The sequence below is a fragment of the Streptomyces sp. NPDC049887 genome (assembly GCF_040656535.1).
Taxonomy (GTDB): Bacteria; Actinomycetota; Actinomycetes; order Streptomycetales; family Streptomycetaceae; genus Streptomyces.
The window spans coordinates 1-57547 of sequence record NZ_JBFAMM010000021.1 but is presented as its reverse complement, the minus strand read 5'-3'; the positions used below and the strand labels follow the sequence as shown (position 1 = coordinate 57547).

The window sequence follows — 57547 nt, the reverse complement described above, 5'->3', positions numbered from 1 at the left end:
TCCGCTCACGAGCAGAGCGAGGAACATCTTCACCGACCTCCTCGCTTCGTCCCGTAGCGGAATACGACCTGCACCTGCATCTGCACCTGCATCGCCTCAGCCGCGACCTGGTCTGGAGAAGTCCAGTCCGGGCCGCGGCTGAGAGTGGTTCATCGGCGGGGTGCGCTCAACGCACCGCCACCGCGCGCAGCCGAACCTCGGCGCGCCGCTCGGCGGCGGCGTCGTCGTCGGCCTTGGCGCGCTCCAGCGCACGCTCGGCGCGCTGGGCGTCGATCTCGTCCGCCAGCTCGGCGATCTCCGCCAGCAGCGACAGCTTGTTGTCGGCGAACGACATGAAACCGCCGTGCACCGCGGCGACGACCGTTCCCTCGTTCGTACGGATGGTCACCGGGCCCGACTCCAGCACACCGAGCAGCGGCTGGTGACCGGGCATGACGCCGATGTCGCCGGACGTGGTGCGCGCGACGACCAGGTTGGCCTCGCCGGACCAGACCTGGCGGTCGGCGGCGACCAGCTCGACGTGCAGCTCAGCAGCCAAGGGTGGCTCCTCGGGTCACCACCCGGCGGTCATGCCGGGTGTTGGGTCATAAGTCTAATGGGGGCCCGGGCGCCGAAACGCCCGGGGCCGTCCGGGGCCCGCCGCGCGGGCGGCTGATTCAGTACCCCGGAAGGGCGTGAGAAGGGGGGCGGGACGGACCCCGCCCCCCGTCATGAGTCACGGGACTCAGGAGACGCCGAGCTCCTTGGCGTTCTTCTTGAGGTCCTCGAGACCACCGCACATGAAGAAGGCCTGCTCCGGGAAGTGGTCGAAGTCGCCGTCGCAGATCGCGTTGAACGCGGCGATCGACTCGTCCAGCGGAACGTCCGAACCGTCCACACCGGTGAACTGCTTCGCCGCGTGGGTGTTCTGGGACAGGAACCGCTCGACACGACGGGCACGGTGGACGACCAGCTTGTCCTCCTCGCCCAGCTCGTCGATGCCGAGGATCGCGATGATGTCCTGGAGGTCCTTGTACTTCTGCAGGATCCCCTTGACGCGCATGGCGGTCGTGTAGTGGTCCTGCGAGATGTAGCGCGGGTCCAGGATGCGGGACGTGGAGTCCAGCGGGTCCACCGCGGGGTAGATGCCCTTCTCGGAGATCGGACGGGAGAGAACCGTCGTCGCGTCGAGGTGGGCGAAGGTGGTCGCCGGCGCCGGGTCGGTCAGGTCGTCCGCGGGGACGTAGATCGCCTGCATCGAGGTGATCGAGTGACCGCGGGTCGAGGTGATGCGCTCCTGGAGGAGGCCCATCTCGTCCGCCAGGTTCGGCTGGTAACCCACCGCGGACGGCATACGGCCGAGCAGGGTGGACACCTCGGAACCCGCCTGGGTGAAGCGGAAGATGTTGTCGATGAAGAACAGCACGTCCTGCTTCTGCACATCGCGGAAGTACTCCGCCATGGTCAGACCGGCCAGGGCGACGCGCAGACGGGTGCCCGGGGGCTCGTCCATCTGGCCGAAGACCAGGGCGGTCTTGTCCAGAACACCGGACTCTTCCATCTCGGCGATGAGGTCGTTGCCCTCACGGGTGCGCTCACCGACGCCGGCGAACACGGAAACACCCTCGTGCAGCTTCGCCACACGCATGATCATTTCCTGGATGAGGACGGTCTTGCCGACACCGGCACCACCGAACAGACCGATCTTTCCACCCTTGACGTACGGGGTGAGAAGGTCGACGACCTTCAGGCCGGTCTCGAACATCTCGGTCTTCGACTCGAGGTCCTCGAACTTCGGGGCCTTGCGGTGGATCTCCCAGCGCTCGGACTCCTGGCCGTTCGCCTCCGGCTCGTTCAGCACCTCACCGAGGGTGTTGAACACCTTGCCCTTGGTGAAGTCACCGACCGGGACGGTGATGCCCTTGCCCGTGTCGGTCACCGCGGCCTGGCGGACCAGACCGTCGGTGGGCTGCATCGAGATGGTGCGGACGACGCCCTCGCCGAGGTGCTGCGCGACCTCGAGCGTGAGGGTCTTGGTGGTGCCCGGGTTCGCCGGGTCCGGCACCTCGACGTTCAGCGCGTTGTAGATCTCCGGCATCGCGTCGACGGGGAACTCCACGTCGACGACCGGGCCGATGACCCGCGCGACGCGGCCAGTGGCCACGCCAGCAGGAGCGGTCGGCTCAACAGTGGTGGTCATTAGTAGTCACTCCCCGCGGTCGCGTCGGCCAGGGCGCTCGCGCCACCGACGATCTCGCTGATTTCCTGGGTGATGTCGGCCTGGCGGGCCGCGTTGGCAAGTCGGGTGTACGTGTTGATCAGATCACCCGCGTTGTCGGTCGCCGACTTCATCGCCTTGCGGCGGGACGCGTGCTCGGAAGCCGCGGCCTGCAGCAGTGCGTTGTAGATCCGGCTCTCGACGTACCGCGGAAGCAGTGCGTCGAGGACGTCCTCCGCCGACGGCTCGAAGTCGAACAGCGGAAGCAGTTCGTCCTTCCCGCCGCCCCCGGTCTCCGCCTTCGCCTCGTCGAGGCTGAGCGGCAGCAGCCGGCCGTCGATCGGCGTCTGCGTCAGCATCGAGACGAACTCGGTGAAGACGATGTGGAGCTCGTCCACGCCGCCCTCGGCCGTCTCCTTCTCGATCGCCTCGATCAGCGGTGCCGCGATCTCCTTGGCGTTGGCGTACGACGGGTTGTCGGTGAAGCCCGTCCACGAGTCCGCGATCTTCAGTTCACGGAAGCCGTAGTAGGCCACGCCCTTGCGGCCGACGACATAGGTGTCGACCTCCTTGCCCTCGCCGCGGAGCCGCTCGGTCAGCCGGGCGGCCGTCTTGATGGCGTTCGAGGAGTAGCCGCCGGCCAGCCCGCGGTCGCTCGTGAGGAGCAGGACCGCGGCACGGGCCGGGGACTCCGCCTCCGTGGTCAGCGGGTGCTTCGTGTTCGAACCGGTGGCCACCGCCGTGACCGCGCGGGTCAGCTCGGTCGCGTACGGCGTTGAGGCCGCCACCTTGCGCTGCGCCTTGACGATGCGCGAGGCGGAGATCATCTCCATCGCCTTGGTGATCTTCTTCGTCGCGGTGACCGACTTGATACGACGCTTGTAGACCCGGAGCTGGGCTCCCATGAGTCAGGTCCCTTCCGTCGTCACTTCGAGACGTTGACGGTCGCCGGAGCGTCCTCGCCGAGCAGCCTGCCGTCGGAGGTCTCGAACTGCTTCTTGAAGTCGGCGATCGCCTCGGCCAGCTTCTCGAGCAGGTCGTCGGACATCTTGCCGCCCTCGCGGATGGAGGTCATCAGCGTCTTGTGCTCGCGGTGCAGGAACTCGAGCAGCTCGGACTCGAAGCGGCGGATGTCCTCGACCGGGACGTCGTCCATCTTGCCGGTGGTGCCGGCCCAGATGGAGACGACCTGGTTCTCCGTCGGGTACGGGGCGTACTGCGGCTGCTTCAGCAGCTCGACCATGCGCTTGCCGCGCTCCAGGGCGGACTTGGAAGCGGCGTCCAGGTCGGAACCGAAGGCGGCGAACGCCTCCAGCTCGCGGTACTGGGCCAGGTCCACACGGAGTCGGCCGGAGACCTGCTTCATGGCCTTGTGCTGGGCGGAGCCACCGACGCGGGAGACCGAGATACCGACGTTCAGGGCCGGGCGCTGACCGGCGTTGAACAGGTCGGACTCCAGGAAGCACTGGCCATCGGTGATGGAGATGACGTTGGTCGGGATGAACGCCGAGACGTCGTTGGCCTTGGTCTCGACGATCGGCAGACCGGTCATCGAACCGGCGCCCATGTCGTCGGACAGCTTGGCGCAGCGCTCCAGAAGACGGGAGTGCAGGTAGAAGACGTCACCCGGGTAGGCCTCACGGCCCGGCGGGCGGCGCAGCAGCAGCGACACGGCGCGGTAGGCGTCGGCCTGCTTCGACAGGTCGTCGAAGACGATGAGGACGTGCTTGCCCTCGTACATCCAGTGCTGGCCGATGGCCGAGCCGGTGTACGGCGCCAGGTACTTGAAGCCGGCCGGGTCGGACGCCGGGGCGGCGACGATCGTCGTGTACTCGAGTGCACCGGCCTCCTCCAGCGCGCCACGCACGGACGCGATGGTGGAGCCCTTCTGGCCGACGGCGACGTAGATGCAGCGGACCTGCTTCTTCGGGTCGCCCGAGCGCCAGTTGTCGCGCTGGTTGATGATCGTGTCGACGGCCAGGGCGGTCTTGCCGGTCTGGCGGTCGCCAATGATCAGCTGACGCTGGCCGCGGCCGACCGGGGTCATCGCGTCGACGGCCTTGTAGCCCGTCTCCATGGGCTCGTGGACCGACTTGCGCTGCATGACCGTGGGGGCCTGCAGCTCGAGGGCGCGGCGGCCCGAGGTCTCGATCTCGCCGAGGCCGTCGATCGGGTTGCCGAGCGGGTCGACAACGCGGCCGAGGTAGCCCTCGCCGACGGCGACGGACAGGACCTCGCCGGTGCGCTGGACCGGCTGGCCCTCCTCGATGCCGCTGAACTCACCGAGGACGATGGCACCGATCTCGCGGTCCTCGAGGTTGAGGGCGAGGCCGAGGGTGCCGTCCTCGAACTTCAGCAGTTCGTTGGCCATCGTCGAGGGAAGACCCTCGACCTTCGCGATGCCGTCGCCGGCAAGGCTGACCGTACCGACCTCCTCGCGCGAGGCCGCGTCCGGCTTGTACGACTGGACAAAGTTCTCCAGCGCGTCCCGGATCTCCTCCGGCCGGATCGTGAGCTCCGCCATCTGGGTTCCCTGCTCTCCTTGTTGGGCCCGAAGTTTCTTTGGGGGTCTGGGGCTGTGTCCATGACGGCTCGCGCCGCGGGACCCCCAGGAATCCTCTGCGGCCCAACCGGGCCGCTCTAGCAATTCTTGTTTGACTTGGTGGCCGGTCAGCCCGCGAGACGGCGCTGCGCCTCGGCGATGCGGTCCAGGACCGTACCGTCGATCAGCTCGTCGCCGACCCGCACCGAGATCCCGCCGAGGACCTCGGGGTCCACGTCCAGGTTCAGGTGCATCTCGCGGCCGTACACGTTCGCCAGTACGGCTCCGAGGCGCTGCTTCTGCCGGTCGGACAGCGGTACCGCGGAGGTGACCACGGCGACCGTCCGGTTCCGGCGCTCGGCGGCGAGCTTGGAGAGGGACTCGAGTCCCGCTTCCAGGCTACGTCCACGCGGGGCCGTGACGAGACGGGCCACTAGCCGCTCGGTGCCGGCGTTGGCCTTGCCCCCGAGGAGGCTGCGGACCAGCTGGGACTTGGCGGCCACCGTGGCGGTCCGGTCGGTCAGCGCGGCGCGCAGCTCCGGGTTGGAGGAGACGATCCGGCCGAACCGGAACAGCTCGTCCTCCACGTCGTCCAGGGCGCCGGCCTTCTGCGCGGCCGTGAGCTCGGCGGTGGTCGCCAGCTCCTCGAGCGCGTCCACCAGGTCGCGGGACTGCGACCAGCGGGAACGGACCATGCCGGAGACCAGGTCGACGGCCTCGCCGCCCACCTGACCGCTCAGCAGTCGCGCGGCCAGCTCGACCTTGCCCTCACCGGGCTGCGCCGGGTCGGTCAGGACCCGACGCAGCGACACCTCGCGGTCGAGCAGCGCGGTAACGGCGACCAGCTCCTCGGCGAGCTTCGCCGCGTCGACCGACGTGCTGTCGGTCAGCGCGTCGAGACGCTCGCGTGCGGCGGCCAGTGCCTCGCGGCTCGCTCCGTTCATCGGGCAGCCTCGGCCTTCTCCTCGAGCTCGTCGAGGAAGCGGTCGATGACGCGGCTCTGGCGGGCGTGGTCCTCGAGGGACTCACCGACCAGCTTGCCGGCCAGGTCGGTGGCGAGCTTGCCCACGTCCTGGCGCAGCGCGGACGCCGCTGCCTTGCGGTCGGCCTCGATCTGGGCGTGACCGGCGGCGACGATCTCCTCGCGCTGCCGCTGGCCTTCCGCGCGCATCTCGGCGATGATCGCGGCGCCCTGCTCCGTGGCCTCCTGGCGCAGACGCGCGGCCTCGTGACGGGCCTCGGCGAGCTGAGCGCGGTACTGCTCGAGCACGCTCTGGGCCTCGACCTGGGCCGCCTCGGCCTTCTCCATGCCGCCTTCGATGGCCTCGCGGCGCTCTTCCAGAACCTTGTTGATGTTCGGGAGGAGCTTCTTGGCGAGGAAGAAGAAGACGATGGCGAAGGCGATCGTGCCGACGAGCAGCTCGGGACCCGGGGGAAGGAGCGGGTTCTGCGCTCCCTCCGCCGCCAGCTGAAGGTTGGCGATCACATCAGTGCCTTTCGTCGATAAATGGTCGGTGAGGGCCTAGATCACGGACCGTAAACGAACGGCATGACGATGCCGATGAGGGCGAGCGCCTCACAGAAGGCGAAGCCGAGGATCTGGTTGGCACGGATCAGGCCGGCAGCCTCGGGCTGACGGGCCAGAGCCTGGGTGCCGTTACCGAAGACGATGCCGACGCCGATGCCGGGGCCGATGGCGGCGAGGCCGTAACCGATGGAGCCGAGCGAACCGGTGACAGCGGCGAGGGTCTCAGTGGCAGCCATGCTGATTCTTCCTTTTCATTCACGGACCGGTGGGGGTTGGCCACCGGACGTTCGGGGGGTGGTGCGGGCGAGGTGCGACTCAGTGGTGCTCGGCGAGAGCGCCCTGAATGTAGGAGCAGGCCAGCAGGACGAAGACGTACGCCTGGACGGCCTGGACGAAGAGCTCGAAGCCGATCATGCCCATCGTCATCACGAAGGAGACGCCGGCGGCCGGGATCAGCCAGCTGTTCAGCAGGTACCAGGAGGCGACGGTGAACATCACCAGCATCAGGTGACCGGCGAACATGTTGGCGAAGAGCCGGACCGCGTGGGTGAACGGGCGGACGAGCAGGTTCGAGAAGAACTCGATGAACGACACGAGCCACTTGATCGGGCCGAGCGAGGGGTCGTAACCGGTGATGTTCTTCCAGCCGCCGACGAAGCCGTGGCGCTTGAAGGTCAGGGACACCCAGAGCACGTAGACGATGAGCGCCAGGACCATCGGGTACGCGATGATCGACGCCACCGGGAACTGCGCCAGCGGGATCACGGACCAGATGTTCATGATCCATACGAAGAAGAAGATCGAGACCATCAGCGGGACGTACTTCTCGCCCTCGCGCTTTCCGATGGTCTCGTAGACGATCCCGCGGCGCACGAAGTCGTAGCCGGCCTCGCCGATCATCTGCAGCTTGCCCGGGACGACCTTCGCCTTGCCGAACGCCGCATAGAAGAAGCCGACGACGACGAGCGTGGTGATCAGCGCGAGCAGCATCACCTTGTTGAAGCCGTAGCCGCCGACGGTGAAGATCGGCTGGAAGAGGAAGGAGTGCAGGCCCGGTGCCGGAAAGCCACAGCCGTTGTCGGCCATGATGCGGCAGCTCCAGTCAAAGGCGAGCGTGGTCTGTTCAGCACTCACCGCGGGCTCCTTCGGCGTGACGCATGGGTTCGGCAACCTCGTTGTGTCGGCGCGGCGCGCAGCCGCGAGTCGGCACCGGACTGGTGTTTCGGATGTGGGGGCGGCGGTCAGGCATCGAGGCCTCGCGTTCGAGCAGGCGTCAGCTCAGATGCCCGCGCCCGCAGTGCCGCAGTTGGCACCGGACGATAGCAGTTTCTCGAACGCGCACTTATCCCGGCCCTACCCGTCACGTCGACGGCCCCGTCTTCTCGCCCTTGCGGGGATCCGACGGCTCCGGTTCGACGTAGAGGATCTTGGCCTTCATGTGGGCACGGGCCTGCGCGGCCACCCAGACGAGCGTCGACGCGACGATGGAGGCCGCGAACGTCCTGGGGTTGAACAGCGTGGTGTCCTTGAAGGCGGCGACGAAGATGAACAACACGAGCAACTGGGTCGTGTAGAGCATCAGGCCCATCGCCTGGAACAACTGCGGGAGGTGCTTCGCCGTCCTCTGCAGGACCACGATCCCGATCCCCATGAAGACGATGACCACCAGGGTGCCGACGATCGCGCCGAGGGCTCCCTTGCCGCCGGCGAGCACACCGCTGACGACCGCGGCGATCACGCCGACGGCAGCGGTGGGCACGACGGTCTGAAGGAGAGTCCGGACGTCGTTGGACGGCATGGCGGCGGCTCCGCGGGGTGGTGGGGGCACTGGTGTCGTCAAGGACGAGCGTAGATCCGGTCCGAGGTGGGTCTCGGGCACCGAGGACACCGTCGCACTGCGGTCTCCCGGCTCTGTCTCCGGCTCTCGTGAACCGTATCACAAACTATTTGAATAGGTCTTTACCCGCTGGTGTGCCAACTCTCACACATGAGAGTGAGGCCGCGCGTGTGTGCATGACGGTAGACCACTTTGTCTGGTAATGGCCTTGAATGAGCCTGGCGTCGGCATCCCGCGACGCACGGAGCGCAGGAACCCTGGTCCCTGCGACCACGGAGAAGACGCGCCCCGGTCCCGCGGCCGACCCACTCCGTTCGTCACATTGTGCGACCGATCGCACCATGCGTCTGTTGACGCTACTTCCTCGCCGCCGTGAACCGCGAGCGCGCGCCGATCGCCGTCGCCCCGTTGATGCCGGCAGGCACCGGGATGCGCCCCTCGTCGGGGCTGACCGCGGCAGCGTCGGCGGGATCGGTGGGATCCGGTGCCGTGGCGGCCGGGACGCCCGGTACCGCCGTGGGCGGCGCCGGCACCACGGGGCGCGGACGGCGGCGGTAGCGCGGCGGGACGAAGGACTCCGCCCAGCGCGGCGCCCGCGGGGTGAAGCGCGGCAGCAGCAGGAGCACCAGGCCCACGAAGCTGAGCACCACGATCGCGAAGACGATCCACATCGAGGCGCTGTGCACCGAGTACAGGACCACGCCGAACGCGATCAGGGCCGACCAGAAGTACATGATCAGCACCGCACGGCTGTGCGAGTGCCCGATCTCCAGCAGTCGGTGGTGGAGATGGCCGCGGTCGGCGGCGAAGGGCGACTTGCCCTTCCAGGTCCGGCGGACGATCGCCAGCAGCAGATCCGCCACGGGGATCGCGATGATCGTCAGCGGCAGCAGCAGCGGGATGAAGACCGGCAGTGCCGCGTGGGTGGCCTGCCGGGTGCTTCCCTCGAACAGCTTCAGCGCGTCCGGGTCCACCTGGCCGGTGACCGAGATCGCGGACGCGGCCAGCACCAGGCCGATCAGCATCGACCCCGAGTCGCCCATGAAGATCCGCGCCGGATGCATGTTGTGCGGCAGGAAGCCCAGGCACATGCCCATAAGGACGGAGGCGAACAGCGTCGCCGGGGCCGCGGCCTCGATCCCGTAGCCGAACCAGATCCGGTACGCGTACAGGAAGAACGCCGCGGACGCGATGCACACCATGCCCGCGGCCAGACCGTCCAGGCCGTCCACGAAGTTCACCGCGTTGATCGTGATGACGACCAGCGCGACCGTCAGCAGCGTGCCCTGCCACTGGGTCAGGGAGACCGTGCCGACGCCCGGGATCGGCAGCCACAGGATCGTCAGACCCTGCATCACCATCACGCCCGCGGCGATCATCTGGCCGCCGAGCTTGATCAGGGCGTCGATCTCGAACTTGTCGTCCAGCACACCGATCAGCCAGATCAGCGCGGCGCCGGAGAGCAGGGCGCGGGGTTCGTTGGACAGTTCGAACACGCTGTTGAGATTGCTCAGGTGGTCGGCGACGAGAAGGCCGGCGCAGAGGCCGAAGAACATGGCGATGCCGCCGAGCCGCGGCGTCGGTTCGCGGTGGACGTCGCGGGCCCGGATCTCCGGCATCGCTCCGGTCGCGATGGCGAACTTCCGCACCGGTCCGGTCAGAAGGTAGGTCACCGCAGCCGTGACACAGAGCGTCAGCAGGTAATCACGCACGGGCTGCCCCAGAGGAATCGCTGGCCATCTCAGCCCCACACACTAGCTTTGTTGGCCACATGCTTGAGGACATACGAGCGGCCCGGACGGTTGCAGGGCCTTCGCGTCTGCCCTCAATACGGCGGAAACCTCCCCACCAGTTCCCGCACCTCTTCGCGAACGCGGTGGATCTCCTCGCCCTCCGCACGCAGCGCCGTGGTGAAGAGCACGGCGATCCTCGCCATCTCGGCCTCACCCATGCCCTGGGTGGTGACGGCCGCGGTGCCGAGGCGGATGCCACGGCCGTCGCCGTACGGCAGCGCACAGGTGTCGAGCACCATCCCGGCGGCGGCGAGCCGACCGCGCGCCGTGCGGCCGTCCACGCCCAGCGGCGCCGGGTCCGCGGTGATCAGATGGGTGTCCGTGCCGCCGGTGGTGACCGCGAAGCCCTCCGCCTCCAGCCCTTCCGCCAGGACCCTGGCGTTGGCGACGACGTGGTGGGCGTAGCCGGCGAACCCCGGGGTCGCCGCCTCGCCGAAGGCCACGGCCTTTGCGGCGATCGTGTGCATCTGGGCACCACCCTGGGTGAAGGGGAACACCGCCCGATCGATCCGCTCCGCCAGATGGCTGCCGCAGAGGAGCATCCCTCCGCGCGGACCGCGCAGCACCTTGTGCGTCGTGGCGCACACGACGTCCGCGTACGGGACCGGACTGGGGGCCGCTCCCCCGGCGATCAGGCCCATCGGATGCGCGGCGTCGGCGATGAGGTACGCACCCACCTCGTCGGCGATCTCCCGGAACGCGGCGTAGTCGAGGTGCCGGGGGTAGGAGATCGAGCCGCAGACGATCGCCTTGGGGCGGTGCTCGCGGGCGAGCCTGAGGATGTGCTCGTGGTCGAGCAGCCCCGACTCGGCGTCGACGCCGTACGGCACGAACGTGAACCAGCGGCCGGAGAAGTTGGCCGGTGAGCCGTGTGTGAGGTGCCCGCCGAAGGCCAGGCCCATCGCGAGGACGGTGTCGCCCGGCCGCAGCAGCGCCGCGTACGCGGCGAGGACGGCCGAGGAGCCGGAGTGGGGCTGCACGTTGGCGTGGTCGGCGCCGAAGAGGGCGGTGGCGCGGTCGACGGCGATCCGTTCGGCGGCGTCGACGAGTTCGCAGCCGCCGTGGTGACGCGCACCGGGATAGCCCTCGGCGTACTTGTTGGCGAGCGGGGAGCCCAGCGCCGCGAGGACCGCCGGCGAGGTGAAGTTCTCCGCGGCGATCAGCTGGAGGCTGTCGGCCTGCCTGGTCGTCTCGGCGAGCACGACCTCGGCGATCTCGGGGTCCTGGCGGCGCAGAACGTCGAGGCCGGCGGGCGCGGCAGGGGTGCGGGCGGGTGCGGGGGTACTGACCGGCATCGTGGTCTCCCGGCCTCACGTGGGGGGGTGTACGGCCCCTCCAATGTAGGCCCGGGCGGGCATGGCCGCCCGGTGTCCGGCGGCCCGGATTCGGCCGTCCGGCCCTCGCCCCCGATCACCGGCCCGGGACCGCTCTTCCGGTGCTCGTCACCCGGGGCGGGGACGTGCGGCGTTCCGGGCCGCCACGCACGCCGACCGGGGCGACCGCGGCGGGTACGTCGTGGGGTCCGGCGTCCCGGACCGGGTGAGCGCGAGGACGAGGTGCGGGGACGACGGGCCGGAAGCGTGAGCGGCGGCCGTCGTCCGGAACGCCCCGGCCAGGGCCCGGGCGGGCCGGCCCCTGAGACGGTGCGGAGACCACGGGGAGTGCGAGGAGCACATGGCAGCGGCCCGCCCCGCCGTGGTCCTCAGCGGCGGGCCGGTACGCCCGTGAGCGCAGTCAGCACGGGGTCGAGCGCCTGGTGGATCTCGTCGCCGATGGAGCGGAAGAAGGTGATGGGCCCCCCGTACGGGTCGTGGACCTCGTCCGCCTCCGCGCTCGGCGCCAGCAGCCAGCCGCGCAGTGCCGCGGCCGCCCGGACCAGGGCCCGGGCCCGCTCGACGACACCGTCGTGGTCGGGGTCCGGCAGGGTCGCCGGGTCTATCGCCCGGACGAGCCGGGTGAACTCCTTCAGCGTGAATGTGCGCAGACCCGCGGAGTGGCCCATGGAGATGACCTGCGCGCGGTGGTCGCGGGTGGCGGTGAGCACCAGGTCCGCCCGGATGACGTGCTCGTCGAGCAGCTCGCGCCCCGTGAAGCCGCTGGGGTCCGCGCCGAAGTCGGTGAGGACCGTCGCGGCGTTGGCCTCCATGGGCGCCCCCTCGTGGCCCCAGGTGCCCGCGCTCTCCACGAGCAGCCCCCCGGTGAGGGGGTCGCCCAGCCGGTGGCTCAGGGCATGCCGCGTCAGCCGCTCGGTGATCGGCGAGCGGCAGACGTTGCCGGTGCTGACGTGGAGGATCCGGAATGTGCCGCCGACGGCGGCCGTACCTTCTATGCCACGCCCCTCAGGGACGGTCACTGCGCCGGCCCCCGGCTGTTCGCTCCGGTCACGGCGCCACCTCGAGGTCGGGTACGACCTTGCGGAGTTCGTCCGCCTCCAGGGCGCCCGCGCGCAGCAGGACCGGCACCTTGCCGGTGACGTCGACGATCGAGGACGGCACGTTGCCGGGCGTCGCGCCGCCGTCGAGGTAGACGGAGACCGAGTCGCCCAGCATGTCCTGCGCGGCGTCGCAGTCCTCGGGTGCCGGGTGTCCCGTCAGATTGGCGGAGGACACGGCCATGGGGCCGACCTCGGTGAGCAGTTCGATGGCGACCGGGTGCAGCGGCATGCGGATGGCGACGGTGCCGCGGGTGTCCCCGAGATCCCACTGGAGCGAGGGCTGGTGCCGGGCGACGAGCGTCAGCGCACCGGGCCAGAAGGCGTCGACGAGCTCCCACGCCTGCTCGGAGAAGTCGGTGACCAGGCCGTGGAGCGTGTTCGGGGAGCCGATGAGGACCGGGGTGGGCATGTTGCGGCCACGGCCCTTGGCCGCCAGCAGGTCGGCGACGGCCTCGGAGCTGAAGGCGTCCGCGCCGATGCCGTAGACGGTGTCGGTGGGCAGCACGACGAGCTCGCCGCGCCGGACGGCCGAGGCGGCTTCGCGCAGGCCGGTGGTGCGGTCCGTCGCGTCGTTGCAGTCGTATCGCCGAGCCATCAGCGGGCCTCCTCGTTTTCGGTCACACGGTTGTTCCCCCGGCAGCCGGCCGGGAGGACCCCCACCGAGTCGCTCGGGCGGGCGTCGACGGCCGGTCGTGCGCGGTCCCGGGCCGACCGGGACCCTCGCGCGGTCTTCCTCATGGCAGGGCCTTGCGGGCCGTCGCGAAGCGCGGTCGATTGTTCAGGTCGGGGTGGTCGGCCGCGTCCGCCCAGCCCGCCTCCTCGTTGAAGATCCAGGGCACCTGGCCGCCCTGGGTGTCGGCGTGCTCGACGACGACGAGACCGCCCGGGCGCAGCAGCCGGTGCGCGGTGCGCTCGATGCCGCGGATGGTGTCGAGACCGTCCTCACCGGAGAAGAGGGCCATCTGTGGATCGTGGTCACGTGCCTCGGGCGCCACGTACTCCCACTCGGTGAGCGGGATGTACGGCGGGTTGGAGATGACGAGGTCGACCTGGCCGTCGAGCTCGGGCAGGGCGGCGAGGGCGTCACCGTGGTGGACGCTGACCCTGGACCCCTCGGCGTTCTTCCGGGTCCAGCCGATCGCGTCGTCGGACAGCTCCACGGCGTGCACGCGCGATCGCGGGACCTCCTGGGCGACGGCCAGGGCGATGGCGCCCGAGCCGGAGCACAGGTCGACGACGAGCGGCTCCACGACGTCCATGGCGCGCACCGCGTCTATGGCCCAGCCGACGACCGACTCGGTCTCCGGCCGCGGCACGAAGACGCCCGGGCCGACCTGGAGCTCCAGATAGCGGAAGAAGGCGCGCCCGGTGATGTGCTGCAGCGGCTCGCGGGCCTCGCGGCGGGCGACGGCCTCCCAGTAGCGGGCGTCGAAGTCCGCGTCCTTGACCAGGTGCAGTTCGCCGCGCTTGACGCCGTGGACGAACGCGGCGAGTTCCTCCGCGTCGAAGCGCGGTGAGGGCACGCCGGCGTCGGCCAGCCGCTGGGTGGCCTGGGCCACCTCGGCAAGCAGCAAGGAGCGGGGGTACCGGGGTCGTCCCCCGGGGAGCGACTGCACGCTGGTCCTCCGGGCTGGGCGGGGCTGTCGGGGTTTCGCGGCTTACGCCGCGGCGAGCTTCGCGGCGGAGTCGGCGTCGACGCAGGCCTGGATCACGGCGTCCAGTTCCCCGTCGAGCACCTGGTCCAAGTTGTACGCCTTGAAGCCGACGCGGTGGTCCGAGATGCGGTTTTCCGGGAAGTTGTACGTACGGATCTTCTCGGAGCGGTCGACCGTGCGGACCTGGCTGCGGCGGGCGTCCGCCGCCTCCTGCTCCGCCGCCTCCTGGGCCGCCGCGAGAAGCCTGGAGCGCAGGATACGCATCGCCTGCTCCTTGTTCTGGAGCTGGCTCTTCTCGTTCTGGCAGGAGGCGACGACTCCGGTCGGGATGTGCGTGATGCGCACGGCGGAGTCCGTGGTGTTGACGGACTGGCCGCCGGGTCCGGAGGAGCGGTAGACGTCGATGCGCAGATCGTTGGGGTTGATCTCCACGTCGATCTCCTCGGCCTCGGGGGTCACCAGGACACCGGCGGCGGAGGTGTGGATCCGTCCCTGGGACTCGGTCGCGGGGACCCGCTGCACCCGGTGCACCCCGCCCTCGTACTTCAGACGCGCCCAGACGCCCTGGCCGGGCTCCGGCGTCGCGTTGCCCTTGAGCTTCACGGCGACCTGGACGTCCTTGTAGCCGCCGAGCTCGGACTCGGTGGCGTCGATGATCTCGGTCTTCCAGCCGACGCGCTCGGCGTAGCGGAGGTACATCCGCAGCAGGTCGCCGGCGAACAGCGCGGACTCGTCGCCGCCCGCGCCCGCCTTGATCTCCAGGATGACGTCCTTGTCGTCGCTGGGGTCGCGGGGCACCAGCAGCAGCCGCAGCTTCTCGGTGAGCTCCTCGCGCTGCTTCTCCAGCTCCTTCACCTCGGCGGCGAAGTCCGGGTCGTCCGCGGCGAGTTCACGGGCCGTCTCGATGTCGTCCCCGGTCTGCTTCCAGGAGCGGTAGGCGCCGACGATCGGGGTCAGTTCGGCGTACCGCTTGTTGAGCTTGCGCGCGTGTCCCTGGTCGGCGTGGACCGAAGGGTCGGCGAGCTGCTTCTCGAGGCCGGCGTGCTCGCCGACCAGTTCCTCGACCGCTTCGAACATCGAAGGCTCCTGGTTCTCGTACGGCTGGGTGGCTGCGGGAGAGACGGCAAAGCGCCGGTCCCGGCCGCCCGCGCAGGGGCAGCCGAAGACCGGCGCAGTGGCTCGCTACTTCTTGGCGGAGCCGGCAGCCTTGCCGAAGCGGGCCTCGAAGCGGGCCACACGGCCACCGGTGTCGAGGATCTTCTGCTTGCCCGTGTAGAACGGGTGGCACTCGGAGCAGACCTCGGCGCGGATGTTGCCGCCCTGGATCGTGCTACGGGTCGTGAACGACGCGCCACAGGTGCAGCTCACCTGGGTCTCGACGTACTCGGGGTGGATGTCGCGCTTCAAGGTGTCTCCTAGATTCGGGAGGGCGCCGGGTCGCACGCGCGGGATGCGCGGACGTGAACCGGGGCCGACGTACCAGTCTGCCAGGACCGGCCGCATCTCCCAAAACCGGGGGTCGCCGCCGATTGTTCCCGTCCGCCCCTCCCCGCCCTGGGAGGACTCGGCCGTGCTCCCGGCCCGCTGCGGGCCCCGGTCGCGGACGGCCGGGCCGGACGGGGCTCGGACGGCCGGGCCGGACGGGGCTCACGCACCGGTCCGGCTACTTCACGACGCCCTTGGCCTGCCCGTCCGCGGTGCCCTCGGTGGCGGAGGCGGGGATCGGCAGATCGTTGCGCAGCGCAGCCCAGACCTGCGCGCCCTGTTTCTCCAGGGGCACGACTCGGTTCGGGTCCCGCTTGTCGTAGTCCACCGGCATGGTGATCATCTGGATGTCCCCGGGGCCGAGGCCCTTGAGGCCGTTGGCGAGGCCGATGAGCTCCTGGACGGAGTCGAGCTCGGAGTCGGGAGTGATCGCCTTGGTGGCGGTGTCGGCGAGGTCGTACAGCTTCTTCGGGTTGCTGAACACGCCGACGTCCTTGACCTGCTGGATCAGCGCCTTGATGAAGGCCTGCTGCAGCTGGATCCGGCCGAGGTCGCTGCCGTTGCCGACGGACTTGCGGGTGCGCACCAGCCCGAGGGCCTGGTCCCCGCTGAGCGTGTGCGTGCCGGGTTCGAGGTCGAGGTGGCTCTTGGAGTCCCTGATCGCCTCGGTGGTGGTGACGTCCACCCCGCCGAGTTCGTCCACGAGCTTCTTGAAGCCGGTGAAGTCGACCTCCACGTAGTGGTCCATCCGGATGCCGGAGATCTTCTCGACGGTCTTCACCGCACAGGCCGGGCCGCCGACCTCGTACGCCGTGTTGAACATGGCGCGGCGCTCGCCGGGAACGTCGTCGCCCCGGCTGTCGGTGCAGCCGGGCCGGTCGATCAGGGTGTCGCGGGGCACGGACACGACGGCGGCCTTCCTGCGGCCCTCGTATATGTGCACGATCATCGCCGTGTCGGAGCGGGCGCCGCCCTCGTCCCTGCCGTACTCGCCGTTCGCGCCGGCGCGGGAGTCGGACCCGAGGACGAGGATGTCCATGGAGCCGTTGTCGACGTCGTCCGGACGGTCGGTGCCGAGCCGGCCGCTGATGTCCACGCCCTGGATGTTGCCGTCGAGCTTGAGGTAGACCCAGCCGAGCCCCGACCCCCCGACCAGCACGAGCCCGGCCACGGACCACGCGGCGAGGGTCGCGGCCCGGCGCCGCGCGGTGGGCGGCTTGCGGCGACTTCCCGTACCGCCTATTCGGCCCTTGCTCTGGTCCGCCATGGCTCCCCAAGTCCTCGAAGGTCCCATTACCCCCGGCCACGGTCTTCAGGCACGGTTTCGTCCACCCTGTCAAGCTTTGTTGCTCCACCTGTGAGACCTGCGAGGGGCGAGAAGGGTTGCACGGGCAGCTGAGAGGTCCATGAGAAACGCATGACGAAGGGCCTGTGCGCATCGAATGGAACCGAGGCGCACAGGCCCTTGGTGACCTGCGTCGACGCTCCGGCGGGCGGCGGGGGCCGAGGGCTCGTCCGCCGCGGACCGCCGCCGGGGCGTGTGGTGGACGCCCCACCACGCCCGGCGGCTTCCGCCGGATCCGTCCAGGTCTGCGACCCTTGCGGGATCAGCCGAACAGGTTGTATGCCTGCCAGCCGCTGCCCATCGCTACGCGGGCGTTGAAGCCGCCGTTGCCCTTGCCCGGGTAGAGCCAGAGCTTGCCCGCGGTGTCGCGGGTCAGCACGTCCGCGTGACCGTCGCTGTTGACGTCGCCGGTGGTGACGATGGCGTTCATGGCGCCGAAGGCGCCGACCAGGACGGGGGCCGCCCAGGGCTTGGTGGCGACACCGGTGCCCTTGTAGAGGTAGGTCTTGCCGTCGCTCTTCCGGGCGAAGATGTCGGCCTTGCCGTCGGCGGTGAAGTCGCCGTGACCGCGGACCATCGTGAACGTGCCCCAGCCCGAGCCGACGGCGATCGGCGCGGCGAATCCGCCGTTGCCCCTGCCGGGGTAGACGCGCATGGTGCCGGTGGAGTCGATCGCCAGCATGTCGGGCAGCTCGTCGCCGGTGACGTCGCCGGGGGCGACGATCTGCTTGTGCTTGCTCCAGCCCTTGGCCACGAGCTTGAACGCCCAGTCGCCCTCGGTGCCGCCGGGGCCGGGCACGTAGTGGTCCCAGTAGACGTCGCCGTTGGCGACGCGGTACAGCAGGTCCTCGTTGTCGTCCCGGTCCAGGTCGGTCTGCACCAGCAGGTTGACGCCCTTGAAGCTGCCCAGGTTGTGGGTGCGGGTGAGACTCGTCACCTTGGAGTGCCAGCTGAACAGGGAGTTGTCCGAGGCACGGCGGGCCATCAGGTCCGCGGTGTGGTCAGCGCTCCAGTTGGCGTCGTCGACACGTGACTGGATCGGCGCGGAGTACGTGGTCGCCTTGGCGTACACGCCGTACTTGCCGGCGGCCGAACAGTTCTCGTCGCCCCAGGAGACGATGCCGGCGAGCTTGCCGCCGACGACCAGCGGGCCGCCGGAGTCACCGTTGCAGGTGGTCTCGCTGGTGGCGTCCGAGCCGGTGGGCGCGGCGCCGGCGCAGACCATGTGGCCCTTGATGAAGCCGTCGGGGTAGGCGGCGGCGCACGAGGTGTCGGAGACGATGTCGGCGTCGGCGACCTTCAGCGTCTGCGAGGAGCTGTTGGGGTTGGTGGAGCTGGTGCGGCCCCATCCGTACACCTTGCCGTCGCGACCGGCCTGGTACAGCGCGGAGTCGGTCGGCTGCGCGAGCGGCAGCGTCTTGACCGTGGACGGCACCGAGGATGTCAGCGTCAGCACGGCCACGTCGTTGTCGATCGTGTACGGGCTGTACTGCGGGTGGTTCCACTGGCGGTAGGCGCCGAGCACGGTGCCGCCGTGGAAGTCCCAGGAGCCGTCGGTGTTCTGGGTCGGCATCCGGTCGGTACCGACGACGACCGCGCCGTCCTGGTACCACTTGATGCCCTTGACGCAGTGCGCGGCGGTGGCGACCTTGGTCGGGGCGATCACGACGCCGCCGCAGAAGTAGCTGCCCTCGGCGTCGGAGAAGTGGAGCTGTGCCATCCAGGGCGCGGTGGAGATGGTGGTCGTGGAACCACCGATGATGCGAGCGCTCGGCGCGCTGCGGGTCTCCTCGGCGGCGGCTGCGGAGTCGGGCTGCTCGATGAGGGACCGCTCGTTCTTCGCATCGGCCTTCATGGCCGCGACCACGCGTCCCCGCAGCTCGCCCTGCGACGGCTGGGCGGGCTTCTGCGACTCGGCGGTGATCTGCGGTGTCTCACCGGCCTCGGCCGACCCGGAGCCGGTGATCGCTATGCCGGCGCCGGTCAGCGCGACGATGGCGGCGACAGCAGGTACCGCGAGTCTCATGCGGCGCTTGTGCCGGCCACCGCGGGTGCGTATCTGCACTCGGTAACCCCTTGGGTAGACCCGGCAGAGCGCGACCGCCCCACCGGAGAAATCTCTGGTGTCGGTGGGGCACAACTGGTCTTGTGGGCAGCACGCCTCAAGAGGCCCCCCGGCCTCGACTGGTGCCGCGCAGTGGATTCCCCCCCACCCGGAATCGCCGATGATACGCGTGTCAACTGACGGTTGACCAGTGGACGGTGGGGCTCCGGCGAAACGAGACCGCCCCGTCACCTGCGGGTGACGGGGCGGTCCGGTTGCCGATCAGGCGACGTCAGTCGCCGTTCGGCGCCGGCGTCGTCTTCTGGATCTGCAGCAGGAACTCGGCGTTCGACTTCGTCTGCTTCATCTTGTCGAGCAGCAGCTCGATCGCCTGCTGCTGGTCGAGTGCGTGCAGCACCCGGCGCAGCTTCCAGACGATGGCGAGCTCCTCGCCGCTGAGCAGGATCTCCTCCTTGCGGGTGCCGGACGCGTCGACGTCCACCGCGGGGAAGATGCGCTTGTCGGCGAGCTTCCGGTCGAGCTTGAGCTCCATGTTGCCGGTGCCCTTGAACTCCTCGAAGATCACCTCGTCCATGCGCGAGCCGGTGTCGACCAGCGCGGTGGCCAGGATGGTCAGCGAGCCGCCGTCCTCGATGTTGCGCGCGGCGCCGAAGAAGCGCTTCGGCGGGTAGAGCGCGGTCGAGTCGACACCACCGGACAGGATGCGGCCGGAGGCCGGGGCCGCCAGGTTGTACGCACGGCCCAGTCGGGTGATGGAGTCCAGCAGGACGACCACGTCGTGGCCCAGCTCGACGAGACGCTTGGCGCGCTCGATGGCCAGTTCGGCGACCGTGGTGTGGTCCTCCGCCGGGCGGTCGAAGGTCGAGGAGATGACCTCGCCCTTGACCGACCGCTGCATGTCGGTGACCTCCTCCGGACGCTCGTCGACGAGGACGACCATCAGGTGGCACTCGGGGTTGTTGTGGGTGATCGCGTTGGCGATCGCCTGCATGATCATGGTCTTGCCGGTCTTCGGCGGGGCCACGATCAGTCCGCGCTGGCCCTTGCCGATCGGCGACACGAGGTCGATGATCCGCGTGGTCAGCACGCCCGGGTCCGTCTCCAGACGGAGTCGGTCCTGCGGGTAGAGCGGGGTCAGCTTGTTGAACTCCGGGCGGCCGCGGCCGGATTCGGGCGCCATGCCGTTGACGGAGTCCAGACGGACCAGCGCGTTGAACTTCTCGCGGCGCTCGCCCTCCTTGGGCTGCCGGACCGCGCCGGTGACGTGGTCACCCTTGCGCAGACCGTTCTTGCGGACCTGGGCGAGGGACACGTACACGTCGTTCGGGCCGGGCAGGTAGCCGGAGGTCCGGATGAACGCGTAGTTGTCCAGGATGTCGAGGATGCCCGCGACGGGGATCAGCACGTCGTCCTCGGCGAGCTGCGGCTCGCCGCCGAACTCCTCGCGGCCGCGGCGGCCACGGCGGTCGCGGTACCGGCCACGGCGCCCGCGCCGGCCGCCCTGCTCGTCGTCGAAGTCGTCCTGCGGGCCGCCGCCCTGCCGCTGCTGCTGGCCGCCCTGCTGCTGGCGCTGGCCGCCGCCCTGCTGGTCGTCGCCCTTGCCGCCGCGGCGGTCGCGCTGACGGTCACGGCGGTCGCCGCGCTCACCGCGGTCGCGCCGTCCGTCGCCGCGGCGCCCCTCGGCGGTCTCGGTGGCCGCCTCGGCCTTGGCCTCCGGCTGCCCCTCGGTCCTGGTCTCGGCACGGACCTCGGTCTTGAGGTCGCCCTTCGCCTCGCCCTTGGCCGCGTCGCCCTCCGGGCTGCCCGCGGGAGCGGTGGCCCGGCGGCGACGGCGCTCGCCCGCCGGGGCGTCGTCGCTGGCAGGCTGACCGGGGATGTCGATCTGCTGCTGGGCGGCCGGGGACTCGGCCTTCGGCTCGGCGGCTCCCTCACCCGTACGGGCCTTGGAGGCGGCGCGGCGCTTCGGCTTCGTCTCGGCCGTGCCGCCGGCGGCCTCGGAGCCCTTGGCAGCGGCTCCTCCGGCGGCCTGCGCCTCCTTGATGACCTCGATCAGCTGGCTCTTGCGCATCCGCGCGGTGCCCCTGATCCCGAGGCCCGAAGCGACCTGCTGGAGCTCGGCCAGGACCATGCCCTCGAGGCCGGTGCCGGAACGGCGGCGCCGGGAGGTGGTGCCAGTGGCAGCACCTGCGGCGGGCGCGGCGGTGTCGACACTGTTGTCGGCAGTCACGCCCATCAGATCGGTGGTGTCGCTCACGAAGGGTCCTTCCCTGGAGCGGACGTCGGCCTTCTGGCTCGGCGACCGGTTGTGCTGTCCGGCGCGGTCCTCGATCTTTCTGATCGCGGACCGGAGCCGGGGCGGTGGTCCGCCGGGGTACGGCGGAGGAATGTACGTGCAAGGTCCGGCCCGAGTTCCCCCTGCTCGGCCCTCTCTTCGGGCGAAGCGAGGGGTGTCGTGCCGGTTCCGGAGCGTGCTCGAAACTGCTCAGGCAGGCTGCTCAGGCAGTTGGGGAGGCTCCCGGAAGAATGGCGGTCCCGGAAAGGGACGCGAAGCACCGCGCCACAAGATTGTGGGCTGCGTACTTGAGGTTAACACTACCGGCTCCAACAAACATTCCCCCTCTCTGTCACCGGCAATCCCGTGTCGCTACGAAGCGAGCGGGAGAACGCTCGCTCCCGCGGCGTCGAGGGCGAGCCTGTTCGCCGCCCAGCCCTCGCCCGCCAGCCGTGCGACCTTGTCGGCCGCACCGTCCTCGGCCAGCGCGAGCACGGTGGGACCCGCACCGGAGATGACCGCGGGGACGCCGTCCGCGCGCAGTCGGTTCACCAGGTCGACGCTCTGCGGCATCGCCGGGGCACGGTACTCCTGGTGGAGACGGTCCTCGGTGGCGGGAAGCAGCAGCTCGGGGCGCCTGGTGAGGGCCTCGACGAGCAGCGCCGCACGGCCAGCGTTGACGGCGGCGTCCACGTGCGGGACCGTGCGCGGCAGAAGACCGCGGGCGGTCTCGGTGAGCACCGGCCTGCTCGGCACGAAAACCACCGGAACGATGGATTCGGATGGGTCCATCCTGATCGCACGGGCCGCGCCGGCGTCGGTCCAGGCGAGGGTGAACCCGCCGAGGAGGCAGGCGGCGACGTTGTCGGGGTGACCCTCGATCTCGGTGGCGAGCTCCAGCAGCGCCGCGTCGTCGAGCCTGGCGTCGCCGCCTATGGTCACCGCCCGGGCGGCCACGATGCCCGCGCAGATGGCGGCCGAGGAGGAGCCGAGCCCGCGGCCGTGCGGGATGCGGTTCGCGCAGACGACCTCGAGGCCGCGGGGCTGCCCGCCGAGCAGGTCGAAGGCCGTGCGCAGCGAGCGAACGAGAAGGTGACTCTCGTCGCGCGGCAGCGTGTCGGCCCCCTCACCGGCGATGTCGATGTGCAGCCCGGTGTCGGCGACACGGACGACGACGTCGTCGTACAGGCCCAGCGACAGGCCGAAGGCGTCGAAGCCCGGTCCGAGGTTGGCGCTGGTGGCGGGCACGCGCACTCGGACGGCGGCGGCGCGGAACGCGGGACCGGCCATCGATCGACGACACTCCTTGGTTCTGATCGGTGCTGATCTCGATGATCTGTGTGATCGGGTCTGATCGGCGTGATGATGACGTGAAGTTGCGAAGACCCACGGGCCGGTGACGGCAGCGACCGCGGCATATGCGGCGGCGGGGTTGCGTACAGCCTATCCAAGGAAGGTTCCGCGGCGACACAGGGCGCACAGGAGGCGCGCGATGCGTGTCGCACTCCCCTGTGTGCCTCTTCGGGACATGCCGGGCGACTTGCGGTCTACGCGCGCCACGCTCGTGAGACGCGGCCCGGCGCACGGGAGACCGCCCCTCGGGCACCCGCGCCTCCACGGCACCGCCACCGGCGCATGCGCCGGTGGCGGTGCGGCCGCACCCACTCGTGCGACCGCTCCCGCGCACGGCACGACGTCGCCCCCGCGGCCCGGGAGCGGTACGGGGCAGCCACCGGCCCCCGGCCCGGGCGGGAACGCCTCAGACGAGCCCGAGCTGCTGCGCCGCCGCGGCCGCGTCCACCGGGACCGTGAGCGGCTGGGGCGCTCCGGCGACCGCCCAGTCGGGGTCCTTCAGGCCGTTGCCCGTGACCGTGCAGACGATCCGCTGGCCGGCTTCGACCTTGCCCTCCTCGGCGGCCTTGAGCAGACCGGCCACCGAGGCGGCCGAGGCGGGCTCCACGAAGACGCCCTCGCGCGAGGCCAACAGTTTGTAGGCACGCAGAATCTGACGATCGGTCACCTCGTCGATGAAGCCGCCGGACTCCTCCTTGGCCGCCAGCGCGAACTCCCAGGAGGCGGGATTGCCGATCCGGATCGCGGTCGCGATCGTCGACGGGTCCTTGACGACCTCGCCGCGCACGATGGGCGCGGAACCGGACGCCTGGAAGCCCCACATACGGGGAGTACGGGCCGACATTCCGTCCGCCGCGTACTCCTTGTAGCCCCTCCAGTACGCCGTGATGTTGCCGGCGTTGCCGACCGGCAGCACATGGACGTCGGGCGCGTCGCCGAGCGCGTCGACGATCTCGAAGGCCGCGGTCTTCTGGCCCTCGATCCGGACCGGGTTCACCGAATTGACCAGCGCCACGGGGTAGTTCTCGGACAGCCCCCGGGCCAGCACCAGGCAGTCGTCGAAGTTGCCGTCGACCTGCAGGATCTTCGCCCCGTGGACCAGCGCCTGCCCCAGCTTGCCCATCGCGATCTTGCCCTGCGGGATCAGCACGGCGGACACCATTCCGGCGCGGCCCGCGTAGGCCGCGGCGGACGCCGAGGTGTTGCCGGTGGAGGCGCAGATGACGGCCTTCGCCCCCTCCTCCTTGGCCCTGGTGATCGCCATCGTCATCCCGCGGTCCTTAAAGGACCCGGTCGGGTTGGCACCCTCGACCTTGAGATGTACGTCACACCCCGTGGCCTCGGAGAGGGACTGCGCGAAGACGAGCGGCGTGCCGCCCTCGCCGAGAGTGACGACCGGCGTCGTGTCCGTCACCGGAAGCCGGTCACGGTACTCCTCGATGATGCCGCGCCACTGGTGAGTGCGAGTGCTCATGGGTCCTTACTCTCCTTCAACCCGCATGATGCTGGCGACACCGCGCACGGTGTCGAGCTTGCGCAGCGCCGCGACGGTCCCCGAGAGGGCGGCGTCGGGCGCGCGGTGGGTGACGACGACGAGCGAAGCCTCGCCGTCCTTGCCCGTCTGGCGCACCGTGTCGATGGATACGCCGTGCTCGGCGAAGACCGTCGCCACCTGGGCGAGCACACCCGGTTTGTCGGCCACGTCGAGGCTGATGTGGTATCGCGTCACGACCTCGCCCATCGGACTGACGGGCAGCTGCGTGTACACGGACTCGCCGGGCCCCGTCGCCTCGGCGAGCTTGTTGCGGCAGACGGCGACCAGGTCGCCGAGCACGGCGGAGGCGGTCGGCGAACCGCCGGCGCCGGGGCCGTAGAACATCAGCCGGCCGGCCGCCTCGGCCTCGACGAACACCGCGTTGTACGCCTCGCGGACGGACGCCAGCGGGTGGCTCAGCGGGATCATCGCCGGGTGCACGCGGGCCGTCACCGACCTGCCGTCCGCCGCCCGCTCGCAGATCGCCAGCAGCTTGATGGTGCATCCCATCTGCTTGGCGGAGGCGAAGTCCGCGGCGGTGACCTCGGTCATGCCCTCGCGGTACACGTCGTCGAGGCGCACCCGGGTGTGGAAGGCGATCCCGGCGAGGATCGCCGCCTTGGCGGCGGCGTCGAAGGCCTCGACGTCGGCGGTCGGGTCGGCCTCGGCGTACCCGAGGGCGGTGGCCTCGTCCAGGGCCTCGGAATAACCGGCGCCCGAGGTGTCCATCTTGTCGAGGATGAAGTTCGTCGTCCCGTTGACGATGCCGAGGACCCGGTTGACCTTGTCGCCCGCGAGGGACTCGCGCAGCGGCCTGATCAGCGGGATCGCACCGGCCACGGCGGCCTCGAAGTAGAGGTCCCGACCGTGTTTCTCGGCGGCGGCGTACAGCGTGGCGCCGTCCTCCGCGAGCAGCGCCTTGTTGGCGGAGACGACCGAGGCGCCGTGCTCGAAGGCGGTGGTGATCAGCGTCCGCGCGGGCTCGATACCGCCGATGACCTCGACGACCACGTCGATGTCGGAGCGCGAGACGAGCGCCTTGGCGTCGGTGGTGATGAGCTCCTGCGGGATCCCCTCACGGACCTTGGCGGGACGGCGGACGGCGACCCCGGCGAGCTCCACCGGGGCCCCGATCCGAGCGGCGAGGTCGCCGGCGTGCGTCGTCATGATGCGCGCCACCTCTGAGCCGACCACTCCACAGCCCAGCAGCGCCACCTTCAGCGGACGCGTACGCATCATCCGACCTCGATTCCTTCATAAAGCAGAGTGCGAACCAGTCTCACCCACCGCACGGGGCTTTCCGCTCCCCGTCCGGATTCTGAGACATATATTTCATCAGCCGACATCCAGACGCAGGAGATCTTCCTCCGTCTCACGCCGGACGATCACCTTCGCCTGGCCGTCGCGCACGGCGACGACGGGCGGGCGGAGCGCGTGGTTGTAGTTGCTGGCCATGGAACGGCAGTACGCGCCCGTCGCCGGCACCGCGATCAGGTCGCCCGGCGCCAGATCGGCCGGCAGAAAGGCGTCCCGTACCACGATGTCGCCGCTCTCGCAGTGCTTGCCGACGACGCGGACGAGCATCGGCTCGGCGTCACTCGACCGCGAGACCAAGGCCACGCTGTACTCGGCGTCGTACAACGCCGTCCGGATGTTGTCGGACATGCCACCGTCGACGCTGACGTACGTCCGCAGCCCCTCGAGCGGCTTGATCGTGCCGACCTCGTACAACGTGAAGGCGGTCGGCCCGACGATCGCGCGGCCCGGCTCGACGGAGATGCGGGGCGTGCGCAGACCGGCAGCCTCGCACTCCCGGGTGACGATCTCGCTCAGCGCCTTGGCGATCTCGTGCGGCTCGCGCGGGTCGTCGTCGGAGGTGTAGGCGATGCCGAGACCGCCGCCGAGGTCGATCTCCGGGAGCTCGACGCCGTGCTCGTCCCGGACCTCCTTCAGCAGTCCGACCACCCGGTGGGCGGCCACCTCGAAGCCGGAGGTGTCGAAGATCTGCGAGCCGATGTGCGAGTGGATGCCGACGAGCTCCAGCCCCTCCAGCCGAAGGGCCCGCCGCACCGCCTCCGCCGCCTGCCCGCCCGCGAGCGCGAGACCGAACTTCTGGTCCTCGTGGGCGGTGGCGATGAACTCGTGGGTGTGGGCCTCGACGCCGACGGTGACGCGGATCTGGACACGCTGGCGCCTGCCGAGTGACCGGGCGATGTGCGCGACGCGGACGATCTCCTGGAAGGAGTCGAGGACGATGCGCCCGACACCCGCCCGCACCGCCGTCTCGATCTCCTCGGGGGACTTGTTGTTGCCGTGGAAGGCGATGCGCTCGGCGGGCATCCCGGCGTCGAGCGCGGTGGTCAGCTCGCCACCGGAACAGACATCGAGGTTGAGCCCCTCCTCGTTCAGCCAGCGCACGACGGCGCGGGAGAGGAACGCCTTGCCCGCGTAGAAGACGTCGGCGTCCTTGCCGAAGGCGTCGGCCCAGGCACGGCAGCGGGCACGGAAGTCCGCCTCGTCGAGGAAGTAGGCAGGGGTGCCGAACTCCTCCGCGAGCCTGGTGACTTCGATGCCGGCGACGGTGACGACGCCGTCGCCGGAGCGGTTCACGGTACGCGACCAGACCTTCTCGTCCAGCACGTTGAGGTCGGCCGGCGGGGCGGCGTAATGGCCCTCGGGGAGGACGTCGGCGTAACGGGGCCCGGCGGGGTGTGCGGAACGGCTCATTCTTCTCTCACATCTACAGGTGTTCGGGTGCGCTGATGCCGAGCAGGGCCAGGCCACCTGCCAGCACCGTCCCGGCGGCTTCGGCGAGGGCGAGCCGGGAACGGTGGGTGGCCGAGGGTTTCTCGTCACCGACGGGCAGCACGGTCTGCTGGAAGCCGAGCAGGGCGTCGGCGATGGCCTCGAGATGGCGCGCGACCCGGTCGGGGGCGCGCAGCCGGGCGGCGGACTCCAGGACGGCGGGGTGGTCGCCGAGAACGCTGAGGAGCGCGGAGGAGGCCCCGGTGCCGCGAACGGGGCCGGGCGGGTGCGGGTCCGCGGTGCGGCGGACAGAGCCCGACGGGAACGGGTCCGCGGTGCGGCGGACAGAGCCGGGCGGGAGCGGGCCATCGTACGCACCGCGCGCGGGGGAAGGGTCCCCGTCGTAGGAGACGCGCCCGTCGTACGCGACGGCCTCGTGGCGCGCGGCGCTCCCGCCATGCGAGACCTCCCCGACGTACGAGACGTCATCGTCGTACGAAACGCACCCGTCGTACGCGACGGGGATGCCGAGCCGCTCGGCCGCACGCAGCAGGGCCCTGCTGCGGGAGTATGCGTACCGGACCCGGAAGAGCGCGTTCGACTCCCTCTGTACGAGCAGGGCGCCGTGCGCGAGAGGCTGGTCGTGGGCGGCGGGCCGGAGCAGCGCCCAGAGGGCGGCATCACGGCCGGCACGGTCGAAGATCGCCTCGTCCTGGACGGGGAGGGCGGTGATCCGCTCGGTGCCCCCGGGCTCGACGACGGCCGTCGCGCCCTGGGCCGCCAGCAGCCGCACGACGGTGTCGGTGATCACCCCGGCGCGGAGTTCACGGGCCGGCGCGAAGCCGAAGCGGACCCCGGAGAAGCCGTCACCGTGCCCGTACTCCGAACCCCGTTCACCGATCGCACGCAGGAGCAGGGCTGCCGGGTCACCACCGAGGGTGAAGTTCAGGAAACCGGGCCCGGTGATCTCGACCCGATCGATGCCGGGAGTGTCGGCGATCCGGGCTCTCAGCACTTCCGCTACGTCCCGGGCCTTCCGCCCGGCAGGCCCGGCGAGCCGGAGCGCGACATTGGTGGAGTAGTCCCCACGACCTCCGGGGCGGGGGCGCTCGACCTTGATCCGCTCAGGTACGGGTGCGTGCAGGGCGCCCTCCTCGACCGCACGGCACACGGCGCCCAGCACGGTACGGGAGAGATCTGCGGGGGTCACGGGACAAGCGTATGGGAGAGAGGGGGTGTGATCGCGAACCGGTTTCGCCATGCGGTCAGCCCCGCGTACTCCCCGCCCTCCCGGCACCATGCCTGCCGTCCACGGACGGCGGACCCTCCCCGTACATCAGCCGTCGGACGAGCCGCACCAACTCGGCGGGCTCGAAGGGCTTGGCGAGAAAGGCGTCGACGCCGGCGGCGACACCCGTGTCGACCTCGTGCTGCGTACATGCGCTTATGATCGCGACGGGCACGCGCCTGGTCCTCGGATCCGACCGCAGCCGCACGGCGGTCCGCAGGCCGTCGAGCCGCGGCATCACCACATCGAGCGTGATCACATCCGGCCGCACGTCGTGGACGACTTCCAGGCACTCGGCACCGTCGGCCGCGGTCACGACCTCGAAGCCCTCCAGCTCGAGATTGACCCTGATCAGCTGCCGGATCACCCTGTTGTCGTCGACGACGAGCACCCGGCCGGACACGCCTGACACAACTCGAGAGTAGGTCCGCGAACGCACCCGCGTCCGGCTTTTCCCCACTTCTGACCCCGACGGGGTGCGGGGCAGGTGGAAGCCATGCGGACGGGACGCCCGGCGGGGCGGCCGGACTACGGGGTGGATGGGGTGGGGTGCACAGGGTGGGCGCCGGGGCGGCCGGACTGCGGAGTGCCCCGTCCGCGGGCCTCGGCCGGAATCGGGTGGGGCGCGTGGGCGGCCAACGCCGGCAGGCGATCGGCCGGCGTCCGTGCGGTGGCCCGCCACCCCCTCGTCACGGGCTGGAAATACCTGTTCACGGGCACCCCATCAGAGCTGGTAGGGTTCTACCCGTCGCCGCCGAGAGCGGCGGACGCCCCCGTAGCTCAGGGGATAGAGCAACGGCCTCCGGAGCCGTGTGCGCAGGTTCGAATCCTGCCGGGGGCACCCTGTATGAGGTGTCCAAAGACCCCGTCACCAGCGGAAACGCTGAGGCCGGGGTCTTCGCGTATGTGCAGGCGTGTGCCGCCCGGAGCGGGCGTATGCCGGGGTCCGTGGACTATTCGTGGACTGGCGACGGGCGACAAACGACCAGGTCGGCCAGCGTTTCTCACGCCGTGGCCCGAGCCTCCACGAGCAACCGCTGCACGGCGCCCACCAGGTCCCGGAGGCGTCCGGGCTGCACGCCCTCGTGTTCCATCCACTCGTCGAAGCGAGGACGCAGGTGTCGCACCATGCCCGTCCCGTGGCGACGGAGCACCGAGCGATTGATCGAGATCTCCTCCTGCACCTCTCTTCGGAGATCATCGGTCCAGCCCTGCGCCCGGTCTTCCCCGCTCAGAGGAGCCTTAAGAGCGGCCACCGCTTCGTCGAGGACCGCAAGCAACTCCATGGCATCCCCCGGAGATCACAAGGTGCACTGCACCGGTTCCTGCCAGCCCTTGAACGGCGCAAGCCCCCAGACGAGTCCGGGGGCTCGAAGCCTAGCGCCGTACGGGATCACTCGTATTCGCGCAACAACTCCTCGATCTTGCGGTTGACGATCCCCTGCCGGCCGTCGATGCACTTGGCGTAACGGCTCAGCAGGACCTCCACGCTGTTGCCCGCACGCTCGGCGACCTCCGTCGGATCCACCCCGGAGTTGAGCCAGGTCGACAGCGCCGAGTGCCGGAGGTCATACGGGCGAGCCGCGAGCGGTGAGGCCACCGCGGCCGGTGGGAGCGCCAGCGCACGGGCCTCCTGCCAGACGCGGTAGTACGTCGAGGAGCCGACCACTCCCCCACGCTCGTTGGTGAACAGCCGCCCGTCCTCGGCGGTGCCGAACGTATCGAAGTGCTGCCGGAGGATGGCGACGAGCTGGGGCGGGATCGGGACGAGCCGGACCTCTTCCGCCGGCCGGTTCTTCAGGCCCCGGTCGTCATGGGTCTCGCCGGAGTCCGTCCACTGCTTCCCGACGCTGGGGCGCGTCCGATTCAGCAGCACTGTTCCCCAGCCGGCCTCGGGCAGCTTCAGGTCCGCATCGGTGAGGCCGACGGCCTCAGCCGGACGCAAGGCGCCGTAGTACATGCAGGCGAACAGGCCGACGAGTCGGCGACCACGAGCCCGGCCATACCCACCGACGTACGAGACCGCAGTCAGCAGGGAACGGGCCTGTGCGGGATTGGCGACCACCCGCGGATCGACTTCCCCGGCCACCTTCGGTTTCTTCCAGCGGATGCCCGTGATCGGGTTCTCTTTGAACTCCCCGAGATCCACTGCATAGTGCAGTGCGTTGACGAGCGTCCGACGCTTACGCCGGACGGTCTCCGCGGCTGCCGCCGTCCCGTCGAGCTTCAGCTTGAGCGAATCCAGGACGGCCCTGCCGATCGCGGCGTCACCGAGGTCCGAGAGCGGACGCGACGCCTTGGCCACCCAGTGCAAGGTGTTCGCGATCTCGGTCGGCAATTCGCGCTCGTCCGGTCCGGGAAGGACGAAGGCCCCGTTGCGAAGCGCCCTCCTGATCAGTTCCTCGGACGGCTGCCCCGGGCGCTCGTCAAGAAGAGCCATCGTCACGGCGGTCAGGGCCTCATTGATCCCGTTGCGCGTGTTCGGCGCCGCGTGCGGCCACTTCATGGCGAGGTACTTCAGAGCGAAGGCATACCAGGTCATCGAGGCTGAATTTTCGACCATCGAATCGGGCAGCCCTGTCACCGTGCCGAACTCTTCGCCGGCATGAGTGGCGCGGAGCAATTTGGACCGGTAGTGGTCCGCCAACGCTTTGGTGCGGAACTGCTCGGAGAAGACGTTCCCCGCCACTGTCCACCGAACGTCATAGGACGACTTCTTGGTGTTCCGCTTCCGGACACCCCAGACCTTCACGTCGAGGGACTTCATGCCGCTTCCTCCAGCTGTCGCAACCATGCGCTGAAGTCGCTTCGCCACACGCGCAGCTCACCGTTGGGCAGCTTGAAGGCGGTCGGCCCGAGCCCCAGCTCCCGCCATCGGTAGAAGGTCCGGCGAGACACGCCGCCCAACTCGTTCAGTACCTGGGGCACTGTCATCAGTTCGTCGCGTCGACGGTCCATGTGGGTTCTCCTTCCGTTCCGGGGGCGGGTTCGAGGGATGCGGCGAGCCAGGCTTCGCCGCGGGACAGGCCGGTGCCGGCGAACACCCAGTGAGCGAGGACGAGCGTGGTTTCGTCGTCCTGCGTGACAGGCGGGGCCGCTTGGGCACGGCGCCATTCGGCGCGGGCGTCGCGGAGCGCGCCGAGAGTGGTGGAGTAGCGGCGGGACTTGGTGGAGAAGTGGCCGCGGAAGCCGAGCATGTGGGCCCAGGCCCGCAGCCGGAGGTCTGCCAGTGCGGGACGGGCGCCGAGAGCCCAGGCGGTGCGGATCATGCGCCGGGCGTGGTCGGTGATCTGGGCTTGGGCCAGCTCGGCGAGGAACTTCAGCGGTCGGTCCAGGGTTCCGGTCGCCGTCTCGGCGCCCTTGGTGGCGTACTTGGCGATGTACGCCGCTACGGCCCGCTCGGTCAGCTCTTGGCCGCCGTTGAAGTCGGCGGTACGGATCGTGCGGGCGTCGAGCTGTCGGCCGAAGACGAAGGTGTGCGACCGGCCGTCGAGCGTCGGGCCGTTGACGCGAGCGGCGGCTGCCGCGGCTCGGATGGCATCGGTCAGCAGCTCGGCCGTGGCCCAGGCGGGCGCCGGTGAGTCACCGCCCTCCGGGCCGTCGAGGCGGATCACGGCGTGGAAGTGGACCGCGCCTCGCTTCTGGTACTCGGCCACCTTCGCGAAGGAGATCCGGGCGTGGTCCCGGAACGCCCGCTGAGTGAGGCCGACGCGCTTGGCGACCTCCCGGCGGAGGTAGATCGTGAAGCGCCGCCACAGGGCACCGGCGTGCGCGTTCCACAACACGGCCGCTTCGTAGTCGTAGGTGTCGGGGTCGAGGGGCGTGCCCAGGGCGGGGTCTGCGTCGTCGTGCCGGACGCCGCAGCGGCAGGGCCGGCCGCTGGAGGGGCGGTTGTGGACAGGGCCGAAGCCGGGGGCGGTGAAGGTGGCGAAGACGCGCGGGTGTGTGGAGACCTGTTCGGGGGTGCCCTTGCCACCGCGGAGTCCGGCGGTGATCAGGTGGTAGGTGTCGCGGCGGTAGGTCTCGGCGCAGGCCGCGCACCGGGTGGCTCGGCGGTTGTTGCAGCGGACGAGGAGCTGACCGGCGGGCAGGGCCGACGAGTCCAGGTGGTGCAGGACGCGGCCGATCTCGCCCGTCGTCCGGTCCACCGCAAGTTCGGTGCGGTGGCCGTCGAGACGTACGGGGCGGGTGCAGCCGCCCAGGCCGGACAGCTGGCGGGCCAACTCGGGCAGGGCGCCGAGGGAGGCCAGCGTGGAGAGTTCCGCCAGCGGGGGCGGAGTCTGCCGGGTGATGATGGGAATTCCTTTCGGCTGTTGCGACGGTTGGGAGGCGGCTGGCGGGGCGGCGGGATGCTTGGCGGCGTTTGCCGCCCCGTCGGCCGGTCAGCGCTTGTGCGCGCTGGTGACGAGGGAGCGCAGGACCACGGCGGCGATGGCCACGGAGACGGCCGAGACGGCGACCGCCGCCAGGAGCGCGGTGAGCACGACTCCGACGACGACCACGGCGGCGACCGCGCCGGCACCGACGCCCAGGTACGGGGCGACCGATCGGCCTCCCGCGGGGGCCGGAGCCTGCGTCTGCTGAGGCACGACGGTCGGCGGCGGAGTCGGGATGTCGGGCAGTTTGGGGCGGAACACGGCGGACCTCCTTGTCACTCGTGGTTGCCGTTGACGACGTCGACACCGGAACGTGTGCCGGACTCGATGACGGGGGCGAGGAAGGTGTGGGAGACCCAGAAGCCGAACAGGGCGATCACCACGGCGATCCAGAGCCGGACGCCGAGGAGCTTGATCGCGGCCCAGGCGACGACGCCCAGGACGACGACGAGCGGCAGCGAGACGGTCACGGGAGCTCCTTCAGCGGACGGCGCAGCGGTGTGTACGGGCGGCCAGTTCGGCGGCGGCGCGGCTGTCGTAGTCCGTGGCGAAGCCGCAGCGCGGGGCCGTGCAGGCGGCGGTGTGCTTCTCCCGGCCCCGGCCGTCGTAGTAGGTGGCGACCTGTACGGGTCCGATGCGGACGACGCGGCGGAAGCGGCGGTTGGTGGTCAACGGCGGGTCTCCTTCGGGTCTTCGCCGGTGAAGTCGGTGACGTGGTCGGCGAGCCAGCGCAAGATCTCGTCGCCCTCGTAGCTGTCGGCGGTGAGGATCACGGGCTCGGCGACGAGCACGGCTTCGGTCAGGCGGTTCTGTCGGGTCAGCTCTGCGGCGCGCTTGAGCGCGCGGAGCGTGGACGGGCGCACGAGGGGATGTCCTCCGGGTCAGGTCAGGTGGGTGGAGATGGCTTCGGCCAGGGGCAGCGGCACGCCGAGCCGGGCGCGAAGGGTCGAGGTGTCGATGGGTGTTCCGGTCCGGGCGCGGTGTTCGTCGGCGATCTTGCGTGCGAGGTTGACGAGCGCCGGCGGCACCGGGGGCGTAGAGGTCGGAGCCGATGTCGACTCCGCAGCGGGCAACTCGGCTACCGGGATCGGTTCTTCGGCCACGTCCGGCGCCGGCGCCGCCTTGTGCTCCCCTGTTCGGGCATCTGCGGTTGCTCCGTGAGCGAGGAGCGTCCCGCCGAGGAACGCGACCGCGGGCCAGCCGGCGACGAGGATCCGCAGCCAGTCGGGTACGTCGCCGAGGTCGAGCAGCCCGGCCGTGGCCACGTTGGCGCCGAGCGAGGCGGTCAGTGCGATGAGGAACCAGCACCATCCGGCCGCTTTCGCCCCGCCGGAGCGGAGCCGCCGCCAGGCCGCGACCAGCAGCAGGTCGACGGAGATCGGGTAGGCCCAGGCCTTCCAGCCGTCCTGCCCGGCAGCCAGCGCCAGATCGTGCAGGTGGGCGAAGGACAGCGCGGCAGCGATCAGTGCCTGGACGAGTACGGCGTCGATACGGACGGGCAGGGCACGCACGAGTCAGCTCCTTCCGGTTTAGGGCATGGAGGGGTAGGGAGGTGGCACGGATCGGCCGTGCCGACCGGGGGCGGGTGCGCCTATTCGGTGATCGGGCGAGCGGTGGCCGCGGGCCCGGACGACTCGACCGGCGTCGGCGATACGTACGGGCGGTAGGGATCGAGCGCCGGTACGTCGGGAGCGAGGTCAGCCGTAGCGCGGCAGATGGCCGCAGCATCGGCAAGCGAGAGATAGGGAGTGCGGATGCGGGACCAGCCGCCGGAGGTGTCGCCGACGACGGCGAGGCCGGGCAGCTCGGGTGCGATGGCGCAGGCCGCGAAAACGGCTTCAGGGGCGATGTCCCCGAGCGCCATCTTCGCCGAGGCTTCGTCGTTCACGCGGTGGCAGACGCGGCCGGTGAGCTGGGCGCGGAGCATGGTCGCGCCCTTGCCCAGCTCGGCGCCGAAGCGCTGCCCGCAGACTTCGAGGTAGATCCCGGCGGCTCGGCCGAGTTGGGCGAGCCGGATGAGCTGGGTGACCATCTCGTCCCGCCGTTCCTCCTCCTTCCTGGTGGCGACGAGGAAGAGTTCCGCCACTTCGTCGATGAACAGCACGATCGGAGCCGGACGTTCGCCTTCCGGCAGGCCCCAGATGTCCGAGGTGATCAGCTCCTCGGGCGTGCCGGGTGCGATGCCCTGCCGGGCCTTGATCAGGTCGTACCGGTCCTCCATCTCCTTCACCAGTGCGGGAAGCAGTTCGGCCGCCTGGTCCGGGTCGGTCGCCAGAGCGGAGAGCCGGGGCGCGAAGGGAGCCAGTTCGACCCCTCGCTTGCAGTCGATCCCGACCAGGACCACCGGCCGGGCAGCGAGACCGGTCAGCAGGTTCCGCAGGTACATGGACTTGCCCGAGAGCGTGGCGCCCAGGACCAGCTCATGCGGCACGGTCCGGTAGTCGCGTATGAACGCGGTCGCGTCCTCTCGTAACGCCACCGGGATCTGCAGCGGACCGCCGTCGAGCCGACGGGGCATCCGCACCTTCCGCAGCACGTCGAAGCCGACGAGCCGCAGTTCGACGACCCCTGGCTTGACGTCCCGCACATGGACGGCGTGGACGCCCCAGGCGTGCCGGAGGCGTTCCGCGGAGGCCGCCACGTCCGTCGGCTCCTGGCCGGGAGCCAAGCGCAGCCGCATACGCAAGCCGGTCGTCGTGGGTCGGATGACGCCCCGACGAGGAGGCACCGGCCGGACCTCACGCCGAGTGGTCGCCCGGACGGCCAGCGCCCGCCACCGGGAAGGCTCGACGGTCAGGCCGCAGGCGTCCATGGTCGAGGAGTACGAGGCCAGCAGCCGGGCCACCGCGAGCGGCAGCCCGACCGTGGACCAGTACGCCGCCGGGTAGGCGTGCCGGGCGTAGGCTGCTCCGCCTATCGCAGCGAGCGAACCGCCCAGCTCGGCCCACGTCACCAGGTCCGTCACGGCCATCAGCCCGCTTCAGCCATGGGGAAGGCACCCGGGGCGACGGCGGTCGCCCGATAGGCGATGCCGTGGCGCTCCTGGCCGTTGAACACGCTCTGCCAGGGCCGAGCCACCAGCCCCGGAAGGGACACCGGGGCGCCGACGGTCAGCCCCTCGGTCACGCCGCTCTCCGGGACCGCCACCTGGATCAGCGACGACTCCCCCTCGTCGATGTAGACGACGCCGACCGTCATCAGCACCTCGCCGGACACCGCGTCCTTGGCGATCTCACCGGTCTGCCGGTCGCGCACCTTCGGCGCCGGGGCTTCGGTGAGCAGGATGGTGGCGGCCGAGGCGTCAACACGGATCACACGCACAGGGATTACTCCTTCTGAGAGTCGATCAACCCGCCTACCTGACAGGTTGACTTAGCAAGTTCGAAGCTAGAGATGACAGGTTGACTTGTCAAGTCGCTATCACTGGCAACTCGCTGCCGACCGAGGTCAGTTCAGGCGGTAGGTGTCTTCGAGTTCCTGCCGGTCAGCCGGCAGCAGCAGCTCGGAGACCTGCAACGAACGGCCCGATGCGTCGCGCGCCACAACCAGAACGCTCAGCACGGGAACACCGTCCGGCAGGTCAAGTACGGCCGCCTCGCCCGCATCAGGCAACCGAGCAGACACGCGCTCGACGACATGGTCGAAGCGGATCTTCTTCCGAGCTTCGAGGTGTTCGCGCGCACTCCCGCTCAGGGGTTCGCCGGACCCCAGCCCAGTGCCTTCCGCCAGACCGGCGGGGAAGTACGACGAGACCAGCTCCACCGCCTCGCCGTCCTCTTCGACCAGGAAGCGGCGCACGAGCACTTCGGTCCTCTTGGGCAGGCCGAGCACCGACGCGACTCGCGGCGGTACAGGCACACGCCCGACCTCGATCAGGCGACCCGCGGCGTGCGACTCGTCGCGCTCAAGCGCCCCACGCCCCCGCCGGTCCTTCTGCTCGACGACTTCCGGGCGACCCCGGACGGTCGTCCCGTATCCCTGCCGGGACTCGAGCCAGCCGTCCCGCTTCAGGAGCTCCAGGGCCCGGACGACGGTCGGGCGGGACATGCCGAAGGTCTGCACCAGCTGGTTCTCGCTCGGCACTCGGGTGCCGGGTGGATACGTGCCGTCTTCGATGCGACGCTGAAGCGTCTGCGCGAGGCGCACGTACTTCGGTGGCTCCACTTCATAGGTCACGAGCGCCGCCTGTCGAGATTGGCCAAGTCAACTGGTCAACCAGCCTAGCGACACTTTCACACCGGCAGTAGAAGGGGTGGGCCGTCCCGTCACGCCGGCCAGGCATCGGCGACCACGAAGGAGACGACCGTGCCGCCGTGCCGGCTGGGACCGGAGTGCCAGGAGTCGGCAATGGAGTCGACCAGGAGCAGCCCCCGTCCGTGAGCGTCGTTCGCTTCGGGGTGCCGCACCCGCACGTTCGCGGGGAAGCCCGGGTTGTGCACATCAACGCGGAGCGCGGTTCCCTCGCGGTACCACTCGACCCGCACCAGCCAGGGGTCGTCCGCCTGCCCGTAGAGGATGGCGTTGGTCACCAACTCCGAGATCATCAGAGCGCAGTCGTCGACGGAGCAGGCCGGGTTGTACGGAGCGATGAACTTCCGGAACCAGCGCCGGGCGCGGGGCACCGACTCAGGTTCCGGATGCAGGGTCATCGCGCCGAGCCGCGGCGAGTCCTGGCAGGGGTAGCGGTCGATCGTGTAGGCCATGTGTGCTCACTCCTTGCCGCTGCCGTCGCAGTCGAGGCAGCGCCGCTTCGACATGGCACGGTCGCGGTCATTGGCCGTGGAGAGCGCCAGCACCGTCCGGGAGCCAACGCGCTTCCAGCCACGCCCCCGACACCCCCGGCAAGCTAACCGCGCATCCGGCTCCGGCCGCCGACTCACCACGTCGTGCCTCCTTCTGCTCCAAGTGGCCTTAGCCACTTTCTGGATAGTGGCATTAGCCACTTCGAAGGCGCAAGCGGTTCGGCGTAATTGGCGAGTCGTCAGGTCAGCGGGTAGCCCTGCTCGAAGGCCCAGCGGTGCGGCGGGTAGGTGGCTTCGGCGAACTCCAGGGGGCGGTCCTGGAGGTCGAAGACGACGTGATGGACGATGAGGACCGCGGATCCCGGCTCCAGCCGCAGGTCGGTGGCCTCCTCGTCGGTGGCGTCCCGAGCGCACATGCGATCCTCCGCGTAGCTGCCTTGACGCCCCGTCATCCGCTCGACGTACATCAGCGTCCCTTCCTGGATCCGCTCGGGATCCGTGAGCTTGGGCGCCCGCCGGCCGATGTCCGGCGCGAACCACGAGGTGGACAGCGTGATCGGGCCGTCCTGGTTGTTGGTCACGCGCCGGCGGTGCACGGCTCGATGATCCTTCACCAGGCCCAGCGCCTCGGCGACGTGGTCCGGAGCCTCCAGCCAGCCGGCGGAAGTGATCACCGCGTACTCGCCGGGCGTGTAGATCTTCCCGGTCTGCCGGGCACGCCCGTACAACTCCCGTGCCCGTCGGTTCACTTCGAGGCTGCGCACGTACGTCCCCGAGCCCTGACGCTTCTCGACCAGGCCCTGATGACTCAGCGCCTCCAGGGACCGCGCGGCCGTGGGCCGGGACACCTTCCAGTCCGCAGCGAGCTGCCGTTCCGAAGGGACCTCGTCACCCGGCCGCAGGTCGCCCCGAAGGATCTGATCACGGATGTGGTGAGCGATCTGGAGATACTTCGGTTGAGCCTCTTCGATCTGAGGCATCTCCCCTCCTTGTCCAAGTGGCTATGGCCTTTGGCCACTATAGGGTGAGTGGCCAACCCGCGAACCCGTAGTCTGATCGCATGACGCGGTTGATCGTCGCAGCAGGAGGAGGGGGCGACGCAGTCGCCGCCGCCATGCTCCACGCCGCCCTCTACGGCGGCCAGGACCAAGCGGTGATCCTCACGTACGCATGGGACCGCCTCCTGATCGACCCGCTACCGGGTCCGCGGCGACCCGCCGACTTCACCGGCCTGGAGCCCATTACCCCGGCCGTATGGACAGTGCCAGCGCAGGCCCGGCCGATCGCACCGGCAGGTTCCACACTCCCGCGACTGGCGGCGGAGCTCCCGCACACCTTCGCGCTGCTCGACCCCTACCAGGGAGCCGAAGGACTCACCCACCAACTCGAAGATCTGGTGGGTCACTTGGAGCCCGAGTCGATCGATCTCCTGGACGTGGGCGGCGACATCCTCGCTCGCGGCGACGAGCCGACGCTGAGGAGCCCACTCGCCGACGCCCTCGCCCTGGCAGCCTGCTGCCAGGTGAACGCGCCCATCCGACTGCTGGTCGCGGGGCCAGGCTTGGACGGCGAGCTCCTGCCGGCCGATCTGAGCGACATGCTTGGCTCCGTCGTCCACACCTTCACCGCCGGCGACGCGGAGACGATCAGCCCGGTTCTGGAGTGGCACCCGTCTGAAGCGACCGGGGTCCTCGCGGCGACGGCCAGGGGTGCTCGAGGCACCTGCGAGATCCGAGACGCGGGGCTCCCCGTACCGCTCACGGACGACAGCCCCACAGTGCACGAGGTCGACCTGGACGACGCCGTCAGCCGCAACCAGTTGGCCCGAGCCATCATGGCGACAGAGCACCTGGACGAGGCCGAGGCCTACAGCCGCGAGATCTGCGGCTACTCGGAGATCGACTACGAACGCAACAAGGCTCTGTGGCTGAAGGATCAGCAGCCCGCGACTCTGGACCCGTCCGCGATCTGGCCCCAGCTAGACCAGTTCGAGGCCGAAGCACGCGCCCGTGGCATCACCCACACGACATTCCGCCGCATCACCGAGGCGCTGAACCTCAGCGGCTCCCAGCGCGACCACCTGCGACGGCTCCTCATCAGCAGCCGGCCGGAACAGTACGACGCGCCACTGTGGCGCATCTCAGATGCAACCTGAGTAACAACTTTCTTCACGGGTTCAAGGCGGCTCGCTCCGCTCACCGCGCGCGGCCCGGCCCCCCGGCCGGGCCTGCGCTCCTGTCTCCGCCCCGCTCCAGCCCGGCCGGCGCCCGCGCCGCGCGCACAGCAATCAGCTGCCTGCCGTCAGAGGGGGGTACATCATTGCTGGGGCGGTCGTCTCCGCGGCTTTAGCCACCTCCCCGGTCAGGGTCCCGCGTCGAGCAAGACCAGGGGGCCACTCGAGCACATTGCGGGCAGGTCCAAAGCCTGCCCGAGTTGCCAACCAGCGTACGGCCCCCTGATCATGCTCGACCCCAGACCGGGCAGGCCACCGGCCAAACCCGCTCCACCGCCCTGCTCGGGCACCCACCACGTGTTCGTCGCCGCCCTAGTTAAGCTTTGGTCTTGTCAATCAGGCTTGGATCGAAGGCATCCCGTGAATCGCGCTGCGCCATTCTAGAGAGAAGCGCTGATCGGTATGGTTCCCGGAGACGCCCAACTCTTCTAACACCATAGCTGATCGCTGAATGCGACAATGAAATAAGCGCTTCCAGCCTGTTAGATGCCACAGTCCCAGTCATCGCTGCTGTAATTTGATCGGCCGCCTTGCCCGACATCTCACGCGGTTCCATAGCTCTGTAAGCAGTCACCTGCTTAGCAACCCACGCACGGAGGTGCTTGAAGCGCTCTTGCCAGTTCGGCAAGAGATGGTTAGGCATCTCCTGCTCAGCAAACATGAAGCCCTCACCCGTAGCACTGAGGACACACATATCTAGAGCTGTCAGTGGAATGTAATGTTGCTGACTTAGCTTGACCTCAACCCCTGCCCCCGATTCCTCGAAAAAGAACGGGAGATCAAACGAGGTCGCCACGCCTCCTCCTGGATGCGTGATTATTCTCCCCTTGGCTGGACTCTTCAAAGGCGCCAGCCTGACGAACTCTAGATCATTTCCTCGTTTACCATCTGCACGAACAGCCAGATCGCAGGGTTGGGCCAGAAGGATCAGGTAGTGCTCTTCGCCTGAGCGCCGAAGGCTGAGAGTACCGCTCTCGGAAACGGCAGGATCACCGTTCCGCTGCTGTTCGAACTTGTGAGGCTTGTCTGCGAACTTCTGGAACGCGAACACATCCCCAACTTCGAGCGGGAAGTGAAGCTCTGTCAGGTGATCAGCCGACTCAAAGTACTCAAGCCGTTCAATCTCCGCTAGCTCCTGACGAACGCGGTCAGAGTTTGATGCGCTCGGCATCTTTACTCTACTTAGGCTGGTTACCAACTCGCTCGACACGTGGACCGTTCGATCAGCGCGAAGCTTGGCTCGTACAGAGTCCTGTGTGAATGCCGTAGCGATACGCAACAGTGTCTCGGGACCCCAAGTGCCATCGGTGAGCCGGTCGCCGTTAAGCGCGGCTTCCAGCGTGTAGGGGTCAATCCGCCCAACCTTATCGATGGCCTCCGCCCAGGTTCCATTCACAGCCTCGGCAAGGCCGCCTTGCAAGCGCTCAAGCGCTGGCGCCAGCAGGGTGAGTTTAAGCATGCGCGGAAAACCATCCGCACTCACCGAAAGGCGCCCCTTGGCAATTACGAGGAATCTAGAGGAATCGGCCTCAAACTGCTGCGAAAGCGTCTTCCACGCTTCGACCTCAGCGTCATCTGGAGACACCGTATGGGTCAGAAGGCCAATCCGCCAATTCTCGGGAGCGTCGCGAAGCAACCCGGAGATTTCCTCCTCCCCGGCATTCTGCGATGCACCCTCTCTGCTGAAATCTCGATCGAAGAGGATCAGAGTGCTCTTACCATCCGCAAGCAATATGGCTCGTTGCCTGCGCCAGTCAGAGAGCGAGCGGGTCAGAAACTCCCTGGAGCCAGCGAGGAGATCACGTAGGCAAGCAGCGGCCGGTTCGTCCTCTTCCCCGGGAAGCCCAACCCCCTCCGGCCCCAGACGGTCGTCCACAATTTGGCGTATCGCCTCACGCCCGCCTTCGTCCAGAGATACCCACCTGTCTCTCACCTCATCTTGAAGTAGTTCCAGAGGGGCTGACGGATCCCTTAAGAGGGCGACTCCAGGGATAACCTTGGCGATTTGCTCCCAATCCGAGGGCAGCAATGCGCCTTCGGCTAGGGCCGCGAGGACGTTTTCTCCATCATCCTCCTTTTCGGCATACCAATCGTCGACGCAGATGACGCGCTCGACCGCAGCAAGTTCAAGTAGTTCAGCGGAAGCAGCTTTGGCGTCGAAGGCTGGCGCTGCATTTATGTCCGCTTGAGCTGGAACACGAGATGACCCCGCACGCGCCGCTGCATCACTCGTCAAACTCTCTTCATGCATCAACACGCATCCCCCCCAGGTCAAGTTGGAACTTGTAAAAGCGACCGTTGTCGTTTCGATCAAGGGCCAACTCGATCCCGCATCCCTCAGAATCAAGTAGCTGCGTAACTACGTAAAGGCCCAATCCCCTACCTTCGCCGCGTTTCTTGAATGATACAAACGGTTCGAAGAGCGTCGACTCTACGCTTCGATCGATACCTCGACCGTTGTCGCTCGTGAACAGATAGGGCGCTTTGACCAACAGCGACACTTGAGGAGAGCCCTGGAGGCCAAGCCTATGATCCTGCAGAAGCCAATATTCACTATTCAGCAACAGATTATCGAGAACCTGAGTCAGCTTGCCTCTATTGACCTCAACAACGAAATCTTGATCCACCTCAACGTTGATTGAAATCGGACCGTCACTCCACCTGTCGCGATGATACTGTGCAATATCTCGACAGAAGTCACCGAGAGAGATTCTCTCCCGGCGTTCACGCATGTAGCGAAGAGACGGGTTGAGGTGAGCGAGTTGACGTTTCAACGCACTCGCCGCCGACTGCACGTATTGGATGTAGTTCGAGAGTCGCCTATCGACTGTTCCGGCATCAGCAAGGTGTCGTCGGATCTGAGCGCTTCTGACCGCGATGCCCTCCGCCACATGAGCTACTTCGTGAGACACTGCCTCAGCAGTGAGTCCCAGCGAGACAGTCTCCCAAGATTGAGCCAGCTGTTCACGGAGACGATCGGAATGCTCTCGCAGCAATTGCAGCACAGCTCGTTCAGAGTCGAGAGAATCGAACATTTCCTCGATCTCGGCGAAGGACTGCCCCCTTCGCTTGTCCGCAGCCTGCAAATTAGATAGCTCGTGCGCAATCGCCGGGTCCACTGGGCCGGCGAAGAGCGAGCGCTGATTACCATCCAATTCATTCGCCACGCGCTCGTGGCTCTTGGCCGTTGCTTCCGCCTCTTCCCGCAGGGCCCTGATTCGCTTCTTCGCCGTGACAATCGTACGTGATCGAGTGTCTTCGACGTGCTGGATCAGGACTTCTGAACTCGCTGCGGGATCGATACCGACTTTGGTAGCTTCGGTCTCCTGACGATACTCATTGTAGGAGCGCCGAATGAAGGTCTGAAACTGTTCCGTGAAGGATCGCCAGCCCTGCAGAAGGGCCATAAGATTGCGATAATGAGGCGTGTCAGCGAAGCCTTCACGGTCGGTAGTCTCGACGAGTTGCGCATTGTGACGGGCCGAGATATCGATGAAGCCTAGGGTATTCTCAGGACGCAGGCTGTAGAAGGAAGAGCCGCTGGTCTGCGACTTCCGCAGACCTAGCCAGTCTTCGTCCATCCGAACACCGAATCCATCACGGTAAACTCGGACTCCTGCAAGACTCCTTAGGTAGTTACGGAATTCGCTCCGGCTGTTGAATGCCTCGGGGTGCCCCTGTCCCAGGGTTACATAGTCAACCTCACCGCGGAAGGGCCCGGGATCGGCGGGGGCCAACTCACCCGTAGTCGACTGATGCAGCGTAATATTATCAAGATCGCTCAGAGCGATCGTTCTGTGGGCACGCAGAAAGTAGGGGGCTTCAGCGGCACGGCAGTTGTAAGCCTCCATCTGCTTAGCCCGGTGCGTACGTAGCCATTCCAAATAGGCAGCGCCGGAATCGGCCTCGAGAAGAGAAGCAAAATGTGCTCGATCCTCTTCTTTGGACCTTTTTTCTTGTGGCGCCCAATACGTCAGTGATGCTTCCCCAACAACGTCAAGCTTTCCGTTGTCATAGTTGAGGAGGTACCGAACCTCAGCGGCGTTGCGAACACGGGAAGGCAAATCATAAAGGTCGATGCGCTCTTCATCGACCTTGAGGAGAATTCTGAGTCCCCGCTCATCACCATACGGTGAGATCAGAACGGATAGGTCCTTCTGCAGGGCAGACGCGCCATCCTCGGACCCGTTATTCGCAGCGGCACGCCACTGTCCCGGCTCTCGCAGTTGCGTGATCGTCAAAGTTGTCCCGGCCGGCTCCTGAGTGGGCCGGGACACTAGCGTCAGGTCGACTTCATTGAGCGATGATCGACTCTGAAACGCGCGCCAGTCGATCGTAAGTTCGTGCTCAACTGCGGCGTCCACCGGCCTAGTGACGATCGATACGATATCGCCCAGACGCTGCGCGCCCAGACGACCAAGCCCCTTATCTCCGAGGGGGGTCCTGCCCAGGTGGGTAGAAAGTCCCTGCGCCTTCATTTCGCGCTTCACGGAGTTGCTGATCGTGAGCCACCCGCGCCTGATTTGCTCGACAGACATGCCTGAGCCGTTATCTCGGATCACAATCGAAGGATTAGCGGGGTTACCTGCTTCAGCGAGCCCGGTGTTGATGACAATCTCTGCCCACGTCGCATCCGCGTCATAGCAATTCTTTACAAGCTCAATCAGAGCTTGCATAGAATCCGTGATGAGGTCTTCTCCAAGTTTGAACACCACGGAGGGGTGCACCTCGAGGTGAAAAGTCTCCACCGGCTCACGTCCCTCGTAAGATTGAGACACCATTCTCTCCCTTTTTACGAGCAAGAATCGTCAGCAGTGTTACGAGGACCCCGCATAACGAGGATACTTTCTGTGTTCATCGTTTCGACGCTGGCATTTCGGTACGCCATTCGCTTCGCTCCGCCAGGGATTTTCCTTTCCAATGTTTCGATGTGTCGGGAACCACGAGAGACTAGTAGGTCTCGAACAATGGCCACTGTGGGCACCGAAATGCCGCTGATCTTGCGCTCACCCAGTGTCCAAAACATCCAGGCATCACTGCGTAGGTGGGCCGTGATGGCGTCCAATGATTCATCGAGATCTCGAACAAATCCGACGAATCTCAACTGGGCATTCCTTGGATGCGCCTTGAGCTGATTCAAGCAATACGCGAAGGCCGGAGATTTATCGCTCAACTCGCCAGCCGAGTCGAGCGCACCTTTAAGCTTCCCTCCAAGACTTATTGAGTCAATGGAGCGGGTGTTCTCCAGGAGCTCTTGCCGCATACCTGGCACGTCGGTTGTGTCAATCCATTGAAGCGGCAGGTAGCTATGCTGACCGTACGTAACGGTGGTGACATTGTCACCGTATGGTGGTGACGTCATCAAGATGTCGGCGAATGCGCGGTTTTTCTTTGTGGGCGCACTTCTAGCGTCTCCGACGGCGCACGAGATTTGCAGGCTTGGGTTCTTTCCTAGCCCGCGGGACAAAGTCTTGGCCTGATCCCTCAGTTGTTCAATCTGTGATGCAGAAATACGCAGGAAAGTCTCGACCGTATCGATCTGTCGAGACTCGATCTCGTCAGCACTATACGAATGCAGTTTGACGGTGGAAGTTCGGCTGTTACTTACGAGCCGGATCGTCTCAGCCATAGCAACCCAAAATACCTGACGAACCGCTTTTCTACGCTCAGCTGAGACGGCTCTTTTGATCTTCGACAAATCATGAGCGACGTCGCGTCGGAACCACTTGTCGCGGTTATGAAACTGAATTTCAACCTGGTCCGCTGTGTCCTCTGTGACGCGCAGTGCGATTCTCTGGCGCGCTTTCGCCAGTTGATCAGAATCGTGCACCTGTGACTTCACCGTCGTTAGGAGTACTGCTAATGGGTTGATATCGGTGCCGAAAAACGAAAGCCCTCGACTTACTGATTCCAGCATTACAGTTCCTGACCCCATAAAGGGGTCCATGACTGAGGACACAGATGGATCTACTGCCTGCACGTCTTCCAGAAGCGCGCCCTGTAGCTGAGGAACCATCATTGCCGGGTAAGCAAAAATTCCGTGACCGGCCTCGCGGCGGGAGCGCCCTGAGAACGACCAAAACTCCGGTGTCGAGGTGGCCCGTTCCCGCAGCTTGGACGCCAACGCTTCCTCAAGCTCAGCCGCTGACCTCACCAGCGCTGCCCGAGCTGCTGTAGACATGCCTCCACCCTGCACATCATCTCTGGGAGCGTCGGACACGGGTGGGCGAGCCATCGCACTCTCCATCGAGGCGAACCCCGTTTCGGTCTCGTTCAACGCGGCCCCCCGCCTGCGTAGTTGCATCTACAAGTGCATAGATTGAATCAGATGACCGCCTGTCACGTCACCGGTACATGGGGCGAGACCGGTTGAATCTGCAGGTCAACTCGCTCGAGCGGGCGTTGTGCGACTTGCTCGCTCGTCAACCGGCGTGCTGGCACGGCTCCTAGCCGGGCTACTGAGGGTCATCCAAGAGACGTCCAGGCCCAGTCACGCAACGGCTTGCGAAGTTCATGGAGCTGATGCGAGCGCCTAAGTGGACCCCTGCCTCGTCAACTGACCGCGCTGCAACCGCCTGCTGCTCGAGTCAACCGCTGCGCCCACCACTCGTCGTCCGCACTGGCATCGGTACAGGCAGGTTGTACACGAGACTTCGCATAGTCGTGGACCAGTCGTGGACCGGCGGAGCGCACGCACACTGCTGTCCCGCCGTTGACCTGCGGCTTCCGCACAAGATGAATCGCCCTCCGGAGCCGTGTGCGCAGGTTCGAATCCTGCCGGGGGCACTCGCCGAGGATCAGCAGAGATCATGCGCTGACCAGGGCGGATGCCGACAGAAGAGGGCGGGAGTCAGTCTGACTGACTCCCGCCCTCTCTCGTTATCTCTCGGTGTTCGCGACACACCTCCGACACACAGATCGGGGAACGGCTGCCGTGGTCCCGGTGGCGTCGCGATGATGTTCGGATTAGGGCTCCGCCGTGACGATCACGGGCCTCTTGCTGGGCCAGCCTCAGGGGCCATTGGTAGCTGGAATCCTCTTCCGGCTCCCGATGCGGGCCTTCGGGCTGCCCCGGGGCGGAGCTGCCGCGGCAGGCCCGAGTGGCACGGTGGTGGTGAGGGCGGAGAGGGAAGCGGTCGACTGCAGCCGCGGACCGCGCCGCGCGCAGTCGTCAGTCTGATCAAGTCGACCATATTGGAAAAGCTCAAGGAATGCTCAACTGATTACGAAAGCGTAACGGCGATCATCCCCTCGGGCCGCTCTGGCGATTTCATGGTTAGATCGCTCCGACCGAAGACGGAACTGACCATCCGTCCTCAAGACATTCAAATACGGGGGGAATAATGAAGCGTTCCACAATTACGACGGTTGCGGCACTCGCTATCGCTGCCGGTGTCCCGAATGTCGCCCAGGCCGATTCGCCGGATCCGGCGTCCTTCGCTATATGTGACGGCGGCTGGAAGACGGACATCTACGCGCAGTCGAAGAAGCACCTGGGGAAGGGGCCGATCTACAAGGACGGCCCCGGCGGGACGATGGTCCTGACACGGACCCAGGCGGGAACGGCATCGACCGCGATCACGGCCGGTGGCGGAGTGACGGTCAGCGGCATCGTGGCCGAAGCGAAGATCGAAGTAAGCCGCGAATCGGTCGCGGCGGTGTCGTGGGACACCCAGCACCAGTTCCGTCGCGACGTCACCCGAGGTAAGTACGGCAACGCCCAGTACGGCTCCTGGGGTCACAGCGTCAAGTGGCAGAAGTACTACCAGCTGCCCAACTGCAAGAAGACTCAGGTCACCCACGGCACCGCGGACATCGCCAACACGACGATCGGCTTCAAGTACTGGGAAACGAGCTCCTGATGCGCGCATCTGCGGCACTCGCCGTCTCTGCCCTCCTGGCACTCTCCCTCGGCGCCTGTACAGGCGACCGGGCTTCCGACCAGCCGAGCGCCCCCGAGAAGCCGCAGTCCCAGCCGGCACCCACCCCCGAACCCCTGCTCTCACCCGAGCTGGAAAAGGGCTTCAAGGAAACCCTCGCAGAGGGACCACGCCAAGGAAGCCACTACTTCGGAACCGTGCAATTTCCGAAAGGTGAATCCTGGGTCAAGCTCAACTGCTTCTCGGATTCCAAAACAGTTCAACTGAAACTCTCTCTGGAGACCATCGGTGAATACACCGTGGGCTGCTCCAACTCCAGGGTCGAGAAGAATGCGAATCAGCTCAATCTTGCTACGAGCCGAAAGCTCCACTTCACCATCGAGGCGGGCAACGAAGCTCGCTGGATAGTCAGTATCCAGGCGCCCCAGAAGTAGACGGTGGTGGCTCTGCTCTTTCAGGGGCAGAGCCACCGCTGCATTCCATGCTCAGGCCCCGTCACCCTCCTCTTCCAGAGCCTTTGTGATCTTCGCGTTGGCGGCTTCCTCGTGGCCGTCGATACAGCCGTGATATCGGCGGTGGATCACCTCCGGCGAGTTGCCGACCCCTCGGGCCACCTCGGCGATGGGCACCCCAGCGTTCAGCCACCGCGTTATGCACGCGTTCCGCAAGTCGTACGGCCGGCCAGCCAACGGCGAGACGGTGCGCTCCGGCGGCAGCGCGTACTCCCGCGCCTCCTCCCACACCCGCCAGTAGGTGGAGGAGCCGACCGCTCCCCCGCGCTCGTTGCCGAACACGCGCCCTTCCTCGGCGGTCCCGAACTCCTTCAGATGCACCCGAAGGATGGCGACCAGGACTGGCGGGATGGGAACCGGCCGGTCGGTGGACGCCTCGCGCGCCTTCAGGCCCCGGCGGTCGTGGCGCTCCCCGGAGTCGGTCCACTGTTTGCCGGAGACAGGGCGTGTCTCCCGCAGCGTCAGCGTGCCCCAGCCCTTCTCTGGAAGGTGGCAGTCCGACAGCCGTAGCCCGACGGCCTCAGCAGGTCGGAGCCCCCGCGTAGTACAGGACCGCGTAGAAGGCCACCAGGCGCCGCCCGCGGCAGCGATCCCACGACCCGACGTAGGAGACGGCGGTGAGCAATTGCCGGGCCTGTGCCGCGTTCACCAGGACGCGCGGGTCTACGACGTCGTCGGAGCCAACGCGCTTCCGGCGGATTCGTTGGAGCGGGTTCTCCGGGAGCTCCCCCGTGGCAACGGCGTGTTCGAGAGCGGCATTCAGGGCCCGGCGGCGCCGCTTGTACGTGTCGCCTGCTGCCGGGGTGCCGTCCAGCTTGTAGCTGACGCGGTACACCACGTCCTCGAGCACCTCGGCGTCTGCCATGTCGCTCAGTGGCCGGTCGGCCGTCGTGACCCAGTGGTACGCGGCCTTGAGTTCCGCCGGCGGGTCCTCCCCCTCGTTCGCGGGCACGATCCCCCACCGGAAGGCCAATCGAAGGGACTCATCTTCGGGGGTGTCATCCCCACGCTTGACCATGGCGAGCCTCACGGCCGCGAGACCGTCCGCCATTCCCTCACGGGTCTTGGCTGCGCTCGTACGCCACCGCCCGGCCACGTACTTCCGACAGAACTCGAACCACCGCAACGGCGGTTCGGTATCCGATGCCTCCGCAGCTTCGACCGCTGCGCGCACCTCGGACTCGGGAAGCCCCGATTCGATCTCGAACGCTTCACCGCGCCGGTTCATGGCCTGCCACAGCTCGGACCGCCGGCTCTCCGCGAGAGCCGACGTGGTGGACGTGTCTCCGTGCACCCTCCCTGCGACCACCCACCGGAGGCGCCATGGACGCGACTTGCGCCCCGTCTTGGACACCTTCCACAGCTTGACGCCGACGTCGACGGAGTAGCCCGGCCGGGCCGACCCACGAGGGCCCCCAGCCGGGGTGCCGTTCCCAGTGCTCACGCAGTGTCCTCCCGCTCCGCGAGCCACCGCTCGTACTCCGACCGCCGGATCCGCACGTCGCCGTTCGGGAGCTTGATCGCGCGGAGTCCCTTCCCGAGTTGGCGCCACCGGTAGAAGGTAACCTTCAGGTCAGCGAGAACCTCCTTGACGGTCAACTTCTCGTCCCGCGTACGGGCACTCATGTCGCCCTCCGTTCGGCTTCGTCCGCACCGGACAGGCCGGACAGCTCCAGTTCCGACTGTCCGGGTCGTTCGTGCTGGTCAGGCGGGGTTACCGGACAGTCGGACAGATGGGACACCTCCTGTGTGGTCTGCGTCCGGGTCTCGGTGTCGGGGAAGTACCGCCCGGCAGCGTCCTTGGTGAGCTGTCCATCGGCGGCCATGCGGGAGCAGGTGCGGCGGACGGTGTCCACGTCGACCTGAGGGAGGGCTTCGGCGATGTCCTTGGGCTTGGCGCCGGGGTGGGCACGGACGTGCCGCAGGATCGCGGCGCGGGTGTCGCCGATGGCGTGGTCGGATGCCGGGCCGTCCAGCAAGTGCCAGGCGCCGGAAGCCTCCTGGAATTGGAGCGCGTACTCGGCTTCGTTCACGTCGCGGCCGGTGACGTGCAGGATGCCGTCAGCCTGCCCGCGGGCCCGCTTGAGCACGAGGGTGGCGTCTGCGGCTCCGGCGGTGCCGTTGGTTCCGGAGACCTCGGTGAGGAAGTCCTCCGAGCTGGCCTTGCGGACGTGGTGGACCAGGACGACGGCGATGCCGTAGTGGTCCGCGAGCCGCTTGGCGTGGCCGACGGCTACATAGTCCGCGTCGTAGGCGGAGACGCCCTGTGGGGCCTGGCCGCGCATCTTGGCGAAGACGTCGATGACGACCATACGGGCGTCCGGGTTGCGGTCCAGCCACTGGGCTATGGCCTCGACGCCGCCTTGCGGGAAGGGCTGGCACTCGGTCACCAGGGTCAGCCCCTGGTGGTGCGGGCTGGCCGCCCAGGATCTTGCCATGCGGGTCTGCAACCGGCGGGGCGTGTCTTCCAGGGCGAGGTAGAGCACCGGGCCGCCGCACGTGCACGGAGTCGAAGGCCCGCCCACCGGCCGCGACCGCGAGACCGAGACCGAGGGAGAGCCAGGACTTGCCGACCTGGGCGGTCCGGCGAGCAGGCTGACGCCTTCGGCGAGGATCCCGGGTACGGCCCACTTGGGCTCAGGGAAGTGGGCGGCCATGAGCTGATCCGCAGTCCATGCGGTCCGCGGGCGCTCCCTCTTCGGCGGGGCCTTGGGAGCCGCCTCCGGATCGCTGGGTACGGAGTACAGGTGCAGCGGCGGAATCGGGTTCGGGCCGGCGCTCATGCCGCCACCGTCCTCGGACGCCGCGCTCCGGCCCGCAGCCCGGAAACGATGGTGCGCCGCGCCTCCCGCTCGCCCTGACCGACCCGGAGCTGGTCGGCCCTGTGGGAGGACATCCGCCGCACCGTCGAGCGGACCGAGCAGGCGGCGCGGCTGGGCGAGACGGCGGCACCGCACTTTCTCGGCGACGCCCTGTCCGCCGCCGAACACACCCGCGGCAGCCTCTCCGGAGCGGTCCTGCACACCGACCACGGAGCCCAGTACACCAGTCAGGCCTTCGCCGACGCCTGCCGCCAGGCCGGTGTCCGCCAGTCCATGAGCGCGATCGACAGCTCGGCGGACAACGTACCGCCGAGTCCTTCAACGCCACGTTCAAACGAGAAACGCTCCACGGCCGAAAGCACTGGGCCAGCGAACGCGAGGCCCGGCTCGACGCATTCCGCTGGCTCAACCGCTACAACACCCGACGTCGTCACTCCCGCCTCGGACAACGCAGCCCCATCGCCTACGAGACAGCCCTCGACACAGCCTGAACTACCCTGGCCCAAGCCGCATGGCTGGTGTCCAAGATTCCGGGTAAAGGCCCCATGATGGTCTCACCGATGCCCTTGAGCCGATGAATTACTCGCCCACGAATACCGACGGCGCAGGTCACTCCGAAGACGGCATACGCCCGACGACCGCCTGGGAACCTGCGAAGGCGCTTCCGAAGAATGCCGTGGTCGCATGCGGGTGGATGTAGGCGCTCGTCGACTCCTGCCGTGACTTCGCCTCGTTCGGCACGACACGTCCCCAGCGCCGCTCACGGGTGCATGCGGGTGCCCTTCACGATCTTGTCCACCGCGTTGCGCGGCCCGTGGACCGCGAGCCCGACCAGGTCGAGCCGGTCGCGGTGGACGGCGCGCACGGCGGCCCGGTTGTCACGGTCGTTGCTGGTGGTGAAGAGGTCCGCGGTGAAGACGGACAAGGGAACGGCCCGGCTGACGGCGCGCTGATGGCACATCGCCAGCTGCTCCTTGCCAGCTTCGAATACGAGCACCGGCTGCCGGAACATGGGGAGGTATTCGGTACCGTCGGCGTCCGCATAGGGCTCGCCGATCACCTCCGGCTCCTTTCGGCCGATGCCGCTGACCAGAAACGCCGTCACGTTGAGGCGCTGCCACGTCTGAAGATCCTCACGCAGGAGCACGGCGATCTTCGTCTCGAATCGGACGGGTTCGTTGGCGGTTTCCATGAGGTCGATTCAACGCCGGTGACCGGCACGAAGTCTTGTACGATCTTTGCATGGTTGACCGTCCGCAGATCCGGGCCTGGCGGCCGGCACTTGCGGGAATCGACGAGGTCTTCCATGCCCGCATCATCGACCACGTCTACCCCATGCACACCCATGAGACGTGGACGCTGCTGATCGTGGACGACGGCATGGTCCGGTGGCTTCGGGACCATCTGCTGAAGTGGGTCGAGGACCGGTCCGGGGTGCGTGACGCCGGGATCGCGCACCGGCTACGGGAACTGCTCGACGAGAGGTTCGTGGAGGGAGTCGCCCTTCGGCACGCCTCCGAGACCCTGCATGTCCATCCGGCCCATCTCGTGCGGGTGTTCAGCCGCGAGTTCGGCATGGGGCCGCACCAGTACCTCACCGGTCGGCGGGTGGACCTCGCCCGGCGTCTGCTGCTGGGCGGAATGGCACCACGTCTGGTGGCCGCGGCGGCCGGTTTCTACGACCAGTCCCACTTCAGCCGGCACTTCAAGCGGATGCTGGGTGTGAGTCCCGGCCTGTACGCCCGGAGCGGCGGAGGCCCCAGGTAGGCCCTGCGGGCTTCGATGACGTCCCCGTCGCGACGCACCGTGTACGGCGGTACCGCTCCACGGACGACACAGCACAGCACCGCACGGCACCGCCCCGCACGGTACCGCTCCACGGACGGCACCGCACCGCACCGCTCCACGGCACGGCACAGCACGGCACAGCACAGCACGGCACAGCACCGAGCGGAGCACCCGCACCAGGTGCGGACACCGCGCGGGTGCCATGCGCCGGGGCCCCATGGGGAGAACCTGCGCTGCCGCCGGTAAGGCCCGCGGTGCGGCGGCGAGCGACCGCCGTCCCTCCGGCCTGACTCCGGGGCCGCTGTCAAGTCCCGGATTCTCCTGTCACGCGATCCAGGGGCATGACGCCCGGCGCCCCCACCGGCGTAATGGAGGAGCGGGACCGAGCCGGAAAGGCGGGACCGCGCGGCTCGTCGGTGAGTGGTTCACCGAACGCCCCGGGTCGTTTCGACAGATCCCTCGCGCCGACACCTTGACGGAAGTGATTTTCATGTCCCGTACCACCCGGACCTCGAACCGGACCAAACGCCTCCTTGTTCTCGCCGTCGCCGGCGCCCTCACCGGGGGTGCCGTGGCCTCCTCCGCCGCGAACGCCGCCCCCGTCACACCGCGTACCGGTGTCGTCACCGCGATCCAGGCCGAGCTTCGTGCCGGATGGGTGAAGACCACCGACGATCCCACCGGGATCACCGTGGACCTGCCCGGCAAGGCGACCGTCGAGAAGCACAGCGAGCGCGTCCTCGGCCAGGAGGTGACCAGCCGCGGGTATCTGGTGGAGACCGAGGAGGGCTTCGTCGTCTTCGTCGTGACCGAGGTGCCGGACGCCTACGACATGCGGCTCGACACCGCTCTCCGGTCCTTCGTGGAAGGAGTGGAGAAGGAGACCGGTACCTCGTTCGTGAGTACGGGCGCCAACGAGACCACCGTCGATGGCCGACCCGCGCTCGATGCGCGGATCGCGACGGACGAGGGGGAGCGGATGACCGGGTCCACCCGTCTCATCGACGGCGGCGGATACCTCGTCCAGGCAGTGACCGTCGGCCCGGAGGCCAACGAGAAGGCACTGGAGAAGACGCATCAGGAGATCGTCGACAGTATCCGCATGCCGTAGGCGTTTCGCCCGGGCGATGCGTCGCGATCGGGGCTGCCCCGTCAGCACCGCGGTACGCCGTTCGTGCGACGGCCGTCAGGGTTTTCCCGACGACCGTCGCTGTTTCCTTCCGCGGTCCGCACGGCCGCCGGCAGACCACACCGAAACAGGGCGGTCCCGGGGCCGACCCGTACGAGCCGCGGTCCACGCGACATGCCCTCCCGGAGCCGACCAGCAGAGGCCCCGGTCCACGCGACATGCCCTCCCGGAGCCGACCAGCAGAGGCCCCGGTGCACGCGCGCCGGGCACCGGTCGGAGCGGGACCGCACCCGCGTGACTCGCCCGTCCGGACCAGCACCCCCGCACCGGTGATCTCTCCCCTCGTCAGCGCGCCCGGCGCACGCCCCGCGCACCCCTTCCTCCCCCACTCACTCGCCTCGCTCACTCGTCCGGCCGAACCCCGCTCGGCACTTTGAAGACATTTGATTGATGAATTTCCCATCCGGTCGGGCGCCGGTACCGAATACCTGACGGGTGCGATTCAAGCGCTTCCCGAGGCGGCCGTCACCAGCGGTCGGCGCCGGAGGCCATCGCCTCGTCCCGACGATGACAACAGCTTTGGTTCGGTGGCCGGACGGGCGGCCACCGGCGGTTCGGCGGCCGGTATTCGTCAGCGTTGCCGTCACCTCGCAGGGCAGTCAGAAGGGATCCGGTCCGAGTGGCAACCCTGCGATGCACGACGGAGACTGGTGATCGTGATTGTGACCGGAGAAGAGCTCACGACCGCGTGACTTCCGGATTGCTCGCTCCGGCCATCGCTGGAGCGTGAGGACAACGAGTGCCGGCCGCACGGGACGATGGCGACCGGCATTTCCTCAAGGAGCTCGCATGGTGGAAAAGTCTGTCGAGGTCCTGACGCCCGAGCCGGATGAATCGGCGCTCACCGAGCACCGAATTGACGGTCCGGCGACGGGAACGGGAACGGCAGGTGCCGAGAAGGACTTCGCCGAAGTGCTGGCCGGCCTGGTCAAGGCCGAGCAGATATCGGCGGAAAGTCACTTCTTCGAGGACCTGTGCGCCAACTCGCTGGTCATGGCGCAGTTCTGCGCCCGGGTCAGGAAGCGCGGCGACCTTCCCTCGGTGTCGATGAAGGACATCTATCAGTACCCCACAATCCGCAGTCTGGTGACGGCGCTGGTGGCCGAGGCGCCCGCACCCGAAGCCTCGTCGGCACCCGAACCCGCCGAGAGCGTCGTACCCGTCAGCAGAAGGACGTACATCCTGTGCGGGACCGCGCAGACCCTGATTTTCCTTGCCTACTGCTTTGCCCTCGGCACCGTCACCGCCCGTGGCTACGAGTGGGTTTCCAGGGGCTCGGGCCTGCTGCACGTCTATCTGCGGTCCATGGTCTTCGGCAGCGCCGCGATGATTGCGCTCTGCCTCTTTCCCATCGCCGCCAAATGGATTCTGATCGGCCGTTGGAAGCCGCAGGAGTTTCCCGTCTGGGGACTGGCCTATCTGCGGTTCTGGACCGTCAAGGTGCTGGTCAACGCGAACCCGATGAGGTTCTACGTCGGGAATCCGCTGTACGTCCTCTATCTGCGGGCCCTCGGTGCCCGTATCGGAAAGGGCGTCACCATCCTTTCCCGGACCGTCCCGGTGTGCACCGACCTGCTCACGATCGGCGCCGGCACGGTCATCCGCAAGGAGTCCTACTTCATCGGCTACCGCGCCCACGCCGGACGCATCCAGACGGGCCGCGTCACGATCGGGCGGGACGCGTTCGTCGGTGAGAAGACCGTCCTCGACATCGACACGTCGATGGGCGACCGGGCCCAACTGGGCCACACCTCCGCGCTGCAGAGCGGTGAGTCGATCCCGGCCGGCGAGCACTGGCACGGCTCCCCGGCCGAGCGCACCGACGTCGACTACGTGCGCGTCCCCGCGGCGCGTTGCAGCACCCTGCGCCGGACGCTCTTCGGACTCGGCACCGTGCTCCAGCTGTTCGTGCTGTACGTCCCGCTGATGGTCGGCGGCGCGTACCTCCTGGTGACGGAGATCCCGGCGCTGAACCAGGTGCTCGGCCCCGGCGCCACGCACATCACGTCGGCGGGCCTGTACATCGACGCCCTGGTCCTGTCCGTCGTGCTCTTCTTCGGCTTTCTCGTCCTGGGTCTGGTCTGGCTGTTCACCGTGCCGCGGCTGCTGAGTCTGGCGATCGAGCCGGACAGGGTCTATCCGCTGTACGGCCTGCAGTACTCGCTGCACCGGCTCATCGCGCGGATGACCAATGTCAAGTTCTTCGGCTGGCTCTTCGGGGACAGCTCGTACATCGTCCACTACCTGCGCTTCCTGGGCTACGACCTGTCCAGGGTGGAGCAGACCGGGTCCAACTTCGGCACCCATGTGCAGCACGAGTCCCCCTACCTCACCACGGTGGGTACCGGAACGATGGTCGCCGACGGTCTGTCCGTCATGAACGCGGAGTTCTCCGGGACGTCGTTTCGCGTCTCCCGGGCCGTCATCGGCCCGCACAGCTTTCTCGGCAACAACATCGCCTACCCGTCCGGGGGCAGGACCGGCGAGAACACCCTGCTCGCGACGAAGGTGATGATCCCGCTCGACGGCGAGGTCCGCGAGGGCGTCGGCCTGCTGGGAGCGCCGTGCTTCGGGATCCCCCGCACCGTCGAGCGCGACACCCGCTTCGACCATCTGAGGACCGGTGAGGAGTTCCACCGCAGTCTGGCCGCCAAGAACCGCTACAACCTCCGCACCATGGCGTTCTGGCTGTTCGTGCGGTGGGTGCACTCGTTCGTGCTGACGGTGCTCGCTCTGGCGACCCTCGACGTGTACGGCGTGCTCGGGCATCTGGTGATCGCGCTGTACCTCTCGGTCACCCTGGCGTTCACGGCGTGCTACTTCACCCTGTCGGAACGGTTCATCACCCGCTTCCGGTCGCTGGAACCCAAGCTGTGCTCCATCTACGACCCCTACTTCTGGTGGCACGAGCGCCTCTGGAAGGTTCCCGAGCACTACCTCAACCTCTTCAGCGGCACGCCCTACAAGACGCTGCTGTGGCGGATGCTGGGCGTGCGCATGGGCCGGCGGGTCTTCGACGACGGCGCGGGCTTCACGGAGCGGACGCTGACCACGATCGGCGACTTCTGCACGCTGAACCAGGCGAGCAAAGTCCAGTGCCACTCGCAGGAGGACGGCACGTTCAAGTCCGACCACAGCGTCCTCGGCACCGGGTGCACCCTCGGCGTCAACTCCCACGTGCACTACGGCGTGACGATGGGCGACCACGCCCAGCTCGCCGCCGACGCCTTCCTGATGAAGGGCGAGGAAATGCCCGCGCACGCACGGTGGGTCGGGAACCCGGCCGCCGAGGCGCGTGGGGACGCCTACCGACCCGTCGCCGTGAACGGCAGCCCGCAGCCGCACGCGGCGTCCGGGCGAGGGTGAGGGAGGACGCACGATGGACACGCAGACGACGGGGGCGGCGCGGACGGACGCCGGCCGGGAGTTCTGGCGCGAGGTGCTGGCCGCTGGCGGCTTCACCGCGGTGCCGCGGTGGGTGGCGGACGCTCCGGCGCCCGGTGCCGGGGCGCACGGGACGTGCGAGGTGACCGTCCCCGGAACGCAGACGATGGCCTTGCGGCGGCTGGCCGGGGAGTGCGGCGCCCCGCTGGACGCGGTGGTGCTCGCGGCCCACGCACGCGTGCTTGCGGTGCTGTCGGGCGAGGACGAGGCCGTCACCGGCTTCGTTCCCGCCCCGGGTGCCCGGGCGCTGCCGTGCCCGATGGCAGCCGACGGCGCTCGTACCTGGCGGGGTCTGGTGCGCGATGCGCACCGCGTGACCACGGGACTGCGGGCGCACCGCGACTTCCCGGTGGAGGAGCTGGCGCGCGAACTGGGCGCCGGAGGACCGCTGTACGAGGCCGAGTTCGATCCCCACGGGGTCGGTGGGGACGTGGGTGGCGGGAGGGTGCTGCGTGTGTCGGTGGTGGAGGGGGTGGGCGGGGACGTGG

General features: G+C 68.2%; 55 protein-coding genes, 1 tRNA gene and 2 pseudogenes (1 of these 58 cut by a window edge). 10 read left to right on the top strand and 48 right to left on the bottom strand.

Translation table 11 applies throughout. The features are described from left to right. The 26 genes from AB0J10_RS23960 to AB0J10_RS23835 all read right to left on the bottom strand — a co-directional run. On the bottom strand, positions 1-27 hold the beginning of the coding sequence (locus tag AB0J10_RS23960) for a DUF2550 domain-containing protein (RefSeq protein ID WP_363064570.1). The gene continues 420 nt to the left of window position 1, outside the view; 27 of the gene's 447 nt are visible here — the first part of the coding sequence; it begins with the start codon at positions 25-27; its stop codon lies off the left edge, out of view. A gap of 139 nt (positions 28-166) precedes the next feature. Then, complete coding sequence (locus AB0J10_RS23955) at positions 167-538, bottom strand: F0F1 ATP synthase subunit epsilon (RefSeq protein ID WP_138053096.1); 372 nt, start codon at positions 536-538, stop codon at positions 167-169. Between the two features lie 186 nt (positions 539-724). Continuing rightward, positions 725-2179, bottom strand: a complete 1455-nt coding sequence (gene atpD, locus AB0J10_RS23950; protein WP_363064515.1) for a F0F1 ATP synthase subunit beta — start codon at positions 2177-2179, stop codon at positions 725-727. Continuing rightward, positions 2179-3102: a F0F1 ATP synthase subunit gamma gene (locus tag AB0J10_RS23945; RefSeq protein ID WP_363064514.1), complete on the bottom strand. Its 924-nt coding sequence runs from the start codon at positions 3100-3102 to the stop codon at positions 2179-2181. The genes atpD and AB0J10_RS23945 overlap by 1 nt, the downstream gene beginning before the upstream one ends. Before the next feature lie 20 nt (positions 3103-3122). Further along, positions 3123-4721 carry a F0F1 ATP synthase subunit alpha gene (gene atpA / locus AB0J10_RS23940; RefSeq protein ID WP_363064513.1) on the bottom strand — a complete coding sequence of 533 codons (1599 nt, stop codon included), beginning with the start codon at positions 4719-4721 and terminating at the stop codon, positions 3123-3125. 146 nt (positions 4722-4867) lie between these two features. Then, positions 4868-5683 carry a F0F1 ATP synthase subunit delta gene (locus tag AB0J10_RS23935; RefSeq protein ID WP_363064512.1) on the bottom strand — a complete coding sequence of 272 codons (816 nt, stop codon included), beginning with the start codon at positions 5681-5683 and terminating at the stop codon, positions 4868-4870. Then, positions 5680-6225 carry a F0F1 ATP synthase subunit B gene (locus tag AB0J10_RS23930; RefSeq protein ID WP_093662525.1) on the bottom strand — a complete coding sequence of 182 codons (546 nt, stop codon included), beginning with the start codon at positions 6223-6225 and terminating at the stop codon, positions 5680-5682. Before AB0J10_RS23930 ends, AB0J10_RS23935 begins: the two co-directional genes overlap by 4 nt. A gap of 41 nt (positions 6226-6266) precedes the next feature. Beyond that, positions 6267-6503: an ATP synthase F0 subunit C gene (gene atpE, locus AB0J10_RS23925; RefSeq protein WP_027735301.1), complete on the bottom strand. Its 237-nt coding sequence runs from the start codon at positions 6501-6503 to the stop codon at positions 6267-6269. Between the two features lie 79 nt (positions 6504-6582). Continuing rightward, positions 6583-7353, bottom strand: coding sequence for a F0F1 ATP synthase subunit A (gene atpB, locus AB0J10_RS23920; RefSeq protein ID WP_363064569.1), 771 nt, complete (start codon positions 7351-7353; stop codon positions 6583-6585). A gap of 274 nt (positions 7354-7627) precedes the next feature. Next, complete coding sequence (locus AB0J10_RS23915) at positions 7628-8065, bottom strand: hypothetical protein (protein ID WP_363064511.1); 438 nt, start codon at positions 8063-8065, stop codon at positions 7628-7630. Positions 8066-8460: 395 nt separating this feature from the next. Further along, positions 8461-9816 (bottom strand): MraY family glycosyltransferase, encoded by a 1356-nt coding sequence (locus tag AB0J10_RS23910; RefSeq protein ID WP_363064510.1) that lies wholly within the window; start codon positions 9814-9816, stop codon positions 8461-8463. 113 nt (positions 9817-9929) lie between these two features. Then, positions 9930-11192 (bottom strand): serine hydroxymethyltransferase, encoded by a 1263-nt coding sequence (gene glyA, locus AB0J10_RS23905; RefSeq protein ID WP_363064509.1) that lies wholly within the window; start codon positions 11190-11192, stop codon positions 9930-9932. Between the two features lie 407 nt (positions 11193-11599). Beyond that, on the bottom strand, positions 11600-12250 hold the full coding sequence (locus AB0J10_RS23900) for a protein-tyrosine-phosphatase (RefSeq protein WP_363064508.1): 651 nt from the start codon (positions 12248-12250) through the stop codon (positions 11600-11602). Between the two features lie 28 nt (positions 12251-12278). Beyond that, positions 12279-12926: an L-threonylcarbamoyladenylate synthase gene (locus AB0J10_RS23895; RefSeq protein WP_363064507.1), complete on the bottom strand. Its 648-nt coding sequence runs from the start codon at positions 12924-12926 to the stop codon at positions 12279-12281. 139 nt (positions 12927-13065) lie between these two features. Beyond that, positions 13066-13947: a peptide chain release factor N(5)-glutamine methyltransferase gene (prmC, locus tag AB0J10_RS23890; RefSeq protein WP_363064506.1), complete on the bottom strand. Its 882-nt coding sequence runs from the start codon at positions 13945-13947 to the stop codon at positions 13066-13068. Positions 13948-13989: 42 nt separating this feature from the next. Continuing rightward, positions 13990-15063 (bottom strand): peptide chain release factor 1, encoded by a 1074-nt coding sequence (gene prfA / locus AB0J10_RS23885; protein ID WP_363064505.1) that lies wholly within the window; start codon positions 15061-15063, stop codon positions 13990-13992. A gap of 105 nt (positions 15064-15168) precedes the next feature. Beyond that, on the bottom strand, positions 15169-15393 hold the full coding sequence (gene rpmE, locus AB0J10_RS23880) for a 50S ribosomal protein L31 (protein WP_093662507.1): 225 nt from the start codon (positions 15391-15393) through the stop codon (positions 15169-15171). A gap of 256 nt (positions 15394-15649) precedes the next feature. Continuing rightward, the gene (locus AB0J10_RS23875; protein ID WP_363064504.1) at positions 15650-16738 is read right to left on the bottom strand and encodes an LCP family protein; all 1089 of its coding nucleotides are present in this window, start codon (positions 16736-16738) and stop codon (positions 15650-15652) included. A 340-nt stretch (positions 16739-17078) separates the two neighbouring features. Then, complete coding sequence (locus AB0J10_RS23870) at positions 17079-18842, bottom strand: trypsin-like serine protease (RefSeq protein WP_363064503.1); 1764 nt, start codon at positions 18840-18842, stop codon at positions 17079-17081. Positions 18843-19152: 310 nt separating this feature from the next. Beyond that, positions 19153-21135, bottom strand: coding sequence for a transcription termination factor Rho (gene rho, locus AB0J10_RS23865; RefSeq protein ID WP_363064502.1), 1983 nt, complete (start codon positions 21133-21135; stop codon positions 19153-19155). Positions 21136-21525: 390 nt separating this feature from the next. Beyond that, entirely contained in the window at positions 21526-22443 is a 918-nt protein-coding gene (gene thrB / locus AB0J10_RS23860) for a homoserine kinase (RefSeq protein WP_363064501.1), read from the bottom strand. A 469-nt stretch (positions 22444-22912) separates the two neighbouring features. Next, positions 22913-23980: a threonine synthase gene (thrC, locus tag AB0J10_RS23855; RefSeq protein WP_363064500.1), complete on the bottom strand. Its 1068-nt coding sequence runs from the start codon at positions 23978-23980 to the stop codon at positions 22913-22915. 6 nt (positions 23981-23986) lie between these two features. After that, complete coding sequence (locus tag AB0J10_RS23850; RefSeq protein ID WP_363064499.1) at positions 23987-25279, bottom strand: homoserine dehydrogenase; 1293 nt, start codon at positions 25277-25279, stop codon at positions 23987-23989. A gap of 96 nt (positions 25280-25375) precedes the next feature. Further along, positions 25376-26767 (bottom strand): diaminopimelate decarboxylase, encoded by a 1392-nt coding sequence (gene lysA, locus AB0J10_RS23845; protein WP_363064498.1) that lies wholly within the window; start codon positions 26765-26767, stop codon positions 25376-25378. Between the two features lie 13 nt (positions 26768-26780). Then, entirely contained in the window at positions 26781-27995 is a 1215-nt protein-coding gene (gene nrtL, locus AB0J10_RS23840) for an ArgS-related anticodon-binding protein NrtL (protein WP_363064497.1), read from the bottom strand. 55 nt (positions 27996-28050) lie between these two features. Then, positions 28051-28476: a response regulator gene (locus tag AB0J10_RS23835; RefSeq protein WP_363064568.1), complete on the bottom strand. Its 426-nt coding sequence runs from the start codon at positions 28474-28476 to the stop codon at positions 28051-28053. A gap of 366 nt (positions 28477-28842) precedes the next feature. Between AB0J10_RS23835 and AB0J10_RS23830 the strand changes: the two genes are divergently transcribed. After that, positions 28843-28914: transfer RNA gene (locus AB0J10_RS23830), tRNA-Arg, on the top strand. Positions 28915-29077: 163 nt separating this feature from the next. Here the strand turns inward: AB0J10_RS23830 and AB0J10_RS23825 are convergent. The 14 genes from AB0J10_RS23825 to AB0J10_RS23760 all read right to left on the bottom strand — a co-directional run bounded on the left by AB0J10_RS23825 (position 29078) and on the right by AB0J10_RS23760 (position 38171). Then, entirely contained in the window at positions 29078-29359 is a 282-nt protein-coding gene (locus AB0J10_RS23825; protein WP_363064496.1) for a hypothetical protein, read from the bottom strand. A gap of 107 nt (positions 29360-29466) precedes the next feature. Next, positions 29467-30840 (bottom strand): site-specific integrase, encoded by a 1374-nt coding sequence (locus tag AB0J10_RS23820; protein WP_363064495.1) that lies wholly within the window; start codon positions 30838-30840, stop codon positions 29467-29469. Continuing rightward, positions 30837-31031 (bottom strand): helix-turn-helix domain-containing protein, encoded by a 195-nt coding sequence (locus AB0J10_RS23815; RefSeq protein WP_290351421.1) that lies wholly within the window; start codon positions 31029-31031, stop codon positions 30837-30839. The genes AB0J10_RS23820 and AB0J10_RS23815 overlap by 4 nt, the downstream gene beginning before the upstream one ends. Further along, positions 31007-32341, bottom strand: coding sequence for a replication initiator (locus AB0J10_RS23810; protein ID WP_363064567.1), 1335 nt, complete (start codon positions 32339-32341; stop codon positions 31007-31009). Before AB0J10_RS23810 ends, AB0J10_RS23815 begins: the two co-directional genes overlap by 25 nt. Before the next feature lie 114 nt (positions 32342-32455). Further along, on the bottom strand, positions 32456-32710 hold the full coding sequence (locus tag AB0J10_RS23805) for a SpdD protein (RefSeq protein ID WP_363064494.1): 255 nt from the start codon (positions 32708-32710) through the stop codon (positions 32456-32458). A 14-nt stretch (positions 32711-32724) separates the two neighbouring features. After that, entirely contained in the window at positions 32725-32919 is a 195-nt protein-coding gene (locus tag AB0J10_RS23800) for a hypothetical protein (protein WP_363064493.1), read from the bottom strand. Between the two features lie 10 nt (positions 32920-32929). Further along, a complete protein-coding gene (locus AB0J10_RS23795) occupies positions 32930-33121 on the bottom strand; it encodes a mobile element transfer protein (protein WP_027734615.1) in 192 nt (63 codons plus the stop codon). Beyond that, positions 33118-33312, bottom strand: a complete 195-nt coding sequence (locus AB0J10_RS23790) for a hypothetical protein (RefSeq protein ID WP_017949976.1) — start codon at positions 33310-33312, stop codon at positions 33118-33120. The genes AB0J10_RS23795 and AB0J10_RS23790 overlap by 4 nt, the downstream gene beginning before the upstream one ends. An 18-nt stretch (positions 33313-33330) precedes the next feature. After that, on the bottom strand, positions 33331-33960 hold the full coding sequence (locus tag AB0J10_RS23785) for a DUF2637 domain-containing protein (protein ID WP_363064492.1): 630 nt from the start codon (positions 33958-33960) through the stop codon (positions 33331-33333). Positions 33961-34040: 80 nt separating this feature from the next. After that, positions 34041-35414, bottom strand: coding sequence for an FtsK/SpoIIIE domain-containing protein (locus AB0J10_RS23780; RefSeq protein WP_363064566.1), 1374 nt, complete (start codon positions 35412-35414; stop codon positions 34041-34043). Between the two features lie 5 nt (positions 35415-35419). Next, positions 35420-35770 (bottom strand): hypothetical protein, encoded by a 351-nt coding sequence (locus AB0J10_RS23775; RefSeq protein WP_109295668.1) that lies wholly within the window; start codon positions 35768-35770, stop codon positions 35420-35422. A gap of 126 nt (positions 35771-35896) precedes the next feature. Continuing rightward, a complete protein-coding gene (locus AB0J10_RS23770; protein WP_363064491.1) occupies positions 35897-36625 on the bottom strand; it encodes a GntR family transcriptional regulator in 729 nt (242 codons plus the stop codon). Positions 36626-36714: 89 nt separating this feature from the next. Beyond that, positions 36715-37152 (bottom strand): ATP-binding protein, encoded by a 438-nt coding sequence (locus AB0J10_RS23765; RefSeq protein WP_363064490.1) that lies wholly within the window; start codon positions 37150-37152, stop codon positions 36715-36717. Positions 37153-37430: 278 nt separating this feature from the next. After that, the gene (locus AB0J10_RS23760) at positions 37431-38171 is read right to left on the bottom strand and encodes a GntR family transcriptional regulator (protein WP_363064489.1); all 741 of its coding nucleotides are present in this window, start codon (positions 38169-38171) and stop codon (positions 37431-37433) included. Positions 38172-38251: 80 nt separating this feature from the next. Here AB0J10_RS23760 and AB0J10_RS23755 point away from each other — a divergent pair, with 80 nt between their 5' ends. Next, positions 38252-39346: a DUF1152 domain-containing protein gene (locus AB0J10_RS23755; RefSeq protein ID WP_363064488.1), complete on the top strand. Its 1095-nt coding sequence runs from the start codon at positions 38252-38254 to the stop codon at positions 39344-39346. A gap of 394 nt (positions 39347-39740) precedes the next feature. Here AB0J10_RS23755 and AB0J10_RS23750 read toward each other — a convergent pair whose 3' ends face one another. The 3 genes from AB0J10_RS23750 to AB0J10_RS23740 form a co-directional block, all read right to left on the bottom strand. Continuing rightward, the gene (locus AB0J10_RS23750; protein WP_363064487.1) at positions 39741-41675 is read right to left on the bottom strand and encodes a hypothetical protein; all 1935 of its coding nucleotides are present in this window, start codon (positions 41673-41675) and stop codon (positions 39741-39743) included. Further along, on the bottom strand, positions 41668-44139 hold the full coding sequence (locus tag AB0J10_RS23745; RefSeq protein ID WP_363064486.1) for a sensor histidine kinase: 2472 nt from the start codon (positions 44137-44139) through the stop codon (positions 41668-41670). The genes AB0J10_RS23750 and AB0J10_RS23745 overlap by 8 nt, the downstream gene beginning before the upstream one ends. Positions 44140-44216: 77 nt before the next feature. Continuing rightward, a complete protein-coding gene (locus AB0J10_RS23740; protein WP_363064485.1) occupies positions 44217-45605 on the bottom strand; it encodes a hypothetical protein in 1389 nt (462 codons plus the stop codon). Between the two features lie 1162 nt (positions 45606-46767). On the opposite strand from AB0J10_RS23740, the gene AB0J10_RS23735 reads away from it, so the two are divergent. After that, positions 46768-47286, top strand: a complete 519-nt coding sequence (locus tag AB0J10_RS23735; protein WP_363064484.1) for a hypothetical protein — start codon at positions 46768-46770, stop codon at positions 47284-47286. Then, positions 47286-47738 carry a hypothetical protein gene (locus AB0J10_RS23730; RefSeq protein WP_363064483.1) on the top strand — a complete coding sequence of 151 codons (453 nt, stop codon included), beginning with the start codon at positions 47286-47288 and terminating at the stop codon, positions 47736-47738. The genes AB0J10_RS23735 and AB0J10_RS23730 overlap by 1 nt, the downstream gene beginning before the upstream one ends. A 51-nt stretch (positions 47739-47789) precedes the next feature. Here AB0J10_RS23730 and AB0J10_RS23725 read toward each other — a convergent pair whose 3' ends face one another. The 4 genes from AB0J10_RS23725 to AB0J10_RS23710 form a co-directional block, all read right to left on the bottom strand. After that, entirely contained in the window at positions 47790-48137 is a 348-nt protein-coding gene (locus tag AB0J10_RS23725; RefSeq protein ID WP_363064482.1) for a hypothetical protein, read from the bottom strand. A 199-nt stretch (positions 48138-48336) separates the two neighbouring features. After that, positions 48337-49260, bottom strand: coding sequence for a hypothetical protein (locus AB0J10_RS23720; RefSeq protein WP_363064481.1), 924 nt, complete (start codon positions 49258-49260; stop codon positions 48337-48339). Then, the gene (locus tag AB0J10_RS23715) at positions 49257-49442 is read right to left on the bottom strand and encodes an excisionase (RefSeq protein WP_363064480.1); all 186 of its coding nucleotides are present in this window, start codon (positions 49440-49442) and stop codon (positions 49257-49259) included. Before AB0J10_RS23715 ends, AB0J10_RS23720 begins: the two co-directional genes overlap by 4 nt. Further along, the gene (locus AB0J10_RS23710) at positions 49439-50599 is read right to left on the bottom strand and encodes an AAA family ATPase (protein ID WP_363064479.1); all 1161 of its coding nucleotides are present in this window, start codon (positions 50597-50599) and stop codon (positions 49439-49441) included. The genes AB0J10_RS23715 and AB0J10_RS23710 overlap by 4 nt, the downstream gene beginning before the upstream one ends. Positions 50600-50698: 99 nt before the next feature. Here AB0J10_RS23710 and AB0J10_RS23705 point away from each other — a divergent pair. Both AB0J10_RS23705 and AB0J10_RS23700 read left to right on the top strand, forming a co-directional pair. Then, positions 50699-50911: pseudogene (locus AB0J10_RS23705) on the top strand (hypothetical protein); the annotation flags it as partial. After that, positions 50884-51129 (top strand): integrase core domain-containing protein, encoded by a 246-nt coding sequence (locus AB0J10_RS23700; protein WP_363064565.1) that lies wholly within the window; start codon positions 50884-50886, stop codon positions 51127-51129. The pseudogene AB0J10_RS23705 and the gene AB0J10_RS23700, both read left to right, overlap by 28 nt. Positions 51130-51398: 269 nt before the next feature. On the opposite strand, the gene AB0J10_RS23695 is transcribed toward AB0J10_RS23700, so the two are convergent. Next, a complete protein-coding gene (locus tag AB0J10_RS23695) occupies positions 51399-51830 on the bottom strand; it encodes a DUF2000 domain-containing protein (protein ID WP_363064478.1) in 432 nt (143 codons plus the stop codon). Positions 51831-51880: 50 nt separating this feature from the next. Here AB0J10_RS23695 and AB0J10_RS23690 point away from each other — a divergent pair, with 50 nt between their 5' ends. The 4 genes and pseudogenes from AB0J10_RS23690 to AB0J10_RS23675 form a co-directional block, all read left to right on the top strand. Then, positions 51881-52405 (top strand): helix-turn-helix transcriptional regulator, encoded by a 525-nt coding sequence (locus tag AB0J10_RS23690; RefSeq protein WP_363064477.1) that lies wholly within the window; start codon positions 51881-51883, stop codon positions 52403-52405. Between the two features lie 511 nt (positions 52406-52916). Next, the gene (locus AB0J10_RS23685) at positions 52917-53537 is read left to right on the top strand and encodes a hypothetical protein (RefSeq protein ID WP_363064476.1); all 621 of its coding nucleotides are present in this window, start codon (positions 52917-52919) and stop codon (positions 53535-53537) included. Between the two features lie 867 nt (positions 53538-54404). Beyond that, positions 54405-56981 carry a Pls/PosA family non-ribosomal peptide synthetase gene (locus AB0J10_RS23680; protein ID WP_363064475.1) on the top strand — a complete coding sequence of 859 codons (2577 nt, stop codon included), beginning with the start codon at positions 54405-54407 and terminating at the stop codon, positions 56979-56981. Between the two features lie 13 nt (positions 56982-56994). Continuing rightward, a pseudogene (locus tag AB0J10_RS23675) lies at positions 56995-57547 on the top strand (hypothetical protein); the annotation flags it as partial.

Excerpts from the sequence above, each read along its gene's own strand:
- AB0J10_RS23875 (WP_363064504.1), bottom strand. The coding sequence starts at position 16,738 with ATGGCGGACCAGAGCAAGGGCCGAATAGGCGGTACGGGAAGTCGCCGC.
- AB0J10_RS23760 (WP_363064489.1), bottom strand. The coding sequence starts at position 38,171 with ATGCCTCAGATCGAAGAGGCTCAACCGAAGTATCTCCAGATCGCTCAC.
- thrC (WP_363064500.1), bottom strand. The coding sequence starts at position 23,980 with ATGAGCACTCGCACTCACCAGTGGCGCGGCATCATCGAGGAGTACCGT.
- AB0J10_RS23945 (WP_363064514.1), bottom strand. The coding sequence starts at position 3,102 with ATGGGAGCCCAGCTCCGGGTCTACAAGCGTCGTATCAAGTCGGTCACC.
- AB0J10_RS23825 (WP_363064496.1), bottom strand. The coding sequence starts at position 29,359 with ATGGAGTTGCTTGCGGTCCTCGACGAAGCGGTGGCCGCTCTTAAGGCT.
- AB0J10_RS23715 (WP_363064480.1), bottom strand. The coding sequence starts at position 49,442 with ATGAGTGCCCGTACGCGGGACGAGAAGTTGACCGTCAAGGAGGTTCTC.
- lysA (WP_363064498.1), bottom strand. The coding sequence starts at position 26,767 with ATGAGCCGTTCCGCACACCCCGCCGGGCCCCGTTACGCCGACGTCCTC.
- atpB (WP_363064569.1), bottom strand. The coding sequence starts at position 7,353 with ATGGCCGACAACGGCTGTGGCTTTCCGGCACCGGGCCTGCACTCCTTC.
- AB0J10_RS23755 (WP_363064488.1), top strand. The coding sequence starts at position 38,252 with ATGACGCGGTTGATCGTCGCAGCAGGAGGAGGGGGCGACGCAGTCGCC.
- AB0J10_RS23730 (WP_363064483.1), top strand. The coding sequence starts at position 47,286 with ATGCGCGCATCTGCGGCACTCGCCGTCTCTGCCCTCCTGGCACTCTCC.
- AB0J10_RS23850 (WP_363064499.1), bottom strand. The coding sequence starts at position 25,279 with ATGATGCGTACGCGTCCGCTGAAGGTGGCGCTGCTGGGCTGTGGAGTG.
- thrB (WP_363064501.1), bottom strand. The coding sequence starts at position 22,443 with ATGGCCGGTCCCGCGTTCCGCGCCGCCGCCGTCCGAGTGCGCGTGCCC.
- AB0J10_RS23870 (WP_363064503.1), bottom strand. The coding sequence starts at position 18,842 with ATGAGACTCGCGGTACCTGCTGTCGCCGCCATCGTCGCGCTGACCGGC.
- glyA (WP_363064509.1), bottom strand. The coding sequence starts at position 11,192 with ATGCCGGTCAGTACCCCCGCACCCGCCCGCACCCCTGCCGCGCCCGCC.
- AB0J10_RS23685 (WP_363064476.1), top strand. The coding sequence starts at position 52,917 with ATGTCCCGTACCACCCGGACCTCGAACCGGACCAAACGCCTCCTTGTT.
- prfA (WP_363064505.1), bottom strand. The coding sequence starts at position 15,063 with ATGTTCGAAGCGGTCGAGGAACTGGTCGGCGAGCACGCCGGCCTCGAG.
- AB0J10_RS23695 (WP_363064478.1), bottom strand. The coding sequence starts at position 51,830 with ATGGAAACCGCCAACGAACCCGTCCGATTCGAGACGAAGATCGCCGTG.
- atpA (WP_363064513.1), bottom strand. The coding sequence starts at position 4,721 with ATGGCGGAGCTCACGATCCGGCCGGAGGAGATCCGGGACGCGCTGGAG.
- AB0J10_RS23815 (WP_290351421.1), bottom strand. The coding sequence starts at position 31,031 with ATGGACCGTCGACGCGACGAACTGATGACAGTGCCCCAGGTACTGAAC.
- AB0J10_RS23680 (WP_363064475.1), top strand. The coding sequence starts at position 54,405 with ATGGTGGAAAAGTCTGTCGAGGTCCTGACGCCCGAGCCGGATGAATCG.
- AB0J10_RS23740 (WP_363064485.1), bottom strand. The coding sequence starts at position 45,605 with ATGTCTACAGCAGCTCGGGCAGCGCTGGTGAGGTCAGCGGCTGAGCTT.
- AB0J10_RS23710 (WP_363064479.1), bottom strand. The coding sequence starts at position 50,599 with ATGAGCGCCGGCCCGAACCCGATTCCGCCGCTGCACCTGTACTCCGTA.
- AB0J10_RS23895 (WP_363064507.1), bottom strand. The coding sequence starts at position 12,926 with ATGGCTCGGCGATACGACTGCAACGACGCGACGGACCGCACCACCGGC.
- AB0J10_RS23915 (WP_363064511.1), bottom strand. The coding sequence starts at position 8,065 with ATGCCGTCCAACGACGTCCGGACTCTCCTTCAGACCGTCGTGCCCACC.
- AB0J10_RS23735 (WP_363064484.1), top strand. The coding sequence starts at position 46,768 with ATGAAGCGTTCCACAATTACGACGGTTGCGGCACTCGCTATCGCTGCC.
- AB0J10_RS23935 (WP_363064512.1), bottom strand. The coding sequence starts at position 5,683 with ATGAACGGAGCGAGCCGCGAGGCACTGGCCGCCGCACGCGAGCGTCTC.
- AB0J10_RS23750 (WP_363064487.1), bottom strand. The coding sequence starts at position 41,675 with ATGCATGAAGAGAGTTTGACGAGTGATGCAGCGGCGCGTGCGGGGTCA.
- atpE (WP_027735301.1), bottom strand. The coding sequence starts at position 6,503 with ATGGCTGCCACTGAGACCCTCGCCGCTGTCACCGGTTCGCTCGGCTCC.
- AB0J10_RS23765 (WP_363064490.1), bottom strand. The coding sequence starts at position 37,152 with ATGGCCTACACGATCGACCGCTACCCCTGCCAGGACTCGCCGCGGCTC.
- AB0J10_RS23690 (WP_363064477.1), top strand. The coding sequence starts at position 51,881 with ATGGTTGACCGTCCGCAGATCCGGGCCTGGCGGCCGGCACTTGCGGGA.
- AB0J10_RS23820 (WP_363064495.1), bottom strand. The coding sequence starts at position 30,840 with ATGAAGTCCCTCGACGTGAAGGTCTGGGGTGTCCGGAAGCGGAACACC.
- atpD (WP_363064515.1), bottom strand. The coding sequence starts at position 2,179 with ATGACCACCACTGTTGAGCCGACCGCTCCTGCTGGCGTGGCCACTGGC.